Below are 57,050 nucleotides of genomic sequence, written 5' to 3' on the forward strand. Positions count from 1 at the left end.
CGTCGCTGTTCCCGCCTCCGATCTGCCGGAGGGCGTGGCTGATCAGATCGGCCTCGAGGCGAAGGGCAATCTGATCGCGGTCTACGACGTGCACTACACGACCCTCGCCAAGGCCGACGGCTCCGACGTCTTCAACGACGCCCCTGGCCTGCCCTCGGTCGTGCGTGCTTCGGACGGACGCCCCGGCGTCATCATCCCCGACACCGCGGCGCCGAAGAAGGCCGTGACCGAGACGCTGCTTCAGGGCGAGCACGAGAAGGTGGGCGACGGCACTGCACTGATCCGGTCGACCTCGGTCGGATGGAGCGACCGCACGGTCGAGCAGACCACCTGGGACGGAACCCTGACCGGCACCGACGGACTTCCGGCCGAGGTGGCCGAGGCGGTGGCGAAGGCGCGAGTCGGCTCGCAGCTCATGATCGTCGTGCCCTCTGAGGCCGGGGACGCCACGGTTCACGTCGTCGACGTCCTCGGCGTCGTGCCCGAGGAGTTGACGGCGCAGTGACAGCCGCCCGCGTACCGGCCGAGGAGCGCCTGACGAATCTCGTCGTGGCGCTGATGGCCACGGAGATCGGGCTCACGAAGCAGCAGATCATCGAGAACGTCTCCGGCTATCGACAGCGGGTCGAGGCGGGCGCCAAGACGGATGCGCTGGAGAAGATGTTCGAGCGCGACAAAGACGAGCTGCGCTCCCTCGGTGTGCCGATCGAGACCATCGGCGACCCCACCGACCCGCAGGATCTCCGCGAGGCGCGCTACCGCATCCCGCAGGCCGATTACGACCTGCCGGCCGATATCGATTTCACTCCGGCGGAGCTGGCGGTTCTTCGCCTCGCGGGCAGCGTCTGGAGCACCGAATCGGTCTCGCTCGACGCGCGCTCCGGTGTTCGCAAGATCCGTGCACTCGGCATCGATGGCGACGAGCCGATCATCGGGTTCGCGCCGCGTATCGCCGCTCGCGACGCGGCGTTCCCCGCTCTCCAGGAGGGGATCGAACGCAATCGCGTCGTGGTCTTCGAGTATCTGAAGCCGGGGGAGAAGGCGCCGACTCGTCGACGCGTGCGGCCGCTCGCCCAGATCGAGTACGAAGCGCGCTGGCATCTGTTCGGCATCGACATCGACATCGACGCCGAACGCACCTTCCTCCTCAGCCGCATCGTCGGCGATGTGAAGGTGACCGCTCAGACGTTCGACGTCGCACTGCGCGAGGGGGCCGCAGATCGGGCACTCGCCGGGCTCGAGCATGTCGCGGCATCGCAGAGCGCCCTCCTCGAGGTGACGCCGGGTACTGAGGCCGCACTGCGGCTCGGGCGTCGCGCCATCCCGCAGGCGCAGGGGATCGCTGTCGGCTACGTCGACCGGCACATCTTCGCCGATGAGCTCGCGTCCTACGGCCCAGAGGTGCGTGTCGTCTCGCCTGACGACCTGCGGGATGCGGTGATCGAGCGTCTCAGGGCGATCGTCGAGCAGCACTCGGCCGATCGCCGGGCAGGAGGGAGTCGGTGATGAGCACTTCCGGGGCGCCTCTGCTCGCCGCCGACCGCGTGAGGCTCTACCTCACCCTCGTGCCGTACCTGCTCGAGCGGGGCCAGGTCACGCTCGACGAGGCTGCGGCCGACTTCGGGGTCACTCCCGAAGCGCTGCGCAGAATGGTCGAGAAGCTCACGGTGATCGGACTGCCCGGTGACTCGGGCTACTGGCAGCTCCCGCAGGAGATGTTCGACATCGACTGGGACCTGCTCGACGAGCACGACATCATCGAGATCACCAACGACGTCGCCCTGCGGCGCGTGCCGCGACTCACCGCGCGCGAGGCAGCTGCGCTGCTCGCGGGCCTGCAGATGGTCGCCTCGGTGCCGGCGGTGGCCGAGTCGGGCCTCGTCGCCGGCCTCATGGCGAAGCTGTCGCGGGGATCCGCAGGTGCACCTCCGGATCTGATCGTGGCCCCTGCCGCCGTCACCGAGGTGCAGCGTGTCGTCTCGCAGGCCCTGCACGACGGGGTGGCCGTGTCCTTCCGCTATCAGGCACCGGACGCGCAGCCCACGACTCGCACCGTCGACCCTGCCCAGATACGCATCGACAACGGTCAGTGGTATCTGCAGGGCTGGTGCCATCTGCGCACCGCCATGCGCACGTTCCACCTCGACCGGGTGAGCGACCCCCGGCTCACAGACATCCCCATCACGCACGCCGACGCCGCGGTCCCGACCGAGTTCGGCGATGGTGACGGCCCTGCGGGCGAGGTGACCGTGCGGATTCCCGAGCGGCTGGCGCAGATGATCGGCTCGTTCCGCCAGGAGGAGATCGAACGCTCCGATGGGCTCGTCACCCTTCGCATCCGGATGGCCGATCCTCGTGGGATCAAACGGATCGCCGCGCGCTTCGGGGGAGCCCTGGAAGTCCTTGACCCCCCTCTGGCCCGCACGACCACCCATGACTGGGCGGCTGCAGGACTCGAACTGTACGCGACACCTGGCTCGCGTCCCGTCCGGGTAGACTGATCGCACCCTCGATTTAGGAGCTCCACATGTTTGCTGGCCTCAACGGATGGCACCTGGTTATCCTCCTCGTCGTCATCCTTCTTCTCTTCGGTGCGGCAAAGCTGCCGGCGCTGGCCAAGAGCATGGGCCAGTCGGCCCGCGTCTTCAAGGGCGAGATGAAGGCCATGCGCGAGGAAGACGCGGCTGACCCCACGAAGAAGAAGGACACCGCGACCGACGTCGATCCCGAATCGCCCGCCGGTCCTGATCGCACTGTCTGATCAGCGTGGCTGCGGTAGATTCCCACGCCGCGAAGGACAGCCAGCCGCGCGGTGAACGGCGGATGTCGCTGGGCGCTCATCTTCTCGAGTTCCGCAAGCGGCTGATGCTGTCGGCTGCCGGCCTGCTGGTCGGCATGATCGTGGCGTTCATCGTGACCGACCCGATCATCGCGTTCATCTCGGAGCCGATCAATCGGGTGGCCGAAGAGAGCGATCAGCTCGTGGCGCTCACGTTCAACTCGGTGACGGCGCCGTTCGATCTGCGGATGCGCATGGCTTTCTCGCTGGGGCTGTTCCTGTCGGCGCCGATCTGGATGTGGCAGATCTGGGCGTTCATCATGCCCGGGCTGACCCGCAAGGAGATCAAGTACACGCTCGGGTTCCTCGGCGCGGCGCTGCCGCTGTTCTTCGCCGGATGCTACGTCGGCACGCTCATCGTGCCGCACATCATCGAGTTGATGGCGACGTTCACCCCCGATGGCGCTCAGAACCTGTACACGGCCAAGGAATACTACGACTTCGTCTTCAAGATGATGCTCGTGATCGGCGTGGCCTTCGTGCTGCCGGTCTTCCTCGTCGCGCTGAACTTCGCCGGCATCCTGTCGGGTCAGGCGATCCTCAAGGGCTGGCGGGTCGCGGTGCTCATCGCGACGACATTCGCGGCCCTCGCCACGCCCGCTGCCGATGTGGTCAGCATGCTGATGCTGGCGGGCATGCTCATCGTGCTGTACTTCGCCGCTGCCGGCCTCACCCTGCTGCTCGACAAGCGCCGGCGCAAGAAGCGCATCGCCGCCGGTCTCGAACCCGACCTGCCGACGGCATGAGCTCGCCCGCTGAGCGCTACGCCGCAGCGCGCGCGGCAGCGGAGCATCCTCACACGCAGGCGTTCGCCGATCGGCAGCGCTTCGCGCTCGACCCGTTCCAGGTCGACGCGTGCTACGCCCTCGAGCGGGGCCGCAGCGTGCTCGTGGCCGCGCCCACGGGCGCAGGCAAGACCATCGTCGGCGAGTTCGCGATCCACCTCGCGATGCAGACCGCGAACGACAAGGCCTTCTACACGACGCCGATGAAGGCGCTGTCGAATCAGAAGTTCCGTGAGCTCGTCGACGTCTACGGCGCCGACGAGGTCGGCCTGCTCACCGGTGACACGAACATCAACGGCAACGCGCGCATCGTGGTGATGACCACCGAGGTGCTGCGCAACATGCTGTATGCCGACTCCGACGCGCTGCGCGGCCTGCGCTACGTCGTGATGGACGAGGTGCACTATCTCGCCGACCGCTTCCGCGGCCCCGTGTGGGAAGAGGTCATCCTGCACCTGCCCGAGCACGTGCGGCTCGTGTCACTCAGTGCGACGGTGTCGAACGCCGAGGAGTTCGGAGACTGGCTCGACACCGTGCGCGGCGATACCGATGTGATCGTCTCGGAGATCCGGCCCGTGCCGCTCGAGCAGCACGTGCTGGTCCGCGACGACCTGCTGCCGCTGTTCGACGAGCGCGCAGGCATCGCCACCGCTCAGGTGAACCAGGAGCTGCTGCGCATCAGGTCGTTCACCGGGTCGAGGCACGAGAGCAACCGCCGCGCACAGGAGTACCGCAGCAATCGGCACGCGGGTCGCGAGGCGCACCGCCCGCCGCGCGGCGGCAAGCGCCCGGTGCGGGCGTCGAACATGCGTCGCATCGAGCGCATGGATCGCCCTGAGGTGGTGCGTCTGCTCGAGCGGGCCAACCTTCTGCCGGCCATCTTCTTCATCTTCAGTCGCGTCGGCTGCGATGCAGCGGTGCAGCAGGTGCGCCGCGCCGGCGTCCGCCTGACCTCTCAGGAGGAACGCGAGCAGATCCGGGAGATCGTCACCGATCGCACCCGTGCCCTGCAGGACGAAGACCTCGATGTGCTCGGGTTCTGGCAGTGGAGGGATGATCTCGAACGGGGCATCGCTGCCCACCACGCCGGCATGCTGCCCGCATTCAAAGAGGTCGTCGAGGAGCTCTTCCAGCGCAAGCTCGTAAAGGCCGTCTTCGCGACCGAGACGCTCGCACTCGGCATCAACATGCCTGCGCGCACGGTCGTCCTCGAGAAGATGGAGAAGTTCAACGGCGAGGCGCGCGTCGCGATCACCTCGGGGGAGTACACCCAGCTCACCGGCCGCGCCGGCCGCCGCGGCATCGACATCGAAGGTCATGCGGTCGTGCAGTGGACAGAGGGCATGGACCCGCAGGCTGTCGCGGCCCTGGCATCCCGTCGCACCTATCCGCTCAACTCGAGCTTCCGCCCGACCTACAACATGGCGGTCAACCTGATCGACCGGTTCGGGCGCGCGCGAGCACGCCAGATCCTGGAGTCGTCCTTCGCGCAGTTCCAGGCAGACCGCTCCGTCGTCGGACTCGCCCGCAAGGTGCGAGAAGCCGAGGAGTCGCTGACCGGCTACCGCGACGCGATGACCTGCGAACACGGAGACTTCCTCGAGTACGCCGCCATGCGGCGCGAGCTCAGTGATCTCGAGAAGAAGGACCGCCGGGATGCCGGAGGCCGCGCGGCTCGGGACAAGCGGATGAAGAAGATTCAGACGCTGCGCAATCGGATGCGGCGGCATGCGTGTCACAGCTGTCCTGATCGCGAAGCCCACGCCCGCTGGGCCGAGCGCTATTTCTCGCTCAAGCGCGACACCGACCGCATCCGACGCCAGATCGAGACCCGCACCGGAACCGTAGCGCGGATCTTCGACAGGGTGATCGATGTGCTGCAGGTCGTCGGCTACCTGGATGGCGAAGGCGACCGGCTGTCGCTGACGAGCGCGGGGCGCACGATGCGCCGCATCTACGGCGAACGTGACCTGCTGGTCGCCGAATCGCTGCGACAGGGGCTCTGGCGCAATCTGGATGCGCCGTCGCTCGCCGCCATGGCCAGCTGCCTGGTGTACGAGCCGCGGCGCGACGAGCAGAACATGGGGGAGCGCGGGCTGCCTCGCGGTGCGTTCCGCATCGCCTACGATGCCACGACGCGGCTGTGGGCCGAGCTCGATGAGCTCGAGCACGACTATTCGCTTCCGCGTACCGAGCCCCTGGCACCCGGACTCGCCGCCGCTATGCACGCATGGGCGCGCGGTGGGGCGCTCGACCGGGTGCTGATCGATGCAGACATGGCCGCCGGTGATTTCGTGCGCTGGGCGAAGCAGACGATCGATCTGCTGGACCAGCTCTCGATCGTCGCAGAGGATGCCGAGCTGGGCCGCACCGCTCGGCGTGCGCTCGAGGGTGTGCGCCGCGGCATCGTGGTCTACACCGCGGTGTGACCCGATGACCGACATCGAGCCGACGCCTTCGGCGCGCCCGCCGCTGCCGCTGTGGGGCGCCGTGATCGTGGCGGCGGTCGCCGGCGCGCTGATGGCCTTCGCCTTTCCCGCTGCCGCGATCTGGCCGCTCGTGTTCGTCGCGCTGGCGTTGCTGCTGCCTGCTCTGATGGGGCGACGGATCGGCGGCGCTCTGCTGGTCGGGCTCGCGTACGGCCTGGTCTTCTTCGCGGTGCAGGTCTCGTTCACGGCAAGATACCTCGGTCCCGTGCCGTGGGTCGCGCTGACCGTGGTGGAGGGGGCGCTCACCGCAGCCGCGCTGATCCCGATCACGCTGGCCTATCGGTGGCTCCCGAGAGCGTGGCCCGGCAGCAGGGCCGTCGTGCTGCCTTTCGTCGTTGCGGGCCTCTGGACCGTGCACGAGCTGTTTCTCGGCAACTGGCCGTACGGCGGTTTCCCGTGGGCGCGGCTCGGAATGTCGCAGGCCCAGGGCCCGTTCGCGCCTGTCGCGTCGTGGCTCGGAGTGAGCGGCCTCACCTTCCTGATGGTCGCGCTTACCGCCCTGGTCGTCGAGGTTGTCCGGATGCGCGGATGGCGGCGGCCCCGGTTGCTGATCGCGCCGGTGCTCACCCTGCTCGTCCTCTCGTTCGCTCCGCTGTTCCCGACGGCTCCGAGCGGCGAGATGCGGATAGCGGCGGTGCAGGGCAACGGGAGCACCGGCTACTTCGATGAGCGAGAGCCTTACGGAGTCATGGGCGCGCAGACAGACGCGACCCGGCGCATCGGCGACGCCCCTGTCGACCTTCTCGTCTGGCCCGAAGGCGGGATCGATTACGACCCGTTCCAGGATGAGACGACCGCTCGGAGGCTGACCCGACTGGTGAACGAGTTCGGCGCCCCGCTGCTCGCGAACACCGCGACCGAGCGCGGAGATCGGATCTTCAACACGTCCTTCCTGTGGATGGAGGATGGCAGCGCCACTCAGCTGCATGACAAGAGGCACCCTGTGCCTTTCGGCGAGTACGTTCCCGACCGCGACTTCTACTACGCACTCGCGCCGGACCTGATCGGCCTGATCGGGCGAGAGTACACACCGGGTTCGAATCCGCCCGTCGTTCGAGTCGACGGGGTCGGTGTGGGGCTCGCCATCTGCTTCGACGTGATCTACGACGAGGTCATCCGGGAGAGCGTGACGCACGGGGCTCAGGTGCTGGTCTTCCAGACCAACAATGCCGACTTCCGCGGTACTGACGAGAACCTGCAGCAGCTCGCGTTCGCACGGATGCGTGCGGTCGAGACAGGGCGAAGCGTGGTGAACGTGTCGACGGTCGGCACCAGTCAGATCATCCGGCCGGACGGATCGACCGTCGCGTCGCTGGACGCAGATGAGGCCGGAACGCTGCTCGAGGATGTCGAACTGCGTTCCGGCCTCACGGCGGGTGTCGTACTCGGCCCGTGGATCCAGCTGGTGATGCTGGTCGCCGCGCCGGGTGCGCTGCTCGTCGCCGGACTGCGGTCTCGGCGACGCAGCTGAATCAGGCGCCGATGCGCTCGCGCGTGGGGTCGTCGCCGGCGCCGCGGCGGGCGCGGACGTAAGCGAGGCGCTCAGCGAGGAGCTCTTCGAGCTCGTCGCGGGTGCGACGCTCGAGCAGCATGTCCCAGTGGGTGCGCGCTGCCTTCTCGTCGTTGTCCTCGATCTTGACGGGTGCACCGTCGACCTGCAGCACGGCTTCGGCGCCGCAGTGACGGCACTCCCATGTCTGCGGTGCCTCGGCATCGGCGGCGAACATCAGGGTCGTCTCCTGGCCGCACGTGTCGCACTTGTACTCGGTGGCGCGCCGCTCCATGAAGACGACGCCCTCCTCGCTCTGAAGGCTCTGGGCACCCAGCCGGATGCCGCGAAGGCTGCGATCTGCCATTGTGTGGTCCTCTCGTCGCTGTCAGGTATAACGCTCGCGCCTGTGCGCTTCATCCACGGCGGCGAGAACGGACGAGAACTCACAGGGGAATCCCAGGGCATCGCCCGTTCTGGCGGCCGGATCAGAAGAGGGCGCTCAGGGCCGCGTGGGCACGGTCGGTGACGATGCCGTCCGCCCCGGCTGCGACCAGGCGGGTCATGTCAGCGGGGTCGTTGACCGTCCAGACATGCACCTCGACACCATGCCGGTGAGCGGCGCGCAGCAGCGAAGGCGTGAACAGACGCAGTCCCCGGTGCACCTCGGGGATCTGCACGGCGTCGATGTCACGAAGAGCCCGTGCGGGGGAGAGGCGAGCGGCCGACAGAGCCCGCAGTCGTGCGATCACAGAGCGCCCGCCAGAGGTCGCGGGCCGGATCTCGGCGCCGGCTCTCTCGGTGGAGTCGAGCGCGGCCACGCGGTTGCGATCGGAGAAGCTGGTGACCAGCACGCGGTGCGCATGAGCAGCGAGGGCAGGCCCCAATGGGACCGCGGCGGCGGGCGTCTTGACGTCGATGTTGAACCGCACCTCGGGGAAGGCGTCGAGGGCGTCTGCGACAGTGAGCAGCCCGCCGTGCTCCGCGAGCAGGTTCTCGAGCTCTCTCGTGCGCACCGACGCCACGGGTCGGGGATCGCCGACCAGCCGAGCGAGCGTCTCATCGTGGAAGAGCACGACGTCGCCGTCGGCGGTGACCTGGCAGTCGGTCTCGATGTACTCCGCACCTGCCGCGTGGGCGGCGGCGAAGGCAGCCGCCGTGTTCTCCCACACCGACGAGTCCCCGTCGTTCGCGGGTGTCAGCCCGCGGTGGGCGAGGACTCTCGGGTGCCTGGTACCGGTGAAGAACGGGTGCGTCACGCGTCGCGTGGGGAGTCGCCCGCGGCGTCGCCGCGCGGCGTGAACGCCGAGCCGATGCCCTTGAGAGCCTCGGTGAGCTCGCTCGGGATGATCCAGAGCTTGCTCGACTCGCTCTCACTGATCTTCGGAAGCATCTGCAGGTACTGGTAGGCGAGGAGCTTGTCGTCAGGACGGCCCTGGTGAATGGCTCCGAAGACGTTCTGGATCGCCTCGGCCTCACCCTGAGCACGCAGCACGGCTGCCTGCTTCTCTCCCTCGGCCTTGAGGATCGCGGCCTGTCGCTGACCTTCGGCCTCGAGGATCTGCGACTGCTTCGAGCCCTCAGCTGTCAGGATTGCGGCACGACGGTCACGCTCGGCGCGCATCTGCTTCTCCATCGAGTCCTGGATCGAGACAGGCGGATCGATCGCCTTCAGCTCGACGCGCGAGACGCGAATGCCCCACTTGCCGGTCGCCTCGTCGAGGACCACGCGCAGCTGGCCGTTGATGTTGTCTCGGCTGGTCAGAGCTTCTTCGAGGTTCAGACCGCCGACCACGTTGCGGAGAGTGGTCGTGGTCAGCTGCTCGACGGCACCCAGGTAGTTTGCGATCTCGTACGTCGCGGCACGGGCATCCGTCACCTGGAAGTAGACGACGGTATCGATCGAGACGACGAGGTTGTCCTCGGTGATCACCGGCTGCGGCGGGAACGACACCACCTGCTCGCGCATGTCGATGAGAGGCCGCAGCCGGTCGATGAAGGGCACAAGGAGGTTCAGACCCGGCTGCAGGGTCTTGTGGTAGCGACCCAGCCGTTCGACGACGCCCGCCGTGGCCTGTGGGATGATCCGGATCGCGCGGGCGATCGTGACCAGCACGAAGATGATGACCGCGATGGCCAGGATCCACGCGATGGCGGTCGGAATGAACGAGGAGTCGTCCATTTTGCTCCTATTCGGTGACGGGGCGGACGATGGCGGTGGCGCCGCTGATGTCGGCGACCGCGATGCGGGTGCCGGCGAGGATGGGTGCTCCATCGACGCTGCGGGCGGTCCAGATGTCGCCGTTGCTCAGCTTCACCTGTCCCGTGATCTGAGTGATGTCGAGCAGGGCTGTGCCCCGAAGCCCCATCAGGGCGTCGACGTTCGACTTCGCCGGATCCTCTCCGCGACGAAGGCGATGCAGCAGGGGAGGGCGGAGGAAGAAGATGAACAGGGCGGCTGCGACCGCCGCGACGATGAGCTGCCCCCACCAGGGAAGACCGAGCAGACCGCCGAGCAGTCCGACGAGACCGCCGAAGGAGAGCATGAGGAACGTGAAGTCGAGAGTCAGCATCTCGATCACGAGGAAGACGGCGATCAGCACCAACCACGCGATCCACGCCCACTGCCCGATGTCGGCCAAGAATGTCGCGAAACCGTCCATGCGCCCTCCTGTCGTCAACCTACCACGCGCACCCGGCCCAGACGGGGCGGCGTTGTAGGGTTGAATGTCGCCACAGGGGCGATCCCCGCGTATCGAGGAGCACGAATGACACAGGTCCTTCCGGCCGGATCCTTCGACGGCAAGGTGGCCCTCGTCACCGGGTCGTCGCGAGGAATCGGAGCCGACACCGTCCGCTACTTCGCCGAGGCGGGCGCCGACGTCGTCATCAACTTCCGCAACAAGGCGCCGCGCGCCGAGAAGCTCGCGAACGAGCTGCGCGCCCTCGGGCGCCGTGCCCTTGTGGTCGGTGCGGATCTGACCGACCCGGAGTCGGTGGCGGCGATGTTCGATCAGGTGCGTGAGGAGTTCGGACGGCTCGATGTTCTCGTGCTGAACGCTTCCGGCGGCATGGAAGCCAACATGGGCGAGGACTACGCGCTCAAGCTCAACCGCGACGCGCAGGTGAACGTGCTGCAGACCGCTGAGCCGCTGCTCGGCGATGGCGCGCGCGTCGTCTTCGTCACGAGCCACCAGGCGCACTTCATCCGCACCACGCCGACCATGCCCGAGTACGAGCCGGTCGCGAAGTCGAAGCGCGCCGGCGAAGACGCCCTTCGCGAGCTCGTCCCGGAGCTCGCCGAGAAGGGCATCGGCTTCACCGTCGTCTCGGGCGACATGATCGAGGGCACCATCACCGCGACGTTGCTGAATCGCCTGAACCCCGGTGCGATCGCCGAGCGTCGCGAGTCGGCGGGCAAGCTCTACAACGTGTCCGAATTCGCTGCAGAGGTCGCGCAGGCCGCGATCGACCCTGTGCCCTCCGATCACACCCGCCTGGTCGGCGACACGTCGGACTTCGTCGCCGAGTGACCGTCCTGTGAAGAGGGAGGCGGCCCCGTCCGGGGCCGCCTCCCTCTTCATCGCTCGACGCCGGGCCGCTCAGATGTCGGCGACCGGTGCGTGAGACGCCTGCACGCCCTTCATGGTGAACGCCCGCACGAGCTGCACGACGCCCAGCGCCACGAGGGAGATGCCGAGGATGAGCCACAGCACGGTGGCCGCGTACAGCGGCGAGAACAGCACGGCGATGCCGGCGATGATGCCGAGCAGCGCGTACAGCAGGGTCCACACCTTCGAGGCGTCGGAACCCATCAGGCTCAGCGCCACCACTCCGTCGGCGATCCAGCTGACGCCGATGAAGATGGCCACGATGATCGCGAGGGTGACGGTCGCCGCGCTCAGATTCGCGAAGGCGATGACGCCGGTGGCGATGTAGAGCAGTCCGAGCGCGATGTGGCCGGCACGGACCCAGCCGCCGCCCTTGCCGGAGAAGACCGCCAGTCCGAGATAGACCAGTCCTCCGACGATGAGGTAGCTGGCGAAGATGCCGGTGACGATGACGGCCGACTTCGCGGGCCAGATCAACAGCACCAAGCCGGCGATGAGGGTGACGGCTCCGGCGACGCCGAGGAAGATGCGGACGGAGCGCAGGAATCCAGGCTCCGCCGTGCTGAACGATGACATGGTGTTCCTTTCGTGGGCGGACGCTACGCGCACACGCTATCGGATGCCAGGATCGTGGTGTGAGCGAAGAGGGGGATCCGCATCGACTGGTCGAACTGGTACGGCTGCGAAGGGTGCGTGACAGGATCGATCGCGAGTACGCGCGTCCGCTCGACGTCGAGACGCTCGCCAGGGGCGAGCACATGTCGGCGGGCCATCTCAGCAGGAGATTCCGCCAGGTCTTCGGAGAGTCGCCGTACTCGTACCTGATGACGCGCCGGATCGAACGCGCCATGGCGCTCCTGCGTCGCGGCGACGTCAGCGTCACCGAAGCGTGCTTCGAGGTGGGATTCTCCTCTCTGGGCACTTTCAGCACACGGTTCAGCGAGCTGGTGGGGATGACGCCGAGCGCGTATCGGCGCGAACCGGGGCTCGGCCCTGGCATCCCGTCATGGATCGAGAAGCAGGCGACGAGACCGATCAGGAATCGAGAAGCGCCATCCCACAGGCGTGACTAGCGTCGAGAACATGAACATCACCATCAGCGTCAGCTTCCTCCCGCACCTCGATCCCGAGGCCTCCCTCGGCTTCTACCGCGACGTGCTCGGCTTCGAGGTCCGCAAGGACGTCGGGTACGACGACATGCGCTGGATCACGGTGGGTCCGACCGGCCAGCCCGACACGTCGATCGTGCTCACCCCGCCGGCGGTGGACCCCGGCATCAGCGACGATGAGCGTCGAACCATCCTCGAGCTGATGGCCAAGGGCAGCTTCGCCGGCGTGGTGCTCACCGCCGACGATGTGGATGCCGCCTTCGCCGAGATCGAGGCCAAGGGCGCCGACGTCGTGCAGGAGCCCATCGACCAGCCCTACGGCGTGCGAGACTGCGCGTTCCGCGATCCGGCCGGTAACTTCGTCCGTATCAACCAGGCAATCGCCTGACGGGGGCGCCGTGACCGGCATCCATCGCCATCCGAATGAAGGAACCATCGTGCCGCAGGATCACCCCGCTGACAGCCACGACAGCATCCGCGTCGAGGGGGCGCGAGAGAACAATCTCAAGGATGTGTCGGTCAGCCTTCCGAAGCGTCGGCTGACCGTCTTCACCGGCGTCTCGGGGTCGGGGAAGAGCTCGCTGGTGTTCGACACGATCGCTGCCGAGTCTCGACGCATGATCGACGAGACCTACAGCGCCTTCGTGCAGGGCTTCATGCCGTCTGTTCCCCGGCCGGACGTCGACGTACTGGAGGGTCTGACCACGGCCATCATCGTCGATCAGGAGCGCCTCGGCGCCAACCCCCGGTCGACGGTGGGCACGGTGACCGACGCCAACGCGATGCTGCGGATCCTGTTCTCGAAGTTCGGCGAGCCGTACATCGGCGGTCCGACGGCGTTCTCGTTCAACATCCCCACGCAGAAGGCCAGCGGGGTGATGACCGGGCCCAAGGGCGAGAAGAAGATCGTGAAGGACGTCGTCTATCTCGGCGGGATGTGCCCGCGGTGCGAAGGCAGGGGAGCGGTGTCCGACATCGATCTCGCTCAGGTCGTCGACGAGTCCAGATCGCTCGACGAGGGCGCGATCATGGTGCCCGGCTACACAGCGGACGGATGGATGGTGAAGGGGTTCTCGCAGTCGGGCTTCTATCCGGCCGATAAGCCGGTCTCATCGTTCACAGACAAGCAGCGGCAGCTGTTCCTCTACGGCGAGGTGACGAAGGTCAGGATCTCAGGGATCAACATGACCTACGAGGGTCTGATCCCGAAGATCACCAAGTCGATGCTCTCGAAGGACCTCGACGCTCTGCAGCCGCACATTCGCGCGTTCGTCGAGCGCGTGGCGACCTTCAAGACGTGCCCCGAGTGCGACGGCACCCGCCTCACCGCGGGCGCGCGATCGTCGAAGATCGACGGCACGAGCATCGCCGACGCGTGCCGGATGCAGATCACCGACCTCGCGGCGTGGGTGCGCGGTCTCTCGGTGACGGGAGCGGGGCCGCTGCTCGACGCGCTGCGCGCGAACCTCGAGTCGTTCGTCACCCTCGGCCTCGGCTATCTGAGTCTGGAGCGACCGTCGGGCACGCTGAGTGGGGGAGAGGCGCAGCGGATCAAGCTGCTGCGTCATCTCGGATCCTCGCTCACCGATGTGACCTACGTGTTCGACGAGCCGACGATCGGTCTGCATCCGCACGACATCCAGCGCATGAACACCCTGCTGCTGCAGCTGCGCGACAAGGGCAACACCGTGCTGGTGGTCGAGCACAAGCCCGAGACGATCGCGATCGCCGACCGCGTCGTCGACCTCGGGCCGGGCGCGGGCAGCGGCGGGGGAGAGGTGTGCTTCGAGGGCACGGTCGACGAGCTGACCCGCAGCGGCACGCTCACAGGGCGTCACCTGCACGACCGGGCCGCGCTCAAGACCGAGGTGCGGCCGCACGCCGGCACGATCGAGGTCAGGGGAGCGGACGCGAACAACCTCAAGGACGTGGATGTCGATGTGCCCACGGGCGTGCTGACGGTCGTGACAGGCGTCGCAGGGTCGGGCAAGAGCTCTCTCGTGCACGGCTCGATCACCCCGATGGACGGCGTCGTGGCGATCGATCAGACCGCCATCAAGGGATCTCGCCGCAGCAACCCTGCGACCTACACGGGCATGCTCGAGCCGATCCGTAAAGCGTTCGCCAAGGCGAACGGGGTGAAGCCGGCGCTGTTCAGCGCGAACAGCGAGGGCGCATGCCCGTCGTGCAAGGGATCGGGCGTGATCGTCACGGAACTCGGCTTCATGGACACTATCGAGACGCCGTGCGAGGACTGTGGCGGCAAGCGCTTCCAGCTCGGAGTGCTCGAGTACAAGCTGGGCGGACTCGACATCACCGAGGTCCTCGACCTTCCGGTGGCCGAGGCGCACACCTTCTTCTCGGCCGCTGAGACGAAGATCCCCGCGGTGGTCTCGGTGCTCTCGCGGATGGCGGACGTCGGTCTCGGGTACCTGACGCTCGGGCAGCCTCTGTCGACCCTGTCGGGTGGCGAGCGGCAGCGGCTCAAGCTCGCGATCCAGATGGGTGAGAAGGCCGACATCTACGTGCTCGACGAGCCCACGACAGGTCTGCACCTCGCTGACGTCGAGAACATGCTCGGGCTGCTCGATCGACTTGTCGACTCGGGAAAGACCGTCATCGTCATCGAGCATCATCAGGCGGTGATGGCCCACGCCGACTGGATCATCGACATCGGGCCCGGTGCAGGTCACGACGGCGGCCGTGTCGTCTTCGAAGGGACGCCCGCTGAGCTCATCGCGGATGGATCGACGCTGACCGGTCAGCATCTTGCCGAGTACGTCTCGTGACGGATCAGAACGCCCGGTTTTTCCGTATCACGGAAGATGCGGACAACGGGGGATGGCCGTATGGGGTCGGGCCAGAGCCGGCCGATCGTGCACACATCAGGGTCAAGGCCATGCTCGTGGCGGTCCATTCAGACGGCACTCGTCATCTCGTCAGCAGCAACCCTCCGTCCAGCGAGAACCCCCAGGGTCATCACCGGCTGATCGGCGGCAGTGTCGAGCTGGGAGAATTGCTGCAGGATGCGATCGTACGAGAGATACACGAGGAACTCGGCGCTCGTGTGCGCGAACTGAAGCACCTCGGTGTGATCGAGAACATCTACCGTTATAACGGAGAGCCAGGCCATGAGATCGTCGCGCTGTACACGGGTCGGCTGGATCCGGAGCCCGCGGATCAAGACGCAACGCTGATCGAGTCAGACGGATCGGTGGTGCCCGTCGTGTGGCGGGCCTTCGACGACGTCGACGCTCGGATCCCTCTGTACCCTTTGGCGGCTCTTCCGTGGATCGACGCTCTCTCACCTGGCGCGGAATAACCGATAATGCACATTATGTCAGTTTGAGTCCAGGTTCACCGCCTGATCACAGTCCCCTGGACTGGCTGGTCCGCGCGTCCCGATGGACTATCCGTCGTCGTCGGCGAGACCGTAGACGTCGAGTCCGCCGGGGACGATCCGCACGGTGGCCACCGCGGCGCCTCCGTCCAGGGCTGAGACCTCGCCATCGTGGGCGACGTGCACGGGCTCACCCGAGGATGTCCGCGCCTCGATGCGCACCTCCTGCGCGGTGAACGCCTCTATCGTCGCGAGCTCGGCGCGGCCTGGAACTCGGTCGAGCAGTGCGGATGCGCGCACCCCGAAGGCCAAGGCGACGAGACCACGCAGGCGCGGCATGCGTCCGCGGGCATGCAGCACGCGCACGTCGAGAACACCGTCATCAAGACGGCGCCGCTGCAGGGGCACCATCGATGCGGATGAGTTCTGCCCCGCTGCCACGGCGACGGACCATACGCGCGCGGCCTGTCCGTCCACTCGCACGGAGAGCGTGCGGGCTCTGGCCAGGACCCGGATGGCTGCGATGAGCGTGGCGACGGGCTTGCCCAGCGCGCCCTCCATCTCTTCGCGTTCTGCGACGAAACCGGGATACACGCCCACCGAGGCGACATTCATCACGGTCATGGGGCGACCGCCGTCGATCGCGAGCTCCGCGACATCGACGCGTCGTCCGGCGCCCGTCATCAGCGCCCGCACCGCATCGTCGAGCGTGGCCGCGCCTGCTGTGCGGGCGAAGTGGTTGAACGTGCCTCCTGGGAAGATCACCAACGGCAGGTGAGCGCGCCGCGCGGCGTCCGCAGTGTTCGCCACCGTCCCGTCGCCGCCCCAGACTCCGATCACGTGAGGTGGGTTGTCTGAGGCGACGGCGTCACGCACCAGGTGCGCGATGTCGTCCCCGTCCTCGAGCAGATGCACCGCGGCCGACGGAAGCTCCTTCGCCAGGAAGGAGGCGGGCTCCGGACGCAGCGGGTCGATACCAGACGCGGGGTTGGCGAAGATCAGAGCGCCCGCACCGTCGGGCAGCGCAGCCAACTCGATCATGGCCCCTCGATGCGTGGGCTCCGGTCGCGGATGCGCCGGCACGAGCATCCGCCCGACGACCGCGACGGCGGCGCCGAGCGCTCCTCCCCCGATGACATCCGACAGCCAGTGGGCACCGGTGTGCAGGCGAGAATATGCCACGGCCGCACCGAGCGGCGCCAGCACGGCACCGGAGCGCCCTGACTCCAGAGCGACGCCGGTGACGAAAGCCGCCGCCGATGCGGAATGCCCCGACGGGAAGGATCCCGATGTCGGTGTCTTCCGCAGACGACGCGGAACCGGGACGTCTTTGAGAAGTGGCCGATCACCGCCGAAGAGGCGTTTGCCGACGAGGTTCGCGAGTGCGCTTCCCACGATCAGCGATCCGATGCCGCGCACCGCTCCCCGACGCGGCGCTCCTCCCATCAGGTACAGCAGCGTCCCGATCTGGAACCAGAGACGGCTGCGATCCGCACGGTGCGAGAGCCGCGCGAGAGCGCCGTCGAGTTCCGGCAGATGCCGGTGACCGTTGATCCGCTGCGCCGCGAGGGAGTCGAGCCGCCGCACCCAGCGGGGCAGCAGGCGGACCCGGCGCAGCGCGACGGACGGGCGGGCGAGTGCTACCGTCCCCTTTTCGAGACGAGAGGTGCGACGGGATACGACCTGCCGATCGCCTCCGGTGCGGAAGAGTCTCATGACAACCCACTCATCTCTCACCCGGCGGGCGGCGGCGACTGCGGGGCCGTCGACCCGGTATCGCTATCCGGTGCAGGCTCGGTGCCGCTGTCGGGTGACGGCTCGGCTTCCTCTGGCTGCTGATCCCCCGCATCCTCCGCGGCCTTCTCAGCATCTTCGGCCGCTTTCTCGGCGTCCTTCTGAGCTTTCTCGGCGGCCTTCCGCTGCTCTTCGGCTGCTCTCTCGGCTTCCTTCTCAGCTTCTTTCTCGGCTTTGCGGTCCTTCTCCGACTTCTTGTCTTCGGATGTGTTCCCGGCGACGTCGGAGCGTCCTGTCTCAGCCGGCGCGGCGGGCGTCTGGGTCGCAATCTCCGATGGCCCGGTGTCCGCCGGATTCGTCGCAGCGGGTTCGGGTACGGCATTCCCTGCCATCCACGTCCCGGCGAGTATCGCGGCGCCCGCCGCCACGGCCGCGCCCGCCCCGACGAATCCGAGCCGACGGCGCGTCGAGGAGCGATCGGGCTCGCCATCCGGCGCTGAGCCGACGAGAACGCGTGTCGGCGTCGGCTCTGAAGGCACGGATGCCGTGACGGATGTGGCAGCTGACGACGGCGATGGAGCCCCGCCGGTCGACGCACCGGCACCCGCATCCGTCGAGGTCGTCATCGCGGCAGTCACAGCGTCGGCCGAAGCTGCCATCGGATCCGCAGCCGAGTAGCGCGCCGCAGCTGCTGCTGCGGCCGCTGCTGCCGCGGCGGCCGGAATCATCGGACGGGGCGGCAGCGCGGAGGCCGTGTCGAGCTCGGATGCTGCCGCGAACACCTCCGACGCCGTGGGCCGGTCCCCCGGCTCCGTCGCCGTCATGGCAGTCAGCAGGTTCGACCACGCCGACCCGAGCTCAGCCGGCACCACAGGAGCGGTGTTCAGCCTGGCGAGCGCGGCGCCGATCCCCTCCGCGTGCGGGAACGGACGGGTGCCGGTGAGAGCCTCCAGCATCACCAACCCGAGCGAGTAGATGTCGGCCGCCGGTGCGGGCATCGCGCCCTGCAGCTGCTCGGGAGCGATGTACGCGGCGGTTCCGATCACGATCCCCGGCGTGGTCAGCCGCGCGGCGTCGACGAGGGCGGAGATCCCGAAGTCGGCGAGCTTCGCGCCTGACCGACTTGCCGGAAACGGGGCCCGCGACAGGAGCACGTTGGAGGGCTTGATGTCGCGATGCACGATTCCGGCGCTGTGCACGACGTGCAGGGCCTCAGCGAGGTCGGCGGTGAGAGCGGCGACATCCGCGGGCGCGAGCGGGCCTTCGGCGATGCGCTCGGCGAGAGTGGGCCCGTCCACATACTCCATCACCAGGTACTCGGGACTCCCGGGTACGAGATGCGCGTCGTACAGCGTGACGAGCGCCGGGTGGTTCAGGGATGCGAGTGCCGTCATCTCACCGCGCGCCCGCCCCGCCGCGGCCTCGTCCCCCTCTAGTTCGCTTCGGAGCATCTTGATCGCGACGACGCGCCCGAGAACCGTGTCGTCGGCGCGGTACACCTGCGCCATCCCACCGCGGCCGACGCACTCCAGGATCCGATACCGCCCATCGATCAGATCAGCGTTCGTCAGCGAGTCATCGGCCGTCATCGAGTCCTCCTGTCACCTGGTCGGGTGCACAGCGTCGATATGACACTGTAGGTGTCCGAGACCTGACAGCCGATGGGCTTGACAGCGCTCGACTCCCCTTCGAACCGGGATCGCCGCCCACGACTCTCACCGCAGGCGCGTCGACATTCTCGATGTCGTGAGCGGTGCGGTCACATTCTTCCGCGGATGGGCGTCCGTTCAACCGCATCCTCGTCGGGCGGCATCGTCATCTCCGCGCGCACCCCCAGCAGGCGCACCTCCCGCTCCGCCTCCACGGTGGCGGCGAGGTCGAGAGCCGCCGAAACGAACTCGGCGCGATCGAGGGTGGGCGTCGCCAGCTTGCGTCCGAACGTCCGCGTGTCGAACGGCGCGTAGCGCACCTTCAGGTGCACCCGCTGTATCGGGCGGTCTTCCGCTGCGCAGTCGTCGAAAGCGCGCTCCGCCAGATCACGCACGGCCTCGGCCACCTGCTCCGCGCTCGTGAGATTCTGCTGATACGTCGTCTCGCGGCTGTGGCTGCGTGCCACCCACGGCGTGTCATCCACCACCGCCGGGCCGCGGCCGTATCCGAGATCGCCGTACCAGACACCCATCTTCGGGCCGAACTCCGCGACGAGCTCCGCCTGATCGGCGTCGGCGAGCTCACGCACTGTCCGGATGCCGTGAGCCGCCAGCCGCTTCTGCACGCGAGACCCGACGCCCCACAGCTCGCGCGTCGACCGCTCCCCCATCACCTCGAACCAGTTCTGCTCGGTGAGCCGGAAGACTCCCCGCGGCTTGCCGAACCCCGTCGCCATCTTCGCCCGGATCCTGTTGTCTCCGATCCCGATCGAGCAGTGCAGGGCGGTCGACGCCAGCACCGCAGCCTGTGCGCGACGCGCAACCGCTTCGGGATCCTCGGTCGAGACGCCCAGGAAGCACTCGTCCCAGCCGAGCACCTCCAGAGTGACTTCGGGCAGAGCGCGCAGGGTCGCCATGACCTCGGCCGATGCCTGCTCATACGCCGCGTGGTCCACCGGCAGGAAGACAGCATCGACGGGGGCCTTTCGTGACGCGATCTTCAACGGCATCCCGGAGCCGATCCCGAACAGACGGGCCTCGTACGAGGCTGTGGCGACCACCGCTCGTTCGGCCGGATCGCCGTTGCCGCCGACGATGACCGCCTTGCCCGCCAGCTCGGGGTTGCGCAGCACCTCGACCGCAGCGATGAACTGATCCATGTCGACATGCAGTACCCAGGGAGTCATGGTCCGAGTCTGCGCCGCCAGAGGCCTCCTGTCACGGGGTCCGCCCGAACCGCGTGCGGCGTTAGCCTTGACGGGTGAGTGCCACTCCCCTCCCCCGTACGACACCCGGTTGGCGCGGATGGCTGGTGTGGGGTGTGGCGGTCGCCGCCTACGTTCTCGCGATCACCAACCGCAGCTCGCTGAGCGCCGTCGGCGTCGATGCCGCCGAGCGCTTCCAGGCCGACGCGGCGACGCTCTCCCTCTTCGCCGTGGTGCAGCTCGCTGTCTACGGCGGCCTTCAGATCCCGATCGGGGTGCTGCTCGACAGGTACGGGTCGCGCCCGATCATGGTCGTGGGCATGCTCCTGATGGCGCTCGGACAGTTCGTCATGGCGGTCTCCCCCAGCATCGGCATCGCGCTCATCGCCCGCGTGCTGCTCGGCGCCGGCGACGCGGCAATCTTCCCGGCCGTGCTGCGGCTGGTCGCGACGTGGTTCCCCGCTCAGCGCGGACCCGTCATGGGGCAGTTCACCGGCCTCATCGGCCAGACCGGCCAGCTGGTCGCGCTGATGCCTCTCGCCGCTCTGCTGCACTCGACCAGCTGGTCGATCACCTTCGGCAGCATCGCCGGTCTCGGACTGCTCTTCGCCATCCTCGTGTGGATGCTCGTGCGCAACCACCCGCCGGAACGCAGCGCCGACGTGACGGTGAACACGGAGACCGGACTGGTCCAGGTGATCACCTCCGCGATCGACACAGGAGTCGGAATCCGCGCGGCGTGGGCGCACCCCGGGACGCGCCTGGCGTTCTGGTCGCACTTCACGACCCCCTTCGCCAGCACCGCGTTCCTGCTTCTGTGGGGCATGCCGTTCCTCACCGCAGGGCAGGGGCTGTCGCCGGCCGAGGCCGCAGGCATCCTGTCGGTCAACGTGCTGGTGAGTATGGCACTCAGCCCCATTCTCGGCACTCTGTCGCGACGAATCCCGACCCGACGGTCCCTCGCCCTGGTGCTGCCGAGTGTCGCGGTCCAGGTCATCGCGTGGAGCGCAGTGATCCTCTGGCCCGGTCCTGCGCCGATCTGGCTGCTGGTGGTGCTCGTGGTCTGTCTCGCGGCGGGCGGACCGGCGTCGATGATCGCGTTCGACCATGCGCGCACGCACAACCCTGCCCACCGGCTCAGCACCGCCACAGGGGTGACGAACTCGGGCGGCTTCCTGGCTGCACTGGTCGCCATCTTCTTCATCGGATTCACCCTCGACCTTCAGGGTGCCGGCACGCCGGACACCTACGCGCTCGACGCCTTCCGCTGGGCCTTCACCACGCAGATCCCCCTGTGGCTGATCGGCGCATCGTTCATCATCCGCGAACGCAAGAACACGCGGATCCGCATGGGACTCGACCCCGAGCGCACGCGGCGCCGCTGACCTTCCGGCCAGCGCCCGGGCTCAGAGACGCAGCGCCTGGAACGTCTCCAGGATCAGCTCGACGCTGAGGTGAGACGGGATCTCGTCGTCTCCGGCTTCGAACTCAGCCAGCTCGACGCCCTTCACCTGGCCCGGTGCGAGCGCGGCGAAGATCGCCGCCACCTGATGAGGCAGCAGACCCTCGCCGACGCGGTAGGCGGCGGGGATGTAGCCGGGCTCGAGCACGTCCCAGTCGACGTGGATCCACACGTCGCGCCCGTCGACGAGCTCGGCGACTCGCTCGGGCGTGCTCTCCCCCGGGCCGAGAACGGTCACCCGATGCTCATCCAGCAGCTCTCGCTCGGCAGGATCGATGTCCCGCCCTCCGACGATCACCACCTGAGCCGGATTCAGTCCTGCGCCGTGACCGCTGTCCCAGAGTCCGCATGCCGCCGCGACGACCATGCCACCGAGATACCCGGACTCGGTCGTCTGCGGGGTGTTGAAGTCGCCGTGCGCGTCGATCCAGAGGACGACGGCATCGGGGAATCGCTCCGCGACCGCAGGCAGGGTGCCGATGCTCGCGCCGCACGTGTTCGTGGCCAGCACGGGGACCGCTCCGCTGTCGAAAGCAGCCTGCACGGCATCGCGCAGTCCGCGCAGGGTCTCCGTCGCGTCCGGAAGGCACTCCGACCAGTCGTCCGTGCGCGCCGGAGAAGGAGTCCCGATGATGCGGGGCTGGAGCCCGAGCATCCGGCCGATCGCCTGGCCCGCAGCGAGGGCGCCCGGAAGCGCGCCCGAGGTGCGGTCGCCCACGCGCCCCTGCGAGATGATGAGGTCGATCGGCATGTTCATAGGCATTTCTCCTGAGTGGTCGAGGTGTTGTCCGAGGGACAGGTGCAGGCAGGGTCAGCGACGGGGTGTCCAGCCCATCCGCCGGGCTCCCCCGCGACCACCGCGCTCGATGTCGGCCTGAGCCGACCAGCCCTGGGCGGCACTCTCAGCGTCGAAGGCACCTCGGGCGAGTCTCATGCCGACGTCGTCATGGTGCATCCGCGGTCCGCCGCCGCGACGCACAGACGCCCGCACGCTCCAGGTGTCGTCGGCGAAACCGCCCCCGCGGAAGACACGGTAGTCGTCGTAGCGCTCCGGATCGAGGAAGTCCCAGCACCACTCCCAGACGTTGCCGAGCGTGTCGAAGAGGCCGTTGAGATTCGGCAGCTTCATGCCGACATCCCGCGGCGATCCGACTCCATCGAGCGAGGTCCATGCGATCTCGCCGAGGGCACCGTACTGCGGACCGATCGACCCGGCGCGGCAGGCGTACTCCCACTCCGCCTCCGTCGGCAGACGGTAGCCGTCGCTGTCGACGTGCCAGGTGACCTCTTCACCGTCGAAGGAGTAGGCGGGGTCGAGTCCTTCCCACTCCGACGCGGCATTGCAGAACCGGATGGCGCGGTACCAGCTCAGGTCGCGCGCCGGGCGGCGGGGATGCTGAGCGGCGATCCCCAGCACTTCGGCGAACTGGCCCTCGGTCACCGCGAAGACGCCGATCTCGAACGGCTCGAGCTCGACCGTGCGGTGCTCGCCCCGGCGTGCGTCGTGCAGAGTGACGGTTCCGGCCGGCAGCTTTCGCATCTCCCAGAGATCCACGATCAGCCTTCCACGGGGAGGTGTCGGGTGCGCGGAGCGGGTTCGCGCCCGACCGGTACCGAGAAGATGCGCAGGAAGAACTGGCAGAGAGGACCCACGAGCAGAGCGAACAGCACGGTGCCTGCACCCACGATGCCGCCGAGCGCCCAGCCGACGAGCACGACCGTCACCTCGAGGCATGTGCGCACCAGCCGGATGGGCCTGCCCAGCCGCGCGTGCAGCCCGGTCATCAGTCCGTCGCGCGGCCCAGGCCCGAAGTGGGCGCCGATGTACAGGCCGGTAGCCGCCGAGAGCACGACCAGACCGATCGTGAAGAGCAGCGCCTGCTGAGCAAGGTCCTCCCCGACCGGGATGAACAAGAACCCGATGTCGGCGGAGGGTCCGACGAGAACGGCGTTCACGATCGTGCCCGCTCCCGGCTTCTGCCGGATGGGAATCCACAGCAGCAGCACGATGGCGCTGACGATCGTGGTGACGACGCCGAACGACAGCGGCACATGCCTGGTGATCCCCTGGGTCAGCACGTCCCACGGCGCCGCGCCCAGGGCACTGCGCACGAGGAAGGCGATCCCGAGGCCGTAGAGGAACACGCCGACGAGCAGTTGGGCGATGCGCCGCGTCATCCTTCTGCCGCGGGGCCCGCTCACTGAGGCGACCGCTCGACCCAGGTCGCGTACTTTGCCTCGCGCCCGTCGCCCGACGAGGTGCGTGTCACCCTGCGCTTGACCCAGGGGCCGACGAACTGACGGTAGTACGCGAGACCGACCGGTCCTTCCGGGTGATCGGTGGTCGGCGACCACCACTCCTCCGGTGATTCGACGCCGACGGCCTGCAGTACGCGCGCAGCCACGCGGTGATGCCCGTTGGAGTTCATGTGCAGCCGGTCGTGCGACCAGTAGCGCGGACGCGACAGCTCGGCATCGGGCCAGTTCAGCGCTCGGATGACATCCGGGCGGTCCTCGATCCGGCGCAGCACCGCCGCCGACAGCAGATCGCCCCGGCGCTGGAACACGGGCCCCATCGGGAGCTGACCGCTGGGGTTGGCACCCGACAGCACGATCAGGGTGACACCCTCCTCGTCGCAGCGGCGCAGCACACGTGAGAAGGCGTCGGCGATGTGCTCGATGTCGGCGTTGGGGCGCAGGATGTCGTTGCCACCGCCGTTGAACGACAGATGGGTCGGACGCAGCGCAAGGGCCGGTTCCAGCTGCTCTTCCACGATCGGCCAGATCAGACGCCCGCGAATCGCCAGGTTGGCGTACTGCACGGAGGTGCCGATGGCATCCGCCCAGCCCTGCGCCGCGAGATCGGCCCAGCCGCGCACACTGCCGTCGAGCAGCTCATCGCCGACTCCCTCGGTGAAGGAGTCACCGATCGCCACGAACCGCACAGTCGCCATGCTCTCAGCCTATTGCGGCGCCGAGCGCGCCGAGGCCGGAGTGACGCCGCTCAGCGCTCGTCCAGTGCTCTGCCGCGCAGATCCACTAGACCCCACGCGGCGACGGTGGCGACGATGAAGAATCCGGCGAAGACGGAGAATGCCAGCGGGGCACCACCAGACGCGAGCATGACGGGTACCAGCAGCGGTGCGAGGATCGAGGCGATACGGCCAACGCCCGCAGCCCAGCCGGAGCCCGTCGCGCGCAGCGATGTCGGATAGAGCTCTGGGGTGACCGCGTACAGAGCGCCCCATGCCCCGAGGTTGAAGAACGACAGCGCCATGCCTGTCGCGATGATCGCCTGCTCGCTGCCCGCGGTGCCGAACAGCACCGCCGAGATGGCGGAGCCTGCGAGGAACACCGACAGAGTCGCCCGTCTGCCCCACACCTCGATCAGCCAGGCCGCCACCGCGTATCCGGGCAGCTGCGCGAGCGTGATCAGGAGCGTGAACCCGAACGATCGAACCAGGTCGTAGCCTGCCTGCATGAGGATGCTCGGGATCCAGATGAAGGCTCCGTAGTACGCGAAATTGACGCAGAACCAGACCAGCCAGATGCACATCGTGCGCACGCGGAACTCGGAAGACCACAGCGCGCTCATCCGCTGCGCGGCGTTCTCCGCCACGGTACGAGGAGCGGGCATCTGACGCGCCGGCGGGGTGCGCCGCAGGTCTGCTGCGGTCTCGAAGGTCGAGACGATGCGCTCCGCTTCGGCGACACGGCCACGGGATGCCAGCCAGCGCGGCGATTCCGGCAGCCCCCATCGCACGACCAGCGCGTAGGCGGCGGGGATGGCGCCGAGAGCGAAAGCCCAGCGCCAGCCGTCTTCGGATGCGGGGATCACGAAGTACCCGATGAGAGCCGAGGCCGTCCACCCGACCGCCCAGAAGGCTTCGAGGATCACGATGAGACGGCCCCGGATCGCCGCGGGCGCGAACTCGCTGACGTAGGTGGAGGCGACAGGCAGCTCGGCTCCGAGGCCGAGACCGACGAAGAAGCGCAGCACGAGCAGCATCACCACCCCGCCCACCAGGGCGCTGGCACCGGTCGCGAGGCCGTAGATCAGCAGGGTGAGGGCGAAGACCTGCCGACGCCCGAGACGATCGGCGAGCAGGCCGCCCACGCTCGCGCCGATGGCCATTCCCACGAAGCCGATCGACGCGATCCAGCCCGTCTCTGCCGGCGACAGCTGCCACTGTTCAGCGAGCACGGCGATGATGAACGAGATGAGCCCGACGTCCATGGCGTCGAGCGCCCAGCCGAGGCCCGATCCCGTGAGCACTCGCAGATGCGGGCGGCCGAACGGCAGGGCGTCGAGTCGCGAGGCGATGGATGCACGGCTCGGAAGCTCGGTGTGCGGCATCCTCTCATCGTAGAGGCGCCGCACACCGAGGCTCAGCCGATGACGGCGGTGCGCAGGGTGTCGAGGCCGACCCCGCCGATGTCGAGCGCGCGCTTGTGGAAGTCCTTGAACGAGAACGCGTCGCCCTGCTTCTGCTGCACGGCGTCGCGCACCTGCTCCCAGATGCGCTGACCGACCTTGTACGACGGCGCCTGACCGGGCCAGCCGAGATAGCGGTTGACCTCGAACTGACGGAACTCGTCGGGCATGTTCACGTTGCGGCGCATCTGCTCGAGCGCGTAGTCGTGGTCCCAGACCCCATCGCCCTCCAACGTCGGCTTACCCAGGTGAACCCCGATGTCGAGCACGACGCGAAGAGCGCGCATGCGCTGGCCGTCGAGCATGCCGAGCCGGTCAGCCGGGTCGTCGAGGTAGCCCAGCTGCTGCATCAGGCGCTCGGCGTACAGCGCCCATCCCTCGGCGTGGCCCGAGGTTCCGGCGAGAACCCGACGCCAGGTGTTCAGCTCTGCGCGGTTGTAGGTCGCCTGGGCGATCTGCAGGTGATGACCGGGCACGCCCTCGTGGTACACCGTGGTCAGTTCGCGCCAGGTGTCGAACTCGGTGACGCCTTCGGGTACCGACCACCACATGCGCCCCGGACGCGAGAAGTCGTCGGTGGGGCCGGTGTAGTAGATGCCGCCCTCCTGCGTGGGCGCGATCATGCACTCGAGCTCACGGATCTGCTCGGGGATGTCGAAGTGGCTGGCGCCGAGGTCGGCGATCGCCCGATCGCTGGTCTCCTGCATCCACTTCTGCAGCGCATCGGTTCCGTGCAGCTTGCGCGATGGATCGGCCTCGAGGTGCGCGACCGCCTCCTCCACGCTTGCCCCGGGCAGGATCTCGTTCGCGATCGCCTCCTGCTCGGCGATCATCCGCTGCAGTTCCTCGCGGCCCCACTCGTACGTCTCATCGAGATCGATGGTGGCGCCGAGGAAGCGGCGCGAGTTCAGCGCGTACAGGTCGCGCCCGACGGCGTCCTGGTCGCCTGCGACCGGAGCCAGCTCGCTGATGAGGAACTCGCGAAGCGAGTCGTAGGCCACGCGCGCGGCGCCGGCGTGGTCGGCGATATCGCGGGCGAGCGATGCGGGCAGCTGGCCGTCTGCGGGGGCGGCAGTGGCCGCGATCTCGGCGAAGAAGCCCTGATCGGCGCTGTAGCGCGCGATCTGGGTCGCGACCTCGGTGACCTGACGTCGGGCGGGCACGACGCCGTGCCGGATCCCTTCGCGCAGCGTCTCGACGTAGCCCCTGAGCGCAGCGGGAACAGCCGCGAGGCGCTCGGACACCACGGACCAGTCGTCGACCGTCTCGGTGGGCATCAGGTCGAAGGCCTGACGGAAGTCCTGCGGTGCTGAGGCGATCACGTTGAGGTCGCGAAGGTGCCACTGGGCGTCGTGGAGTTCGAGCTGGAGTCGCAGCTCTGCCGACAGGTCGGTCTTCGTGACCTCGTCGATGCTGTCGACGGGAGCGGTGGCATCCAGTCTCGCGAGAGTCTCGCGCGCGGCCGTGACAGCGCGCTCATGACCTTCGGGGCTGACGTCGTCGAGGCGTGCGTTCGCCTCGTTGCGTCCGATGTATGTGGCGAGGATGGGTGAGAGGTCGACCAGGGTGTCGACCCAGTTCTCGGCGATCTGATCGATGGCAGAGGGGGTGCGAGGCTCTGAACTCATGATCTCGAGCCTAGCCCGCACCCCTCTCTGCAGCCGGGATCAGTGCGCCGCTTCGTTCCAATCACGGCCGCGGCCGACCTGCACCTCGAGCGGAACGGACAGGGACGCAGCGCCGGCCATGCGCTCGCGCACGATGCTCTCGACCTCGTCCCACTCCCCCGCCGCGACCTCCACGACGAGTTCGTCGTGGATCTGCAGCAGGGCGCGCGAGGAGAGCCCGCGGGCGCGCAGATCGGCGTGGATGCGGTTGAGCGCGATCTTCATGATGTCGGCCGCGCTGCCCTGGATGGGAGCGTTGAGGGCGGCACGCTCCGCGTTCTCGCGCAGCACCCGGTTCGGGCTGGCGAGATCGGGGAACGGACGCCGGCGACCGAAGATCGTCTCGGTGTATCCGTCTTCCTTGGCCTGCATGACCGAGGCCCGCAGGTAGTCGCGCACGGCGCCGAATCGGGCGAAGTACTCGAGCATCAGCTTCTTCGCCTCGGACTGCTCGATGCGGAGCTGCTTCGACAGTCCGAACGCGCTGAGCCCGTAGACGAGGCCGTATGACATCGCCTTCACCTTCGTGCGCATCGCCGAGGTGACCTCTTCGGGCTCGACGCCGAAGACGCGTGCGCCGACGAACCGGTGCAGGTCCTCGCCGGAGTTGAATGCCTCGATGAGGCCGGGATCGCCCGAGAGATGCGCCATGATGCGCATCTCGATCTGCGAGTAGTCGGCGGTGAGAAGGGTCTCGTACCCCTCGCCCACTTCGAACGCGCTGCGGATGCGACGCGATTCCTCGGTGCGCACCGGGATGTTCTGGAGGTTCGGGTCGGTGCTCGACAGGCGGCCCGTCTGGCTGCCGGTCTGCACATAGGTCGTGTGGATGCGGTGATCCGGACCGATCGCCGTGTCGAGCGTCTCGATGATCTGACGCAGCTTCGTCGCCTCACGGTGCTGCAGCAGCAGCGCGAGGAACGGGTGCGGATTCGTCTCCTGCAGGTCGGCCAGCACAGCGGCATCCGTCGAATAGCCGGTCTTGGTCTTGCGGGTCTTCGGCAGCTGCAGGTCCTCGAAGAGAACCTCCTGCAGCTGCTTCGGCGAGCCGAGGTTGAACTCGCGTCCGACGAGGGCGAACGCGTCAGCGGCGAGAGCATCGGTGCGCGCGAGAAGCTCGGCGGAGAAGGTCGACAGCACATCGTGCGAGACCGAGACCCCCGCCGACTCGAGGTCGGCGAGAGCGATCACGGCAGGCAGCTCGATGTCGGTCAGCACGGCTGCCACCGAATCCGGCATCGCTTCGCGCACGGCGTGCGCGGTGCGCAGCGTGAACCACGCCTCCTGCGCGGGTGTCGCGCCATCCGTCTCCGGGACGAGCTGGGTCGGGTCGGACTCCGGCAGCTTCTCGTCGAGATAACGGCCGACGAGGTGCGCGAGCGTCTTGTCGGGGAAGCTCGGACGCATGAGCCAGCCGGCGAGCAGCGTGTCATGGGCGAGACCGCCCAGCCGGATGCCCTCGCGCAGAAGCGCCTTCACCTGCGGCTTCGCGTCGTTGAGCACCTTCGGCGAGTCCGATTCGAGCCACGGAGTGAGCGCCGCGATTGCATCGGCGTTCCAGTCGCATTCGTGCAGGGTGTCTGCGGTCGCCACCCCGACGCGTGTGATGCTGTTTCCGACGACCGTGAGCAGCAGGCCGACCTCGCTCTGCTGCGTGCCGAGCCATGCCGCGACGTCGGCGGCCGACGACTCTTCGGCAGCCGGGACCTCGACGGCGGGCTCGTCGTGCGCCGGCTCATCGGGGGCGCCGACCGCCTCGAAGACACGAGGCAGCAGCGTGCGGAACTCGAGGCGCGCGAAGATGTCGCGCACAGCCTGCGCATCGATGGGCACGACGGCCAGATCGGTGGGGGCCACGGGAAGCTCGACGTCGTTCAGCAGACGGTTCAGCTTGCGGTTGCGGCGCACATCGTCGATGTGCTCGCGCAGGTTGCCGCCCACGACGCCCTTGATCTCGCCTGCCCGGTCGAGCAGCTCATCGAGCGAGCCGAACTGCGTCAGCCACTTCACGGCAGTCTTCTCGCCCACCTTGGGCACACCCGGCAGATTGTCGCTCGTCTCACCGACGAGAGCGGCGATGTCGGGGTACTGCTCAGGCCGCACACCGTATCGCTCCTGCACCGTGATCGGGTCGTAGCGCTTGAGCTGCGACACCCCCTGGACCGACGGGTACAGCAGCGTGACGTCGTCGTTCACGAGCTGGATGGTGTCGCGATCACCTGAGACGACCAGCACGTCATAGCCCTGTTCGGAGCCCTGTTTGGCGAGCGTCGCGAGGATGTCGTCCGCCTCGATGCCCTCCTGGGTGAGCACGGGGATCGACATGGCGGCCAGACAGTCCTGCAGCAGCGGGATCTGCCCCTTGAACTCGCCCGGCGTCTCAGAGCGGGTCGCCTTGTACTCCGGGTACTCGTCGGTGCGGAACGAGTGTCGCGACGTGTCGAAGGCGATCGCCATGTGCGTCGGCTTCTCTGCCTTGATGAGGTTCACCAGCATCGACAGGAAGCCGTAGATGGCGTTCGTGTGCTGGTTGTCCTTGGTGGTGAAGTTCTCGACAGGAAGGGCGAAGAACGCCCGGTATGCGAGTGAATGGCCGTCGACGACCATGAGGGTAGGCTTTGCGGAGTCCGTCACCCTGCAAGCCTAACGAGGGCGACGGACACGCGCTGAGGAGGACATGTGACCGAGCAGACCGAGATGACCGGCCTCGAGTGGGCGACGCACCGCGGCATGGGCGCACTCGCCGAGAAGATGGGCATCGAGTTCACCGAGTTCTCGGTCGAGAGAGCCGTCGCGACGATGCCCGTCGAGGGCAACACCCAGCCGGTCGGTCTCCTGCACGGAGGCGCCTACGTCGTGCTCGGCGAGTCGCTCGGATCGATGGCTGCGAACCTGCATGCCGGTCCCGGCCGACTGGCTGTCGGCGTCGACATCAACGCCACCCACACGCGCTCGGCGACCTCGGGCTTCGTGACGGGCGTGTGCACTCCCGTGCACCTGGGACGCAGCATGACCGTGCATGAGATCGCCGTCTCGGATGAGCAGGGCCGGCGCTGCTCGACCATACGCATCACGAACATGATCAGATCCGTCGACGCCTGACGGATGACGCGAAAGAGGCCCCGCCGATCGGCCGGGCCTCTTCTCGTCTGGATCAGACGCCGACTCGCGTCACGCCCGATTCGCGGGCGTGACCCGCAGCCGACTCACTTCTTGGGTGCGAGCTGCTCGATGATCGCCTTGGCGACGTCCTGCATGGTGAGGCGGCGGTCCATCGACGCCTTCTGGATCCAGCGGAAGGCCTCGGGCTCCGACAGGCCCATCTTCTCGTTCAGCAGACCCTTGGCACGGTCGACCAGCTTGCGGGTCTCGAAGCGCTCGACCATGTCGGCGACCTCGGCCTCGAGGGTGATGATCTGCTCGTGACGAGCAAGAGCGATCTCGATAGCGGGCAGCAGGTCGTTCGGCGTGAACGGCTTGACGACGTACGCCAGGGCGCCGGCCTCGCTTGCGCGCTCGACGAGCTCCTTCTGGCTGAAGGCGGTCAGCAGCACGACGGGTGCGATGTTGGCCTTGTGCAGCTTCTCAGCCGCGCTGATGCCGTCGAGCTGAGGCATCTTGACGTCCATGACGACGAGGTCGGGACGCAGCTCGGTGGCGAGCTGGACTGCGGTCTCTCCGTCGCCGGCCTCGCCGACGACGTCGTATCCGTTGTCACGCAGGATCTCGACGATGTCGAGGCGGATCAGCGACTCATCCTCAGCGACGACGACGCGACGCGGGGCGGATGCCGTGGGCTGCTCGGGCTGCTCTTGCTCAGTCACCCGTCCATCCTAGTCGAACGCCGGGCCCGCGGGCGGAAGCGCGAGCAGCGCCACCCCTCGCCTGCGCTACAGTCGTATGCGCAGTGTGCCGGCCGGCGTGGCGGAATGGCAGACGCGGAGCACTCAAAATGCTCTGTCCGAGAGGGCGTGTGGGTTCGAGTCCCACCGCCGGCACCTGTTCAGGAGGGCTGTCCCGGCGTGGACGGCCCTCGTTCGCGGACCGGCGGAACGCGGTGTCAGGCGGCCAGCACCGCGAGCTCGGCCATCACCCGCGGGTGAGCCAGCACGCGGAAGTGCCCGCCGGTGTCGAGCGCGACGTTCTTGGCCCCGGGAAGCTCGCTGCCCTCGGGGATGTGCGGGTCGAACCGCGCGTAGACCGACACGATCCGCCCGTTCGCCTGCTGCTGTGCCGACAGTGCGGCGATCGACGGATGCCTGGGGGCGAGGGCGCGGAGGCTGCGTGTGAGCATGATCCGCGCATAGCGCGATCCGCCGAAAGGTGTCGCGACGGCCAGCATCCCGCGCACGCGCGAAGCGGCCGGCCCGAGCATCACCTGCTTCCCCGCCAGCCCGCCCTTGCTGTGCGCGAGCAGCACGACATCGTGCAGGTCATGCTGCGCCAGGTATCCGCTCACGCTCTGGGCCATCTCCGCCACCGGACGCAGGTTGCGCTCGAGGGGCTCGATCACGTGCACCGGGTGCCCGTCGCGATGCGCGCGCTCGATGAGGGGCTGCATGAATCGCCAGGTCTCGTAGATCCCGGGCAGCACGACGATAGGCACTCCCGCGCCGCGAGTATAGGCCTCGGCTCGACTGCGGCTCCCGAAGGCTCTCGCCTGCCAGACGGCGGCGTAGGCGTAGTCCTCTGCCCACCACAGGGCTCGGCGAAGGACCCCGGTCACGCGGCGCCGCCCTCTGATCGGCCGAGCTCGAGCCCAACGCGGAAGTGGCCGATGGCGGATGCCACAGCCCCGGGCGCGGTGTGCTGCACGTTGTGCACGCGACCAGGCACCTCGACCAGCATCGTCCCCTCGGCTGCCGACGAGCGCAGGAGCCGGCACCAGGTGCGCGAGGCGATCGGATCCCGTCCCCCTCTGAGGATCAGCACGGGGGCGTCGACCGACGCGATGCGCTCCTCGATCGGATACCCCAGCATGTGGCGCAGCTGCGTCAGATACCAGAGCGGTCCGCACCGCAGATAGTCGCCCAGCACGAGCGCGTTCGCTCCCGGGGGCTCGCCCACGGTGTCGAGAGCGAGCAGACCCGCCTGCTGGAGAACCGTGCGGCGACGCTCATCGGCGACCGGGCCGATGAGCACGACGGCCCTGGCCAGCTCAGGACGGCGCGCTGCGAGCTCGACCACCCATTGGGTGCCCATCGACTGCCCGATCAGAACGACTCCGCTGACGTCCAGGCGGTCGAGCACTCTCCCCAGGGCATCCGCCATCTCACCGATTCCGGCATCGCCGTCGGGCTTCGGCAGCCCGCCGAAGCCGGGGAGGTCCACCGAGATCACGGTGCCCTGCTCAGACAGAGCCTCATGCAGCCGCGCCAGATACCGATGCGACATGCCGATGCCGTGCACCAGCACGAAGACGACGTCGGAAGGACCGGTCGAGGTGAGGGAGCGGAAGCACAGATCGCCGATCCGATGCATGCGCTGCGTATCCGACCTCATCTCAGCACCGTACCGCGTCACGCGCACACGAGCGCCGAGGGAGGCGCTGCAGCCCTGTCCCTCGGCGCTCGGATGCTCAGTCTCAGACTCCGGTCTTGTAGACCGGTGCTGCACCGCGGATCGTGTCGCCGACCTTGTGGACGCGCAGATCGTTGGTGGAGCCGATGATCCCGGGAGGGGATCCGGAGATGACGACAACCTTGTCACCGGTCTCGGCGAGGCCCGAGCCCAGCAGGTACTCGTCGACCTGGTGGAACATCATGTCGGTGTGGGGCACGAAATCGACCAGCGACGACCGGATGCCCCAGGTGAGCGCCATGCGGCGACGGATGCCCGGTTCGGGCGTGAACGCGAGCATCGGGATCCGCGAGCGCAGACGCGACAGGCGACGTGCGGAGTCACCTGACTGCGTGAACACGCAGAGGAACTTCGCCTCGACGAACTCCGCGACCTCGAGCGCTGCCAGCGTGATGGCACCGCCCTGCGTGCGGGGCTTCGTGGTGAGCGGAGCGACCCGCTCGAGCCCGTGCTCCTCGGTCGACTCGATGATGCGCGCCATGGTCTCCACGACCACGATCGGGTACTCCCCCACGCTCGTCTCGCCCGACAGCATGACCGCATCGGCGCCGTCGAGGACGGCGTTGGCGACGTCGGAGGTCTCGGCGCGGGTCGGCACGGGGCTCGAGATCATGGATTCGAGCATCTGCGTCGCCACGATGACGGGCTTCGCGTTGCGACGGGCGAGTTCGACAGCCCGCTTCTGCACGATCGGCACGGCCTCGAGCGGCAGCTCGACGCCCAGGTCGCCGCGGGCGACCATGATCCCGTCGAACGCGTCGACGATCTCCTCCAGCGCGTCGACGGCCTGCGGCTTCTCGATCTTGGCGATGACGGGAACGCGAACGCCCTCCTCGGCCATGATCTCGTGCACGCGGTTGACGTCTGCGGCATTGCGCACGAACGACAGCGCGATGACGTCGGCACCGGTGCGCAGGCCCCAGCGCAGGTCGTCCTCGTCCTTCTCGCTCAGAGCGGGAACGTTGACGGCGACACCGGGAAGGTTGATGCCCTTGTTGTTCGACACGGCGCCGGCGACGATGACCTTGGTGGTCACCACCGTGCCGTCCGTCTCGACGACCTCGACGCGCACCTTTCCGTCGTCGATCAGCAGGAAGTCGCCCGCCTTGACGTCCTGCGGCAGGCCCTTGAACGTCGTCCCGCAGATCTCGCGGTTGCCGATGATGTCCTCGGTCGTGATCTTGAAGATGTCACCGACGGCCAGCTCGTAGGGGCCGTCCTCGAAGCGTCCGAGACGGATCTTCGGGCCCTGCAGGTCGACCAGCACGGCCACCGCGCGGTCTGCATCCTCGGCGGCGCGACGCACGTTGGCGTAGTTGGCCTCGTGCACCGAGTAGTCGCCGTGGCTGAGGTTCAGCCGAGCGACGTCGACGCCCGCGTCGATCAGGGCACGGACCTTCTCATAGGTCGAGGTTGCAGGGCCGAGTGTGGCGACGATCTTCGCGCGTCTCAACATCATCTCCAGGGTAAGAGGGCATAAACGAACATGGCGACGTTGCCGCGCTCAGCCTACGCGGGCTGAACGCGGAACGCGACATCTGTGACGGCCACCGGCGCGGGCAGCACGGTGGCGCCCATCAGGTGACGGTCGATCGCGGCAGCGGCCGACCGGCCCTCTGCGATCGCCCACACGATGAGCGACTGCCCTCGTCCGGCATCACCCGCGACGAAGACGCCGGGGATGGCCGTCGCGTACTCGCCGTCGCGCTGGAGGCTGCCTCGGTCGGTCACGACGGGAGTCGTGTCGCCCTCGTACGAGTGGGTCTCGGGACCGGTGAAGCCCATCGCGATGAGCACCAGCTCGGCGGGGATCTCACGCTCCGTGCCGCTCTTGGGCACGCGCCTTCCGTCGATGTACTCCGTCTCGGCCACGCGGACCGCGCGCACTCGGCCTTCGTCGTCGCCGAGGAACTCGACGGTCGACGCCAGATAGGTGCGCTCACCGCCCTCCTCGTGCGCGGACTGCACCTCGAAGAGCGTCGGCATCGTCGGCCACGGCTGGTCATCGCCACGCTCCGTACCCGGCTGGCGCCCGATGGCCAGGTTGGTGACGCTGCGCGCTCCGTGCCTGTGGGCGGTGCCGATGCAGTCGGCGCCGGTGTCACCGCCGCCGATGACGACGACGTGCTTTCCGGATGCCGTGATCTGATTCGCGATCTCGTCGCCGGCGCCGACGCGGTTGGACGGCACGAGATAGTCCATCGCGAAGTGCACGCCGTCGAGGTCGCGACCGGGGATGGGGAGGTCGCGCGGAACGGTGGCTCCGGTGGCGATCAGCACGGCGTCGTATCGGCCGCGCAGCTCGTCCCACGACAGGTCGCGCCCGATCTCGACGCCCGGCCGGAAGCGCGTGCCCTCCTCCTCCATCTGCTGCAGGCGGATGTCGAGGTGCCGCTTCTCCATCTTGAAGTCCGGGATGCCGTAACGCAGCAGCCCGCCGATCCGGTCGTCGCGTTCGAAGACGACCACCGTATGCCCGGCGCGCGTCAGCTGCTGGGCCGCCGCGAGGCCGGCCGGTCCGGAGCCGACGACGGCGACAGTGTGCCCGGTGAGGCGCTGGGGCGGCTGCGGCTGCACCCAGCCCTTCTCGAACGCCTCGTCGATGATCGACACCTCGATCTGCTTGATCGTGACCGCGGGCTGGTTGATCCCGAGCACGCACGCGCTCTCGCACGGCGCGGGGCACAGGCGGCCCGTGAACTCCGGGAAGTTGTTCGTCGCGTGCAGACGCTCGATCGCGCTGCGATCGGCGCCGCGCCAGGTCAGGTCGTTCCACTCGGGAATGAGGTTGCCGAGGGGGCATGCGGAATGGCAGAACGGCACACCGCAGTCCATGCAGCGACTCGCCTGGCGCTTCAGCACGGCACGGTCGCCCGGTTCATAGACCTCTTTCCAGTCCATGATCCGCACCGGCACCGGCCGGCGGGCCGGCAGTTCGCGTTCGGTCGTCTTCAGAAAGCCCTTGGGGTCAGCCACCGGTCACCTCCAGGATCCGGTCCCAGACGACGTCGCCGTCGGGATCGATGCCCGCGGCCTCCGCCTCCTGGCGCATGGTGCGCACGGCGGCGTAGTCGCGCGGAAGCACCTTCGTGAATTCGTTGAGGACGCTCTCGAAGTCGTCCAGGAGAGCGGATGCCAGCGGCGACGCCGTCCGCTCGACGTGCTCGACGAGCAGCTCGCGCAGCACCTCGGCGTCGTCGCGACCGAGCGGCGTGAGCAGCAGCTCGCCGGTGTGCAGCGCCTGACTGTTCACGTTCGCCTCGCTGAGGGCGTGCACGTACGCGACGCCGCCCGACATCCCGGCGCCGAGGTTGCGCCCAGTCGCACCCAGGATCACGGCGACGCCGCCCGTCATGTACTCGAGGGCATGGTCTCCTACGCCCTCCACGACCGCTGTCGCACCGGAGTTGCGGACGAGGAACCTCTCCCCCACGACACCGGAGATGAACATGCTGCCGCTGGTCGCGCCGTAGCCGATCACGTTCCCGGCGATCACGTTGCGGTGCGGCTCGAAGGCGGAGTCGCGCGCCGGGCGGAGGGTGATGTCACCGCCCGAGAGCCCCTTGCCCACGTAGTCGTTCGCGTCGCCCTCCAACCTCAGCACGATGCCAGGCGGGAGGAACGCGCCCAGAGACTGCCCGGCCGTACCGTGCAGGGTGATGTCGATCGTCTCGCGCGGAAGGCCTGCGGCACCGTAGCGTGCGGTCACGTGATGTCCGAGCATGGTGCCGACCGCACGCTCGGTGTTGCGGATGGGAAGCTCCACGACGACGGGCAGCGCGCTCTCGAGCGCCTCGGTCGCGTGCGCGAGCAGCGCGGCGTCGAAGTGCTTCTCGAGCTCGTGGTCCTGCGACCTCGCGCTGCGCCGCGGCTCGCTCGCCGGGAAGGCCGGTCCCTCGAGGATCGGGTTGAGATCGAGGCCGTCGGCCTTCCAGTGCCGCACGGCGGGATCCGTGCGCAGCAGATCGTGCCGGCCGATGATCTCGTCGATCGAGCGGAAGCCGAGAGCGGCGAGCAGCTCGCGCACCTCTTCGGCGATGAACTCCATGAAGTTCACCACGAACTCCGGCTTGCCCGTGAAGCGCTCGCGCAGCAGAGGGTTCTGCGTCGCGACGCCGACCGGGCAGGTGTCGAGGTGGCAGACGCGCATGAGGATGCAGCCGCTGACCACCAGGGGTGCCGTCGCGAAGCCGAACTCCTCGGCACCGAGCAGCGCGCCGATGATCACATCGCGGCCCGTCTTGAGCTGACCGTCGACCTGCACGACCACACGATCGCGCATGCCGTTGAGCATCAGCGTCTGCTGCACCTCGGCGAGGCCCAGCTCCCAGGGCGTGCCCGCGTGCTTCAGGGAGTTCAGCGGGCTCGCTCCCGTGCCGCCGTCATGACCTGACACCAGCACGACGTCACTGAGCGCCTTCGCGACCCCGGCCGCGACCGCGCCGATGCCCGACTGGCTGACGAGCTTGGTGTGGATCCGCGCCTTCGGGTTCGCGCGCTTCAGGTCGAAGATGAGCTGCTTGAGGTCTTCGATCGAGTAGATGTCGTGGTGCGGAGGCGGCGAGATCAGCCCGACGCCCGGCGTCGCGTGCCGCGTCCTGGCCACCCACGGGTACACCTTCTGCGGCGGCAGCTGTCCGCCCTCACCGGGCTTGGCGCCCTGCGCGAGCTTGATCTGCAGGTCGTCCGCCTCGGTGAGGTACTGGCTGGTGACGCCGAATCTGCCCGACGCGACCTGCTTGATCGCACTGCGCCGCTCGGGATCGACGAGACGGTCGGGATCCTCGCCGCCCTCGCCGGTGTTGGACTTGGCCCCGAGCCGGTTCATCGCGATCGCGAGCGTCTCGTGCGCCTCCTTCGAGATCGATCCGTAGCTCATCGCCCCGGTCGAGAACCGCTTGACGATCGAGCTCACGGGCTCGACCTCGTCGAGCGGCACCGGCGGGCGCTCGCCCGTGCGCAGCTCGAACAGCCCGCGCAGTGTCTTCAGTTCGCGCGCCTGGTCGTCGACGAGGCGCGTGTACTCGCGGAAGATGTCGTAACGCCGGGTTCGCGTCGCGTGCTGCAGACGGAACACCGTCTCGGGGCTGAACAGGTGCGGCGAGCCGTCGCGACGCCACTGGTACTCGCCGCCGGTCCACAGACGCTCGTGGGCGCGGGGCGCGCCGTCCTGCGGATAGGCGTAGTCGTGCCGCTTCTGGTTCTCGGCGAAGATCTCGTCGATGCCGATGCCGCCCAGCTTCGTCTCGGTGCCGGTGAAGTACCGGTCGATGAACTCCTGGCTGAGGCCGATGGCTTCGAAGACCTGGGCGCCGGCGTATGACGAGACGGTCGAGATGCCCATCTTCGACATGATCTTCAGCACGCCCTTGCCGAGCGCGTGGATCAGATTGTGCACAGCCTCGTCGGGGGTGATGCCGGTGATGAAGCCGGTGCGCACCAGGTGCTCGACGGTCTCCATCGCCAGATAGGGGTTGACGGCCGCCGCGCCGTAGCCGATCAGGGTCGCGACGTGGTGGACCTCGCGCACGTCTCCGGCCTCGACGATCAGGCCCACGCGCATGCGCGTCTCACGACGGATGAGGTGGTGGTGCACGGCCGAGAGCATCAGCAGCGAGGGAATCGGCACCCGGTCCTTGTCGGAGTCCCGATCCGACAGGATGATGAACTCCGCGCCGCGCTCGATGGCGGCATCCGCCTCTGCGCACATCTCGGCGAGCCGCTCCGGCAGCGACTGGGGGCCGGCGTCGAAGTGGTACAGGCCCGAGATGATCGCGCTGCGGCGTCCGGGCAGGGCTCGATCGACGTGCTTGATCTTGGCGAGCTCGTCGTTGTCGATGACCGGGAAGTCCAGGCTCACGGTTCTGGCGTGCTCCGGACCCCAGTCGAGCAGGTTGAGCTGCGGTCCGAGGCCGAGGCGCAGACTTGTGACGACTTCTTCGCGGATCGCGTCGAGCGGCGGATTGGTCACCTGCGCGAACTGCTGCACGAAGTAGTCGAAGAGCAGGCGGGGTCGCTCGCTCAGTACCGCGATGGGAGTGTCGCTCCCCATGGCGCCGAGCGGCTCAGCGCCGGTCTGACCCATCGGGGTCAGCAGCACCTTGATCTCTTCCTCGGTGTAGCCGAAGGTGCGCTGTCGACGGGTGATGGAGGCGGCGGGATGCACGATGTGCTCGCGCTCGGGAAGATCCGCGAGGCGCACCGCGCCGGCATCCAGCCATTCCTGCCACGGATGCAGGGTGGCGAGGTCGTGCTTGACCTCCTCGTCCTCGATGATGCGGCCCTCGGCCGTGTCGACGAGGAACAGGTGCCCGGGGCGCAGACGCCCCCTTCGCTTGATGCGCTCGGGCTCGAACTCGAGCACGCCGGTCTCGCTGCCGATGACGACCAGGCCGTCGACGGTCTCGGTCCAGCGGCCGGGACGCAGGCCGTTGCGGTCGAGCGTGGCACCGACCTGCGTGCCGTCGGTGAAGATCAGGGCTGCGGGGCCGTCCCACGGCTCCATCTGGATGTCGTGGAACTCGTAGAACGCGCGCAGGTCGGGGTCGATGTCAGACTGCTTCTCCCACGCCTCGGGAACCATCATCATGATCGCGTGGGGCAGGCTGCGTCCGGTGAGGGTGAGCAGCTCGAGCACCTCGTCGAACGAGGCGGAGTCGCTGGCGCCGTCGCTGCAGATGGGCAGCAGCGGACGCATGTCGCCGAGCAGGTCGGACTGCAGCTGCGACTGGCGCGCGCGCATCCAGTTGCGGTTTCCGCCCACGGTGTTGATCTCGCCGTTGTGCGCGAGCATGCGCAGCGGCTGAGCCAGCGGCCACGAGGGGAAGGTGTTGGTCGAGTAGCGCGAGTGCACGACGGCCAGCTCGGAGGCGAAGCGCTCGTCCTGCAGGTCGGGGTAGAACGGCTCGAGCTGCAGGGTGGTCAGCATGCCCTTGTAGCCGAGCGTGCGGCACGAGAGCGAGACGAAGTAGGCGCCGAGTTCGTGCTCGGCGCGCTTGCGCAGCCGGTAGGCGAATCGGTCGAGGGTCAGCGGGGAGCCCGCTCCGGGGATGCTGACGAAGAGCTGTTCGAAGGCAGGGCGGGCCTCGTCGGCGAGCTTGCCGAGGTGCTCGTTGACCGTGGGCACGACGCGCCATCCGAGCACGTCGAGCCCCTCTGCGGCGGCGATGCGCTCGATGCCGGCCTTCTGCTCACGGCGGGCGCTCGACTCCCGAGGGAGGAACGCGAGACCTGCTGCGTACTCGCCGGCCGGGGGAAGGTCGAAGGAGACCACATCCCGGAGGAACGCGTCCGGCATCTGGGTGAGGATGCCGGCGCCATCGCCGGTGCCGGCATCAGAGCCGATGGCACCGCGGTGTTCCAGGTTGCGCAGGGCCTCGAGCGCCAGCGCGATGATGTCGTGGCCGGGTTCCCCGCGGAGCGTTGCGACCATGGCCAGGCCGCAGGCATCCTTCTCGTGGGCGGGGTTGTACAGGCCCTGCTTCGGGGGGTAGGCGCCGGAGGCGCCGTATGGAGGCTGGAAGTACACCAGTCACCGTCCTCAGATTTCAAGTGAACCCGGGGACATCATCGGCCCGTTCGTTCAGTGCGATCTCTCGCGCGGAAGGAGAGCCCGGGCGGGCTCTCACGTGACGGGAGCGGTGCTTGTGGCGATGGCTCCTAGTTCGCTTCGGCCGAGACGGGAGGCTCACTCACGTCGACGAAGTCGGAGGAATTGTCCTGCGATTCTACATCGTCGCTCTTGGGCTCCCGACCGCGCACGTACGGAGACGGCTCGACACCAGGGTGACGGCGGCTCTGCACGATCAGGATGACGATGCCGACGATGACGCCGATGATCGCGGCCCACACGTTGCTGCGCAGCCCGAGCAGGACCTCGCTCGGATCGATGCGGATGCTCTCCCAGACGATGCGACCGGCCGAGTACCAGATCAGGTAGACCGCGAACAGGCGGCCCCACTGCATCGAGAGGCGGCGACCGAGCCAGAGAAGCACGATCACGCCGAGACCGTTCCACAGCACCTCGTACAGGAACGTGGGGTGGAAGAGAGTGCCCTCGGCGAGGCCCGCAGGGAAGGCGGAGTTCGTGGACTCGATCTCCAGACCCCACGGGAGGTCGGTGGGAAGGCCGAAGAGCTCGTGGTTGAACCAGTTGCCGAAGCGGCCCATCGCCTGGGCCAGCAGGATGCCGGGCGCCAGCGCGTCGGCGAAGGTCCAGAACCGGATCCCCGTCCACTTGCACCCGAGCCACGCGCCCAAAGCACCGCCGAGCAGCGCGCCGAAGATGGCGATGCCGCCCTCCCAGATCGCCCAGACCGAGCCTGGCTCGAACGGGTTCCAGGTGTTCCTTCCCTCACCGAAATAGAAGTTCGGGTGGGTGAGCACATGGAAGATCCGGGCGCCGATGATGCCGAGGGGCACCGCGACGATGGCGATGTCGATCACGACCCAGTTCTCGGCCCCTCGCCGGGTGAGGCGGTAGTTGGTCAGCAGCACGGCCGCGATGATGCCCGCGATGATGCACAGGGCGTAGAAGTGGATCGTCAGCGGGCCGATCTCGAACGAGCTGACCGGAGGGCTCGGGATGCTGGCGGGCACGGTCGACAGGCTGCTGAGAGGCGCGAAGGGCATGAGAAAGATCCTAGTATCGCGTCGTCGGCGTACCGCCGGCGAGGGTTCTGGTGGTTTCGGCGAGGGCTTCCAGTCCCCCATCGCGCAGCGCCTTGACGAGCGCGGTTCCGACGATGGCGCCGTCGGCGTACTCGACGACGCCCGCCACCTGCTCTGCGTTGGAGATGCCGATGCCGACACAGGCGCGTACGTCGCCGCGGGCGCGCATGCGCTCGACGAGGGTGCGGGCGGCCAGGTCGAGGGCCGCGCGCTCACCCGTGATGCCCATGGTCGACACGGTGTAGACGAATCCGGTCGAAGCGGAGATGACGAGGTCGAGTCTCTCGTCGCTCGAGGTGGGCGCAGCGAGGAAGATGCGGTCGAGCCCGGTGCGGGTGCTGGCTTCGATCCACTCCCCCGCCGACTCGGGGGTGATGTCGGGGGTGATGAGACCCGCCCCGCCTGCGGCGAGCAGATCGTCCGCATAGCGGTCGACGCCGTACTGCATGACGGGGTTCCAGTACGTCATGACGACCACGGGCACATCGGTCTCGGCGGTGATCGCCTTGACCGCGGTGAAGAGGTCGCGCATGCGGAACCCCTTCGCGAGCGCGTGCTGCGTCGCCTCCTGGATGACCGCGCCGTCCATCACGGGGTCGGAGTAGGGCGGGCCGAGCTCGATGATGTCGACGCCGTTGCGGGCCAGCGTCAGCGCAGCGCGGATGCTCGTGTCGAGATCCGGATACCCGACCGGCAGGTAGCCGATGAAAGCGCCGCGTCCGGCCTCGTGCGCCTTGACGATGGCGTCTTCGACGCGGCTCACTCCGCGCCCTCCTCTGCGTCGTACAGATCGAAGTACCGCGCCGCCGTGTCCATGTCCTTGTCGCCCCGGCCCGAGAGGCAGATCGCGATGATCCCGTCGGGGCCGAGCTCGCGCCCGATGCGCAGCGCACCGGCGAGGGCGTGCGCGGACTCGATGGCAGGGATGATGCCCTCCGTCCTGCTCAGCAGCCGCAGCGCCTGCATGGCCTCGTCGTCGGTCGCGGGGATGTACTCGGCACGACCGATGTCGCTGAGCCACGAGTGCTCGGGACCGACACCGGGGTAATCGAGGCCGGCCGAGATCGAGTGGGACTCGATCGTCTGGCCGTCCTCGTCCTGCAGCACGTAGGTCTTGGCCCCGTGCAGCACACCCGGCCGGCCGCGCCCGATCGACGCGGCGTGCTTGGGCGTGTCGACGCCGTCTCCTGCGGCCTCGACTCCGTACAGCTTGACGCCCTCGTCGTCCAGGAAGGCGTCGAACATGCCGATCGCGTTCGATCCTCCGCCCACGCATGCGACAACGGCGTCGGGCAGCCTTCCGGCCTCGTCGAGCAGCTGCTCGCGCGCCTCTTCTCCGATGATCTTCTGGAAGTCGCGCACCATCGCAGGGAACGGGTGAGGACCGGCCGCGGTGCCGAAGATGTAGTTGGTGGTCTCGACGCTGGCGACCCAGTCGCGGTACGCGTCGTTGATGGCGTCCTTCAGGGTGCGCGAACCCGTGGTCACGGCGACGACCTCGGCGCCGAGGAGACGCATGCGCGCGACGTTCAGCGCCTGCCGCTCCGTGTCGACCTCACCCATGTAGATCGTGCAGTCCAGTCCGAACAGGGCAGCCGCCGTCGCCGTGGCAACGCCGTGCTGCCCGGCGCCGGTCTCGGCGATGACGCGGGTCTTGCCGAGGCGCTTGGTCAGAAGCGCCTGTCCGAGCACATTGTTGATCTTGTGCGAGCCGGTGTGGTTGAGATCCTCGCGCTTGAGGAAGACACGCGCGCCCCCGGCGTGCTCCGCGAAGCGCGGCACCTCGGTGATCGGCGACGGTCGTCCTGCATAGGAGTGCAGCAGGGTCGCGAGCTCCGACCGGAACTCCGGATCGGCGATCGCATCCTCGTAGGCGGCGGTGAGCTCGTCGATCGCGGCGATGAGGGACTCCGGCATGTAGCGGCCGCCGAAATCACCGAAGAAGGGTCCGTGCTGGTCGCGAAGACTGACGTTCACGTGGGTCACTCCGTCCTCCCGCGCACCGGCGTGTCACCGGCCGCGAGGAATGCGTCGAGGGTGGCGACGGGGTCGCCGGTGACCAGTGCCTCGCCGATGAGAACGACGTCGGCACCGGCATCCCGGTACCGCGTGACGTCATCGGGCTGCAGCACGGCCGACTCCGCGATGCGGACGGCCGAGTCGGGGATGCGATCCGAGAGCCTGGCGAACAGATCGCGGTCGAGTTCGAGGGTGTGCAGGTTGCGGGCGTTCACGCCGATGAGATCTGCACCGAGGTCGATGGCGACATCGAGCTCTTCCGCGGAGTGCGTCTCGACGAGCGGCGTCATCCCGAGCTCCGTGATGAGCGCGTGCAGCTCGGCGAGAACACCGCGAGAGAGACCGGCCACGATGAGCAGCACGAGGTCGGCACCGGCCGCGCGGGCCTCGAACACCTGGTACGGGGTCGCGATGAAGTCCTTGCGCAGCACGGGAACGCTCACACGGTCGGTGACCGCTTCGAGGTCGGCGAGGCTGCCGCCGAAGCGGCGCTGCTCGGTGAGCACGCTGATCGCCGAAGCCCCGCCCTGCTCGTACAGTGAGGCCTGCAGCGCCGGGTCCGGGATATCGGCCAGTGCGCCGCGGGAGGGGCTGGCGCGCTTGACCTCCGCGATGATCTTCACGCGATCCGCCGGAGCGAGCGCAGCGAGCACGTCGCGGGCAGCGGGACGCTCGAGAGCGTCGCGCTCCACGGCAGCGAGCGGCCGCGATTGAGCGCGCGTCTCTGCGTCCTGCACCGCGCCGGCCGTCAGGTCGGCGAGGACCATCAGTGAGCCTTCGGCGTGTACTTCGGGCCCTTCACACCCCAGCCGGCCTTCGCCATCGCCCAGCCGACGATCGCGCCGATCACGACGACAGCGACGCTGACCCAGACGGCGACGGGCTGGTTGAGGCAGAAGAAGACCGTGCCGGCGGTGAACCCGACGAGCATGATCACGACGGCGGTCCAGGCAGCAGGCGAGTGTCCGTGGCCGGGATCGGCGATCGGGTTGGTCATGTTCTCCTCCGGGTGGCTAGGCGATGGTGACAGTCTATCGGGCTGAGTCCGTCGGATCGGTGCCGTGCGACAGCTCGTCCCAGGAATCGACGGCGTCGAGCGGGCCCGTGCTGTGGTGCGCGGCCTCCGAGGCGGCCCGATAGCGACGGCCTCCCGCCGGCCAGCGGCGGGCGGTCGCGAGAACGTAGACGGATGCCAGGGCGAGCAGGATCCAGGCGATCAGAGCGAGCACCGGCCAGGGCGTCGGGTCGATGGCGGCCACGACCTCGCCCAGCGAGGACTCTCCGCCGAGGCCGGTGGCCTTCGTGACGGCGGGTGCGACGGCTGACAGCGGCGGCGATCCGATGAGCGGCGCCGTGCCGACGAGCAGCGTGACACCGGCGCCGAGGCCGAGAACCCCGATGACGTGACGCAGCACGGGGCCGGCGATCGAGAGTGCGGCGCCCAGAGCGAGCACCGCGAGCGACAGGGGTGCGAGAAGCGGGTAGATCACCGAGCCGGTGACGCTGAGCGGCTCGCCCGCATCAGCCCGCTGCACGGTCGCCCACACCTGCGTCGACGAGATGATCCCGATCCCGCCGGCGAGCAGGAATGTGAGGACCCCGAGCATCCTGGCCCGACGCAGCACGTCAGTCCACCCCGCCCACGGGCAGTTCGCGCCCGTCGAAACAGGTGCGGGTGCCCGTATGACACGCGGGACCGTGCTGGTCGACCTGCAGCAGGATGGCGTCGGCGTCGCAGTCGACCGCGACGCTCACCACGCGCTGAGTGTTGCCCGAGGTGTCGCCCTTGCGCCAGTACTCCTGGCGTGAGCGCGACCAGTACACCGCACGGCCGCCGCTGAGCGTTCGCCGCAGCGCCTCGGCATCCATCCAGGCGAGCATCAGCACTTCGCGCGTATCGTGCTGCTGCACGATCACGGGCGCGAGTCCATCGTCATTCCAGGCGATCGACGCCGTGTCCTGCTCGGTCACCTGACCACCACCCCGTCCGCTCGCAGCGCATCCTTGACGTCGCCGATCGAGAGCTGCCCGCTGTGGAACACGCTCGCGGCGAGCACGGCATCCGCTCCGGCGGCGATGGCGGGCGCGAAGTCGCCCACCTGACCGGCACCGCCTGAGGCGATCACCGGCACAGTCGAGACCTCGCGCATCAGGGCGACGAGCTCGAGGTCGAACCCGTCCTTGGTGCCGTCCGCGTCGATCGAGTTGACGAGCAGCTCCCCCGCACCGCGCTCGATGGCCTCGCGCGCCCAGTCGAGGGCATCGAGAGTCGTCTGGGTGCGGCCACCATGCGTCGTCACGACGAAGCCGGAGTGCGTGGTCGTCGCGCGCGTGACATCGAGCGACAGCACGAGCACCTGTGCGCCGAACCTGTCGGCGATCTCGTCGATCAGGGCCGGACGGGCGATCGCCGCGGAGTTGACGCCGACCTTGTCGGCCCCGACCGAGAGCAGTCGCGCCACGTCGTCGACGCTCCGCACGCCTCCGCCGACCGTGAGCGGGACGAACACCTTCTCGGCGGTGCGCTGAACCACGTCATAGGTGGTCGCCCGAGCATCCACCGTCGCGGTGACATCGAGGAAGGTGATCTCGTCGGCCCCCTGAGCGGCGTAGTGCGCCGCCAGCTCGACGGGATCGCCCATGTCGCGCAGGTTCTGGAAGTTGACTCCCTTGACGACGCGCCCGGCAGCCACGTCGAGGCACGGGATGACGCGCGCGGCGAGAGTCATCAGAGCCTCGCCGCGTGGATCGCGGTGACGAGGATCGCGCGCGCGCCGAGAGCGTACAGGTCGTCCATCACCTGGTTCACTCCCTTGCGCGGCACCATCACGCGCACAGCCACCCACTCGGGGTCGCGCAGCGGTGAGATCGTCGGCGACTCGCGGCCCCCGGCGATCGCGACCGCGGCATCGACCAGTCCGACCGGCAGGTCGTAGTCGAGCAGCACGTACTGACGGGCCACCATCACGCCACGCAGGCGGCGCAGCAGTCGGTCGGTGCCCGGCACGTCGCCCGGTCGGCTGATCAGCACCGCCTCGGATTCGATGATCACGGGTCCGAAGATCTCGAGCCCGGCCTGACGCAGTGTGGTGCCGGTCTCGACGACGTCGGCGATCACGTCGGCGACGCCGAGCCGCACAGCGGATTCGACCGCACCGTCCAGTGGCACGAGCACGGCCGTGACCCCGTTCTCCCGAAGGAAGTCGTCGACGAGACCCGGATAGGCCGATGCGACTCGCACGCCCTCGAGATCGTGGATCGACGAGTACCGTCCGGGAGGAGCGGCGAATCGGAAGGTCGAGCGCGCGAAGCCCAGCTGCTCGATCTCCCTCGCATCGTCCTGGCGGACGTCGCGCAGCAGATCACGGCCGGTGATCCCCACGTCGAGGGCACCGGACGCCACGTAGGTGGCGATGTCGCGCGGACGGAGGTAGAAGAACTCGACGTCGCTGTCGGCGTCGATGACGTGCAGGGTCTTCGGGTCGCGACGGCCGGTGTAGCCGGCCTCCGCGAGCATCTCGGCGGCTGTCTCGGACAGGGAGCCCTTGTTGGGAACGGCGATGCGCAGCATGGATGTCTTTCGTCTCTCGTGAACGGTCGTCTGAGCGTCGTTCACAGATGTCGGTAGACGTCCTCCAGGCTGAGTCCCTTGGCGAGCATCATGACCTGGAGGTGGTACAGCAGCTGCGAGATCTCCTCGGCGGCTTCGTCGTTCGACTCGTACTCGGCGGCCATCCAGACCTCGGCCGCCTCCTCGACGATCTTCTTGCCGATCGCATGCACTCCGCGATCCAGCTGTGCGACGGTGCCCGATCCCTCGGGACGCTCGAGCGCCGTGGCGCTGAGCTCGGCGAACAGTTCGTCGAATGTCTTCACGATTCCAGGCTAGCCGCTCGCGCACGCTCGCGAAGACCGATGACCGCGGCCTCGATGTCGGCCGCCCCGTACACGGCCGAGCCGGCGACGAAGGTGTCGGCCCCCGCAGCTGCCGCCTGCGCGATCGTGGCGTCCGAGATGCCCCCGTCGACCTGCAGCCAGACGTCCGATCCACGCCGGCGTGCCTCATCGTGCAGCGCACGCAGCTTGGGCATCGTCTCGGGCATGAAGCCCTGGCCGCCGAAGCCGGGCTCCACGGTCATCACCAGGACCTGATCGAACTCGTCGAGGATGTCGTAGAGCGGCTCCCCCGCCGTACCAGGCTTGATGGCCACGCCGGCGCGGGCGCCGATCGAGCGCAGACGCCGTGCGAGAGCGACGGGATCGGCCGCAGCCTCGAGGTGGAAGGTCACGCTCGCCGCTCCCAACTCGGCATATCCGGGCGCCCAGCGGTCGGGGTCGCTGATCATCAGGTGCACGTCGAGCGGGATCGGGCTGGTGGCCTGGACGCGCTCGACCATCTGCGGCCCGAACGTCAGATTCGGCACGAAGTGGTTGTCCATCACGTCGACGTGCACGAAGTCGGCCGTCGCGATCCGGGCGAGCTCGGCCTGCATGTTGGCGAAGTCGGCGGCGAGGATGCTCGGGTTGATGCGCGGTGCGGGGGGAAGGGTCATGACTGCGTCCTCTCCTGGTCGGTGCGCTGCAGCAGCGCGAGGAACATGGCGTCGGTGCCATGGCGGTGGGGCCAGAGCTGCACGCTGCGGCCGCCAGGCCCGTCTGCGACCCGTGGGGCGAGGTCGATCGGAGACTGCGAGACATCGGCCATCACGGCACGGGCGTCGAGCTCGACGACGTCGTCGCGTCGACGCAGCACCTCGGCGACCACGCCCGAGGTCTCGGCGAGATGGGGCGAGCAGGTCGCGTACCCGACGATGCCCCCTGGTGCGAGCGCGTCGAGTGCCGCGTCGAGCAGCTGCATCTGCAGTTCGACGAGCTCGGCGACGTCGGCAGGCGATTTGCGCCAGCGCGCTTCAGGGCGTCGCCGCAGCGCCCCCAGGCCGGTGCACGGCGCATCGACCAGGATGCGGTCGAAGGATGCCGGATGCCGTGCCGCCAGCGTCCTGCCGTCCTCCTCGTGCACGGGCACATCGATCGGCAGCGGCCGCACGGCGTGACGCACGAGCCCGGCGCGAGCCGGCACCACCTCGTTCGCCTCGAGGCTCGCTCCGCTCTCGTGTGCGAGCGCCGCGAGCATGGCGGTCTTGCCGCCGGGTCCCGCGCACAGGTCGAGCCATCGCTCCCCCGCGCGCACAGGCTCCGCGGCAGCGAGCGCCAGAGCGATGAGCTGCGAGCCCTCGTCCTGCACCCGGATGGTGCCGTTCGCGTCGGTGATGATCTGCCGGGGGTCGCCCCCGGGCGATCCGAAGGCGGTCGCGGCATAGGGTCGACGCGGTGTGCCCGGCTCGGCGAGACCGGGGAGTGCTGCGAGTGTGACCTCGGGAGCATCGTTGTCGGCACCCAGGAGCTGTTCGAGCTCGTCGGCACGGTCTTCCGCCGCGAGAGCCCGTCGCAGCGCGCGTATCACCCACACCGGGTGGGCGGTGCGCAGCGCGAGTCGCTCGTCGTCGGACCGCGCTCCCGCCTCGATGCGCTGCTGCCAGGTGTCGGCGTCGTCGCGGCCGATCCGGCGGAGCACGGCGTTCGCGAATCCGGACGCACCGCGGCCCGCTTCAGCTGCGACGAGCGAGACGGACTCGTTCACCGCCGCGTGCGCGGCGACCCGTGTGGACAGCAGCTGATGAGCGCCGAGGCGCAGGGCGTCGAGCACCGCGGGGTCGATCTCGGCGACGGGCCGGCCGGCGGCCTCGGCGATGATGGCGTCGTACGTGCCGCGGCGCCGCAGCGTGCCATAGGCGAGTTCGGTCGCGAGTGCGGCGTCCTGAGCGCTGACCCCCGCCTCGACGATGAGCTTCGGCAGCAGCAGGTTCGCGTACGCGTCGTCGTCCGACACAGCGCGCAGCACGTCGTACGCCACCCAGCGGGCGGCCTGGATCTTCGGCGCGCTCATGCGCCGGCCCTCCGGGACTCGCCGTCGCGCAGCCCGCGCCACCAGTCAGCGGCATTCATCGGCCCCTTTCCTGCCGGCTGGACGCGGGTCACGGCGAGAGGCGTCGTGCCGGTGCCGACGAGCACAGCGGACTTCGTGCCGGCGAGCTCCCCGGGCTCGAGCGCGACGGCGTCGGCGGGTGCGGGCTCGGCCGCGAGGATCTTCAGCCGGGCCCCGTCGAGCGTGGTGTGCGCGCCGGGCTCGGGGGTCACACCCCGGTAGCGCGCGTGCACCGACGCGAGCGGCTGGGTCCAGTCGAGCACGCCGTCGTCGAGAGTGAGCTTGGGAGCCAGTGTGGGTGCGCCCTGCTGCGGCTGCGCACGGGCGGTGCCGTCGGCGATGCCGGCGACCACGTCGACGGTGAGCGCGGCACCGTCGTCAGCGAGCACCTCGAGAGCGACATCGGCCGTGGCGTTCTCGGGCAGCGCGACGGCGCGCATGGCGAAGACATCGCCGGCGTCGAGGGCGGGGACGAGCTGGAACACGCTCACGCCGAGCTCCGCGTCGCCGTTGATCAGCGCCCGCTGCACGGGTGCCGCCCCTCGCCACTGCGGAAGCAGGGAGAAGTGCAGATTGATCCAGCCCTTCTCGGGCGTGGAGAGCAGCGGCTCGCGAACGATCCCGCCGTACGCCACGATCACGCCGAGGGCGGCGTCGAACGCGGCGACCTGCGCTGTCACCTCATCGTCGAGGCGTGCCGCCTTGATCACCGGCAGCCCGAGCTGCTCGGCGACCGTGGCGACCGGCGACGGCGTGAGCACGCGCTTGCGACCGAGGGGCGCATCGGGGCGGGTGATCACCGCCGCTATCTCGTGCTGGGCGGCGAGGGCCTGCAGAGTGGGAACGGCCACCGCGGGGGTGCCTGCGAACACGAGGCGCATGAAAGGTTCTCCGGTCGGTCGAGCGAGGGTCGGTGATCAGATGTCCGGTTCGAGGATATCGAGATGCACGGCGAGCGGGATCCGCTGTCGTCCTCGACCTCGACGGCTCTGGGCTGCATCGGCGACGACGCTCGCACGCAGTGTGTCGGCGACGCTCTGGCCTGCGGCGTAGGGGAAGCGCACGAGGGCGCGGACGCGCCCGTCGTCGTCGGTCGGCACAGGACCGAGTACGGCGTCCGCGGGGATGCCGATGGCCGAGAGCGCGTCCAGCGCTCCGCGCACGGATGCGGGGATGCCCTCGATCTGGGCGAATCGGGCCGTGGGCGGCATGTGCAGCGGCATCCGGGCATCCAGTTCGGAGCGTGCGTAAGCGGCGCCCGACCAGGTTGCGAGGGCGCGCGCGACGGGACCGTCGACGCCGACGAGATGCACGGGAGCCCCCGGTGCGGCGAGAGCCGCGGCGTTCGACCACCACCGCAGGCACGACTCCCCGATCCGCAGGTCGGGGGCCTGCAGCATGCGCGCACCGTCGAGGAGGATGACCGCTCGGTACCCGCCGGCTGCGACCGGCTCGGCTCCGCGCGTCGCCACGACAAGGGCGGGGCGGTCGTCGACGTGCTGCACGGGGTGCGCCCCGTCTGACACGATGACCCGGACCCCCGGGAAGGCGCGTCCGAGCTCGTCCGCGGTGCGCTCGGTGCCCGACGACGCCAGGCGCACCTGATCGGAAGAGCACTCCACGCAGCGCCAGGAGTGCGCCGAGCGGCCGCACCATCCGCACACAGGCACGGCTCCACGGCGACGGGCACCGAGCGGACCCCCGCACTGTCGGCATCGGGCGGGGTGCCTGCACTGGGCGCAGACGAGCGTCGGCGAGAATCCGGGGCGGGCGACCTGCACGAGCACCGGCCCTTCCGCGGCAGCGGCGCGCGCCGTGGCGAAGGCGCTCGACGGCACCCGCTGCCCCATGGTGCGCTCGAGTTCCTGAGGAGTGCTCAGACGTACATTCGGGATGACCCGTCTCGCCGCCGTGATGTCGCGCAGCCATCCGTTCTGCACCAGTCGCTCGATGTCGGTCGAACGGGTGTGCGAGACCAGCAGCAGTGCGCTGCCCTCCTGCTCCTGACGGATCAGGGCGGCGTCACGCGCGTGCACATAGGGCGCGAGGGGCTCAGCCAGCAGAGCATCGGCGTCGTCCCACAGCGCGACGAGGCCCGCACGGACCGGCGAGTACACGGCGGACCGGTTGCCGACGACGATGCAGGGCGCGTCGTCGAGCGTGCGAAGGAACGCGCGATAGCGGTCGGGGTTCGGCTGTCGCGCGTCGTGCCGCACGACGGCCTCAGCCGGAGCGAGCGCTTCCAGCGCGGCGAGCAGCAGCTCCTGGTCGCGGTAGTCGGGCACGACGAGAACGCTCGAGCGGCCTTTCCCCAGCTGAGCGGCGGCGACCGCAGCCAGCAGAGCGGCCCATCCGGGACGAGAGCCCTCCTGCACGGGGATGGCCTCGACGGCCGCGCGCCCGGCCTCGGCCATCGCCTCGCGCAGCCCCTGGTACTGGCCGATGATCTCGTCGGCTCTGGCCAGGGCATCCGGATCGACGACAGCAGGCTCACCGATCGGTGTCCAGGCCTTCTCGACTCGCACCTGTCGCTTGGGGATCGCGAGACGGAGGATGTCCGACGCCGAGCCGGCGGCCCGGTCCGCGGCGCGGCGCGCCAGGCGGTAGAGCCGCTCGGGCATCACGACCGCAGGCGAGACGACGCTCTCGACCGTCGAGAGCGAGCGAGTGGCATCCGCCTCCACATCGATCTCGACGACGAAGCCGTCGACGACGCGACCAGCCGTGCGCAGCGGCGCCTTGATGCGCACACCCGGTGTGACGTCGCCCAGCTCGCGAGGCAGCTCGTAGTCGAACAGCCGATCGAGCTGTGGCAGCGGCGAGTCGATCAGGACGCGCGCAATGCGGCGCCCCTCTTCGCGGGCCGTCGGCACTCGCTCTGCACGAGCGTCGGACACGCCGGCCTCAGAGCCCGGCGGCGCGGCGCAGATCGTCGGCGCGGTCGGTGCGCTCCCAGGTGAAGTCCGGCAGCTCGCGCCCGAAGTGGCCGTAGGCGGCGGTCTGCGCGTAGATCGGGCGCAGCAGATCGAGCTCCTCGATGATGGCCTGCGGACGCAGGTCGAACACGGCCGAGATCGCCTGGGTGATGGTCTCTTCGGATACCCGGCCGGTGCCGAAGGTCTCGACGTACAGGCCGACGGGGCGGGCGACGCCGATCGCGTATGCGACCTGCACCTCAGCACGCTCTGCGAGCCCGGCGGCGACGACGTTCTTGGCCACCCAGCGCATCGCGTAGGCGCCGGAGCGGTCGACCTTCGACGGGTCCTTGCCGCTGAAGGCACCGCCACCGTGACGGGCGGCCCCACCGTAGGTGTCGATGATGATCTTGCGACCCGTGAGTCCCGCATCGCCCTTCGGCCCGCCCGTGACGAACGGCCCGGCCGGGTTGATGTAGTACTTCAGGTCGTCGGCGAGGTCGAGACCGGTCTGCTCGAGCACGGGATCGATGACCGTCGACCGCACCAGGTGCTTCAGTTCGTCCTGCGAGATGTCGGGGTGGTGCTGCGTCGACAGCACGACCGCGTCGACGGTCTTCGGCGTGAAGCCGTCGTAGCCGAGCGTGACCTGGGTCTTCCCGTCGGGGCGCAGGAACGCCAGCTCACCCGAGCGGCGCACCTCCGTGAGGCGCTCCGCGATACGGTGCGCCGTCCAGGCGGCCATCGGCATGAGCTGCGGCGTCTCGTTGGTCGCGAAGCCGAACATGATGCCCTGGTCGCCGGCGCCCAGTTCGTCGCGGGGGTCGGTCGAGCCGCCGTCGCGCTGCTCCTGCGCCTGGTCGACGCCGTTCGCGATGTCGGACGACTGCTCGCCCACAGAGATGCTGACTCCGCACGACGATCCGTCGAAGCCCGTGTCGCTCGAGGTGTAGCCGATGCCGTTCACGACATCGCGCACGATGGTCGGGATGTCGACGTAGCCCTCGGTGCGGATCTCACCGGCGACGTGGACGAGACCGGTCGTGACCAGCGTCTCGACCGCGACGCGGGAGTCGCGATCGACGGCGAGCAGACCGTCGAGGATGCTGTCGGAGATCTGGTCGCAGATCTTGTCGGGGTGTCCTTCGGTGACGGACTCGGACGTGAACAGGCGCAGGGCGCTCATCGGTGCTCCAAAACGGGTTCGTGGGGCGGAGCCGGGGCGGGCTCGACGCCAGTGTGCATGGAGCCGCCGACATCCGGGTGGGGACGTCGGCGGCTCACAGTGCGAAGAGGCTCACTCAGCGTGGCGGATGCGCAGCTTGTCCTCGTTGATCTCGTGCAGAGCGATCGTGAGGGGCTTGTCCTCGACCGACGAGTCGACCAGCGGTCCGACGTTGTCGAAGAGGTTTCCCTCGTGCAGGTCGGAGTAGTAGTCGTTGATCTGACGTGCGCGCTTCGACGCGTAGATCACGAGCTCGTACTTCGACTCGACGCGCTCCAGCAGGTTGTCGATGGGCGGGTCGATGATGCCGTTGTTGTGTCCGGCCATGGTGGACCTCCTGGTCAGCCGACGGAGTCGTCGGGAAGCGGTGGATGAGAGCGCGCGCGGATCAGCGCGCAGAGTCTGTCGCCAATTCTACGACCTCTTCGGCCGCGGTGGCGACGTCGGCGTTCACGACCAGGTAGTCGAACTCGTTCTGCGCGGCCAGTTCGACCCTCGCGGTGCGGAGCCGTCGGACGCGTTCCTCGGCATCCTCGGTGCCTCGACCGACGAGCCGCTGCACCAGTTCGTCCCAGCTGGGCGGCAGCAGGAAGACGAGGGATGCCGTCGGCTCGGCCGCGCGCACCTGCCTGGCGCCTTGAAGATCGATCTCGAGCAGAACCGTCCTGCCGTCGGCGAGGGCGGCGTCGACGGGACCCCGCGGCGTGCCGTACCGGTGCTTGTTGTGCACCACGGCGTATTCGAGCAGCTGCTTGTCGGCGATGAGCCGGTCGAACTCGACGTCGTCGACGAAGTAGTAGTGCACTCCGTCGACCTCGCCGGGCCGCGGCGCGCGGGTGGTCGCCGAGACCGACAGGTGGATCTCGGGGTGCGTCTCGCGGATGTGCGCAGCCACCGTCCCCTTGCCGACCGCGGTCGGCCCGGCGAGCACGAGCAGCCGGCTGCGGGCCGGGCGGGGGCGGTGCGGGGGGAACCGCTCGTCGAGCCAGGCGCTCAGCGCGACGCGCTGACGGACGCCCAGACCGCCGAGTCGCTTGACGGGGGCGATGTGCAGCTCTTCGAGAACGCGATCGCGCTTGCCTGCGCCGATGGCGGGAAGCGCCATGAGGAAGTCCGTGACGCGCATGGTGGCGGCGTCGGACTCGGCATCCTCGATGGCACGGTGAAGCACGGCCTGGGGCGCGATCACCCGCGTGCTCAGATCCCGTTTGAGAGCGGCGCGCGCTCGCCGCCGCTCGAGAGCGCGGCGCGAGGCGGCGACGCGATCGACGTCGGGGACGGCAGGACGTTCAGGCACGGAGGACCTCCTGATAGCGCAGGTTTCGGGTTCTGATCTGCTCGGCTATGCCGGCGGGTCCCGCACCGAGGATGCTCCGGCTCTCGCTCGCGAGCACATTGCCCGCCACCGCGCCGAACCGCTGGACCAGGTCGTCTTCCGTCGCGCCTTGAGCTCCGAAGCCCGGCGCGAGGATCGGCGTGTCGACGAGGAGCGCGTCGTCGAGGCCCACCTCTGCAGGGTCGACGGTCGCTCCGACCACGAGGCCGACCGGTCCGAGTCCGCCGGCGAAAGCGGCCGAATGGTTGACCCAGGTGACATCGCGGGCCACCCGCGCCGCCACCGTCTGCTCGTCGGACGCCTCCACATCGACGGTGCGTGCTGTCTGCAGCGCCGCCGCCTCTGGGTTGCTCGTCGCCGCGAGCACGAAGACGCCCTTGTCGGCGCGGACCGCGGCCGTGAGCGTGTCGCGCAGCGACTCGGGGCCGAGATACGGGCTGATCGTGACCGCGTCGGACTCGAGCGGCGAGCCCGGTTCCAGCCACGCCGACGCGTAGCCTGCCATGGTCGAGCCGATATCGCCCCGCTTCGCGTCGGCGAGGACGATGAGATCGGCGTCCCTGGCCGCGGCGATCACGTCTTCCAGGGCGGCGAACCCGCGCGAGCCGAAGCGCTCGAAGAAGGCCACCTGCGGCTTCACCACACCGGCGCGTCCCGCAGCGGCGTCCACCACCGCGAGGCCGAACTCTCGCAGCCCGTCGGCGTCCTGTCCGAGGCCCCACTGATCGAGCAGCGCCGCATGCGGGTCGATGCCGACGCACAGCGGACCGAACCGGTCCATCGCCGTGCGCAGCCTCACCCCGAACGAGTCGCTCATCGCGCGTCCGCACGGTCGAGGGCGTACTCCTGCAGGCTGCGCACGTCGAAGCCGGACTGCGTGGCGTCCATTCCCGTCACGGCGGCGCCGAGCACGGCCATGGTGGTGAACAGCGCCTTGTCGGCGGCGACCGCGGCGGCGCGGATCTCGTATCCGTCCGCACGGGCCGACCCGCCCCCGGGCGTGTTCACGACGATGTCGATCTCGCCGTCGTTGATCAGGTCGACGATGTTGCGGTCACCGCTCTCCTGCGTCTCGCTGAACTTCGACACGACGCGGGCCGTGATGCCGTTGCGGCTGAGGATCTCGGCGGTGCCCTCCGTCGCGACGATATCGAAGCCCAGCTGCTGCAGGCGATGCGCAGGCAGGATGACGTCGCGCTTGTCGGAGTCGGCGACCGAGATGAACACGGTGCCCGATGTCGGCATGCCGCCGTACGCGGCCGACTGGCTCTTGGCGAACGCCGTCGGGAAGTCCCGATCGATGCCCATGACCTCGCCTGTCGAGCGCATCTCAGGACCGAGCACCGAGTCGACGACCTTGCCGTCGTGCGTGCGGAACCGCTTGAACGGCAGCACGGCCTCCTTCACGGCGACCGGTGAGCCCAGCGGCACGCGGGAGCCGTCCTGGGCGGGAAGCATGCCCTCGTCGATCAGCTCGGCGATCGTGGCGCCCGCCATCAGCCGGC

54 protein-coding genes and 1 tRNA gene (2 of these 55 running past the window's edge) are annotated in these 57,050 nt (G+C 68.7%); 15 read left to right on the forward strand and 40 right to left on the reverse strand.

The window, feature by feature from the left end; translation table 11 throughout:
- The 7 genes from AB0N59_RS11285 to lnt form a co-directional block, all read left to right on the forward strand.
- Positions 1–505, forward strand: partial view of a hypothetical protein gene (locus tag AB0N59_RS11285; RefSeq protein WP_363482995.1) — the 3' portion only. Its footprint begins 404 nt before the window's first position; only the last 505 of its 909 coding nucleotides appear in the window; its start codon lies off the left edge, out of view; the stop codon is at positions 503–505.
- A gap of 53 nt (positions 506–558) precedes the next feature.
- Positions 559–1,506: a WYL domain-containing protein gene (locus AB0N59_RS11290; protein ID WP_363484205.1), complete on the forward strand. Its 948-nt coding sequence runs from the start codon at positions 559–561 to the stop codon at positions 1,504–1,506.
- Complete coding sequence (locus AB0N59_RS11295; protein ID WP_363482998.1) at positions 1,506–2,501, forward strand: WYL domain-containing protein; 996 nt, start codon at positions 1,506–1,508, stop codon at positions 2,499–2,501. The genes AB0N59_RS11290 and AB0N59_RS11295 overlap by 1 nt, the downstream gene beginning before the upstream one ends.
- 26 nt (positions 2,502–2,527) lie before the next feature.
- Complete coding sequence (gene tatA / locus AB0N59_RS11300) at positions 2,528–2,761, forward strand: Sec-independent protein translocase subunit TatA (RefSeq protein ID WP_204973610.1); 234 nt, start codon at positions 2,528–2,530, stop codon at positions 2,759–2,761.
- A gap of 62 nt (positions 2,762–2,823) precedes the next feature.
- Positions 2,824–3,585: a twin-arginine translocase subunit TatC gene (tatC, locus tag AB0N59_RS11305; protein WP_363484208.1), complete on the forward strand. Its 762-nt coding sequence runs from the start codon at positions 2,824–2,826 to the stop codon at positions 3,583–3,585.
- On the forward strand, positions 3,582–6,053 hold the full coding sequence (locus tag AB0N59_RS11310; protein WP_363483002.1) for a DEAD/DEAH box helicase: 2,472 nt from the start codon (positions 3,582–3,584) through the stop codon (positions 6,051–6,053). Before tatC ends, AB0N59_RS11310 begins: the two co-directional genes overlap by 4 nt.
- A gap of 4 nt (positions 6,054–6,057) precedes the next feature.
- Positions 6,058–7,584: an apolipoprotein N-acyltransferase gene (gene lnt, locus AB0N59_RS11315; protein WP_363483005.1), complete on the forward strand. Its 1,527-nt coding sequence runs from the start codon at positions 6,058–6,060 to the stop codon at positions 7,582–7,584.
- A gap of 1 nt (position 7,585) precedes the next feature.
- Here lnt and AB0N59_RS11320 read toward each other — a convergent pair whose 3' ends face one another.
- The 4 genes from AB0N59_RS11320 to AB0N59_RS11335 all read right to left on the reverse strand — a co-directional run bounded on the left by AB0N59_RS11320 (position 7,586) and on the right by AB0N59_RS11335 (position 10,265).
- The gene (locus AB0N59_RS11320) at positions 7,586–7,969 is read right to left on the reverse strand and encodes an RNA polymerase-binding protein RbpA (RefSeq protein ID WP_182253146.1); all 384 of its coding nucleotides are present in this window, start codon (positions 7,967–7,969) and stop codon (positions 7,586–7,588) included.
- A gap of 121 nt (positions 7,970–8,090) precedes the next feature.
- On the reverse strand, positions 8,091–8,861 hold the full coding sequence (locus AB0N59_RS11325; RefSeq protein ID WP_363483009.1) for a glycerophosphodiester phosphodiesterase family protein: 771 nt from the start codon (positions 8,859–8,861) through the stop codon (positions 8,091–8,093).
- Positions 8,858–9,784: an SPFH domain-containing protein gene (locus tag AB0N59_RS11330; protein ID WP_363483012.1), complete on the reverse strand. Its 927-nt coding sequence runs from the start codon at positions 9,782–9,784 to the stop codon at positions 8,858–8,860. The genes AB0N59_RS11325 and AB0N59_RS11330 overlap by 4 nt, the downstream gene beginning before the upstream one ends.
- Before the next feature lie 7 nt (positions 9,785–9,791).
- The gene (locus AB0N59_RS11335; protein WP_363483015.1) at positions 9,792–10,265 is read right to left on the reverse strand and encodes an NfeD family protein; all 474 of its coding nucleotides are present in this window, start codon (positions 10,263–10,265) and stop codon (positions 9,792–9,794) included.
- A gap of 105 nt (positions 10,266–10,370) precedes the next feature.
- On the opposite strand from AB0N59_RS11335, the gene AB0N59_RS11340 reads away from it, so the two are divergent.
- A complete protein-coding gene (locus AB0N59_RS11340) occupies positions 10,371–11,135 on the forward strand; it encodes an SDR family oxidoreductase (RefSeq protein WP_363483018.1) in 765 nt (254 codons plus the stop codon).
- 69 nt (positions 11,136–11,204) lie between these two features.
- On the opposite strand, the gene AB0N59_RS11345 is transcribed toward AB0N59_RS11340, so the two are convergent.
- Positions 11,205–11,789 carry a DUF308 domain-containing protein gene (locus AB0N59_RS11345; RefSeq protein ID WP_363483021.1) on the reverse strand — a complete coding sequence of 195 codons (585 nt, stop codon included), beginning with the start codon at positions 11,787–11,789 and terminating at the stop codon, positions 11,205–11,207.
- Between the two features lie 59 nt (positions 11,790–11,848).
- Here AB0N59_RS11345 and AB0N59_RS11350 point away from each other — a divergent pair, with 59 nt between their 5' ends.
- Genes AB0N59_RS11350 through AB0N59_RS11365 form a run of 4 tightly spaced genes read left to right on the forward strand, consistent with a single transcriptional unit; the run spans position 11,849 to position 15,644 of the window.
- On the forward strand, positions 11,849–12,286 hold the full coding sequence (locus AB0N59_RS11350) for a helix-turn-helix transcriptional regulator (RefSeq protein ID WP_363483024.1): 438 nt from the start codon (positions 11,849–11,851) through the stop codon (positions 12,284–12,286).
- Positions 12,287–12,296: 10 nt separating this feature from the next.
- On the forward strand, positions 12,297–12,710 hold the full coding sequence (locus tag AB0N59_RS11355; RefSeq protein WP_363483027.1) for a VOC family protein: 414 nt from the start codon (positions 12,297–12,299) through the stop codon (positions 12,708–12,710).
- Between the two features lie 46 nt (positions 12,711–12,756).
- Entirely contained in the window at positions 12,757–15,111 is a 2,355-nt protein-coding gene (locus tag AB0N59_RS11360; protein WP_363484211.1) for an excinuclease ABC subunit UvrA, read from the forward strand.
- Positions 15,108–15,644 (forward strand): NUDIX domain-containing protein, encoded by a 537-nt coding sequence (locus AB0N59_RS11365; RefSeq protein WP_363483030.1) that lies wholly within the window; start codon positions 15,108–15,110, stop codon positions 15,642–15,644. The genes AB0N59_RS11360 and AB0N59_RS11365 overlap by 4 nt, the downstream gene beginning before the upstream one ends.
- A gap of 87 nt (positions 15,645–15,731) precedes the next feature.
- Here the strand turns inward: AB0N59_RS11365 and AB0N59_RS11370 are convergent, their stop codons facing one another.
- The 3 genes from AB0N59_RS11370 to AB0N59_RS11380 form a co-directional block, all read right to left on the reverse strand.
- Complete coding sequence (locus AB0N59_RS11370; RefSeq protein WP_363483033.1) at positions 15,732–17,378, reverse strand: phosphatase PAP2 family protein; 1,647 nt, start codon at positions 17,376–17,378, stop codon at positions 15,732–15,734.
- 17 nt (positions 17,379–17,395) lie between these two features.
- Positions 17,396–18,985, reverse strand: coding sequence for a serine/threonine-protein kinase (locus tag AB0N59_RS11375; RefSeq protein ID WP_363483036.1), 1,590 nt, complete (start codon positions 18,983–18,985; stop codon positions 17,396–17,398).
- 170 nt (positions 18,986–19,155) lie between these two features.
- Positions 19,156–20,232: a DNA polymerase IV gene (locus tag AB0N59_RS11380; protein ID WP_363483039.1), complete on the reverse strand. Its 1,077-nt coding sequence runs from the start codon at positions 20,230–20,232 to the stop codon at positions 19,156–19,158.
- A gap of 74 nt (positions 20,233–20,306) precedes the next feature.
- On the opposite strand from AB0N59_RS11380, the gene AB0N59_RS11385 reads away from it, so the two are divergent.
- A complete protein-coding gene (locus AB0N59_RS11385; protein WP_363483042.1) occupies positions 20,307–21,635 on the forward strand; it encodes an MFS transporter in 1,329 nt (442 codons plus the stop codon).
- A gap of 21 nt (positions 21,636–21,656) precedes the next feature.
- Here AB0N59_RS11385 and AB0N59_RS11390 read toward each other — a convergent pair whose 3' ends face one another.
- From AB0N59_RS11390 to polA, 7 genes are read right to left on the reverse strand one after another with little or no spacing between them, the layout of a single operon-like run.
- Positions 21,657–22,469 (reverse strand): arginase family protein, encoded by an 813-nt coding sequence (locus AB0N59_RS11390; RefSeq protein WP_363483045.1) that lies wholly within the window; start codon positions 22,467–22,469, stop codon positions 21,657–21,659.
- 54 nt (positions 22,470–22,523) lie between these two features.
- Positions 22,524–23,270 carry an SUMF1/EgtB/PvdO family nonheme iron enzyme gene (locus AB0N59_RS11395; protein WP_363484214.1) on the reverse strand — a complete coding sequence of 249 codons (747 nt, stop codon included), beginning with the start codon at positions 23,268–23,270 and terminating at the stop codon, positions 22,524–22,526.
- Entirely contained in the window at positions 23,270–23,890 is a 621-nt protein-coding gene (locus AB0N59_RS11400) for a hypothetical protein (protein ID WP_363483048.1), read from the reverse strand. Before AB0N59_RS11400 ends, AB0N59_RS11395 begins: the two co-directional genes overlap by 1 nt.
- A gap of 20 nt (positions 23,891–23,910) precedes the next feature.
- Positions 23,911–24,666: an SGNH/GDSL hydrolase family protein gene (locus AB0N59_RS11405; RefSeq protein ID WP_363483051.1), complete on the reverse strand. Its 756-nt coding sequence runs from the start codon at positions 24,664–24,666 to the stop codon at positions 23,911–23,913.
- 50 nt (positions 24,667–24,716) lie between these two features.
- Entirely contained in the window at positions 24,717–26,069 is a 1,353-nt protein-coding gene (locus AB0N59_RS11410; protein WP_363483054.1) for an MFS transporter, read from the reverse strand.
- Between the two features lie 32 nt (positions 26,070–26,101).
- On the reverse strand, positions 26,102–27,775 hold the full coding sequence (locus AB0N59_RS11415) for a DUF885 domain-containing protein (protein ID WP_363483057.1): 1,674 nt from the start codon (positions 27,773–27,775) through the stop codon (positions 26,102–26,104).
- A gap of 39 nt (positions 27,776–27,814) precedes the next feature.
- On the reverse strand, positions 27,815–30,448 hold the full coding sequence (gene polA / locus AB0N59_RS11420) for a DNA polymerase I (RefSeq protein WP_363483060.1): 2,634 nt from the start codon (positions 30,446–30,448) through the stop codon (positions 27,815–27,817).
- A 63-nt stretch (positions 30,449–30,511) separates the two neighbouring features.
- Between polA and AB0N59_RS11425 the strand changes: the two genes are divergently transcribed.
- A complete protein-coding gene (locus tag AB0N59_RS11425) occupies positions 30,512–30,916 on the forward strand; it encodes a hotdog fold thioesterase (RefSeq protein ID WP_204976546.1) in 405 nt (134 codons plus the stop codon).
- A 104-nt stretch (positions 30,917–31,020) separates the two neighbouring features.
- Here AB0N59_RS11425 and AB0N59_RS11430 read toward each other — a convergent pair whose 3' ends face one another.
- Positions 31,021–31,638 (reverse strand): response regulator, encoded by a 618-nt coding sequence (locus AB0N59_RS11430; RefSeq protein ID WP_204973632.1) that lies wholly within the window; start codon positions 31,636–31,638, stop codon positions 31,021–31,023.
- 91 nt (positions 31,639–31,729) lie between these two features.
- Between AB0N59_RS11430 and AB0N59_RS11435 the strand changes: the two genes are divergently transcribed.
- Positions 31,730–31,812: transfer RNA gene (locus tag AB0N59_RS11435), tRNA-Leu, on the forward strand.
- 62 nt (positions 31,813–31,874) lie between these two features.
- Here AB0N59_RS11435 and AB0N59_RS11440 read toward each other — a convergent pair.
- The 24 genes from AB0N59_RS11440 to carB form a co-directional block, all read right to left on the reverse strand.
- Positions 31,875–32,540 (reverse strand): alpha/beta hydrolase, encoded by a 666-nt coding sequence (locus AB0N59_RS11440; protein ID WP_363483063.1) that lies wholly within the window; start codon positions 32,538–32,540, stop codon positions 31,875–31,877.
- A complete protein-coding gene (locus AB0N59_RS11445) occupies positions 32,537–33,316 on the reverse strand; it encodes an alpha/beta hydrolase (RefSeq protein ID WP_363483066.1) in 780 nt (259 codons plus the stop codon). Before AB0N59_RS11445 ends, AB0N59_RS11440 begins: the two co-directional genes overlap by 4 nt.
- Positions 33,317–33,398: 82 nt before the next feature.
- The gene (gene pyk / locus AB0N59_RS11450) at positions 33,399–34,847 is read right to left on the reverse strand and encodes a pyruvate kinase (protein ID WP_204976549.1); all 1,449 of its coding nucleotides are present in this window, start codon (positions 34,845–34,847) and stop codon (positions 33,399–33,401) included.
- 56 nt (positions 34,848–34,903) lie between these two features.
- A complete protein-coding gene (locus tag AB0N59_RS11455; RefSeq protein ID WP_363483069.1) occupies positions 34,904–36,370 on the reverse strand; it encodes a glutamate synthase subunit beta in 1,467 nt (488 codons plus the stop codon).
- The gene (gene gltB, locus AB0N59_RS11460; protein WP_363483072.1) at positions 36,363–40,922 is read right to left on the reverse strand and encodes a glutamate synthase large subunit; all 4,560 of its coding nucleotides are present in this window, start codon (positions 40,920–40,922) and stop codon (positions 36,363–36,365) included. The genes AB0N59_RS11455 and gltB overlap by 8 nt, the downstream gene beginning before the upstream one ends.
- 131 nt (positions 40,923–41,053) lie before the next feature.
- Positions 41,054–42,025, reverse strand: a complete 972-nt coding sequence (gene lgt, locus AB0N59_RS11465) for a prolipoprotein diacylglyceryl transferase (protein ID WP_363483075.1) — start codon at positions 42,023–42,025, stop codon at positions 41,054–41,056.
- A 10-nt stretch (positions 42,026–42,035) separates the two neighbouring features.
- On the reverse strand, positions 42,036–42,827 hold the full coding sequence (gene trpA, locus AB0N59_RS11470) for a tryptophan synthase subunit alpha (protein ID WP_363483078.1): 792 nt from the start codon (positions 42,825–42,827) through the stop codon (positions 42,036–42,038).
- On the reverse strand, positions 42,824–44,050 hold the full coding sequence (gene trpB / locus AB0N59_RS11475) for a tryptophan synthase subunit beta (RefSeq protein ID WP_363483081.1): 1,227 nt from the start codon (positions 44,048–44,050) through the stop codon (positions 42,824–42,826). Before trpB ends, trpA begins: the two co-directional genes overlap by 4 nt.
- Positions 44,047–44,850, reverse strand: coding sequence for an indole-3-glycerol phosphate synthase TrpC (gene trpC / locus AB0N59_RS11480; protein WP_363483084.1), 804 nt, complete (start codon positions 44,848–44,850; stop codon positions 44,047–44,049). The genes trpB and trpC overlap by 4 nt, the downstream gene beginning before the upstream one ends.
- A complete protein-coding gene (locus tag AB0N59_RS11485) occupies positions 44,850–45,080 on the reverse strand; it encodes an HGxxPAAW family protein (RefSeq protein ID WP_363483087.1) in 231 nt (76 codons plus the stop codon). Before AB0N59_RS11485 ends, trpC begins: the two co-directional genes overlap by 1 nt.
- Positions 45,081–45,114: 34 nt before the next feature.
- Positions 45,115–45,690 (reverse strand): Trp biosynthesis-associated membrane protein, encoded by a 576-nt coding sequence (locus AB0N59_RS11490; protein ID WP_363483090.1) that lies wholly within the window; start codon positions 45,688–45,690, stop codon positions 45,115–45,117.
- 19 nt (positions 45,691–45,709) lie between these two features.
- Positions 45,710–46,054 (reverse strand): phosphoribosyl-AMP cyclohydrolase, encoded by a 345-nt coding sequence (gene hisI, locus AB0N59_RS11495; protein ID WP_363483093.1) that lies wholly within the window; start codon positions 46,052–46,054, stop codon positions 45,710–45,712.
- On the reverse strand, positions 46,051–46,812 hold the full coding sequence (gene hisF / locus AB0N59_RS11500; RefSeq protein WP_363483096.1) for an imidazole glycerol phosphate synthase subunit HisF: 762 nt from the start codon (positions 46,810–46,812) through the stop codon (positions 46,051–46,053). Before hisF ends, hisI begins: the two co-directional genes overlap by 4 nt.
- Complete coding sequence (hisG, locus tag AB0N59_RS11505) at positions 46,812–47,654, reverse strand: ATP phosphoribosyltransferase (RefSeq protein ID WP_204973643.1); 843 nt, start codon at positions 47,652–47,654, stop codon at positions 46,812–46,814. Before hisG ends, hisF begins: the two co-directional genes overlap by 1 nt.
- 41 nt (positions 47,655–47,695) lie before the next feature.
- Positions 47,696–47,959, reverse strand: a complete 264-nt coding sequence (locus AB0N59_RS11510; RefSeq protein ID WP_071644477.1) for a phosphoribosyl-ATP diphosphatase — start codon at positions 47,957–47,959, stop codon at positions 47,696–47,698.
- Complete coding sequence (gene rpe, locus AB0N59_RS11515) at positions 47,956–48,636, reverse strand: ribulose-phosphate 3-epimerase (RefSeq protein ID WP_204973645.1); 681 nt, start codon at positions 48,634–48,636, stop codon at positions 47,956–47,958. Before rpe ends, AB0N59_RS11510 begins: the two co-directional genes overlap by 4 nt.
- Complete coding sequence (locus tag AB0N59_RS11520) at positions 48,633–50,030, reverse strand: transcription antitermination factor NusB (protein WP_363483101.1); 1,398 nt, start codon at positions 50,028–50,030, stop codon at positions 48,633–48,635. The genes rpe and AB0N59_RS11520 overlap by 4 nt, the downstream gene beginning before the upstream one ends.
- Complete coding sequence (fmt, locus tag AB0N59_RS11525; RefSeq protein ID WP_363483104.1) at positions 50,027–50,950, reverse strand: methionyl-tRNA formyltransferase; 924 nt, start codon at positions 50,948–50,950, stop codon at positions 50,027–50,029. Before fmt ends, AB0N59_RS11520 begins: the two co-directional genes overlap by 4 nt.
- Positions 50,951–50,986: 36 nt before the next feature.
- Positions 50,987–52,966: a primosomal protein N' gene (locus tag AB0N59_RS11530; RefSeq protein ID WP_363483107.1), complete on the reverse strand. Its 1,980-nt coding sequence runs from the start codon at positions 52,964–52,966 to the stop codon at positions 50,987–50,989.
- Between the two features lie 7 nt (positions 52,967–52,973).
- Positions 52,974–54,170, reverse strand: coding sequence for a methionine adenosyltransferase (gene metK, locus AB0N59_RS11535; RefSeq protein WP_363483110.1), 1,197 nt, complete (start codon positions 54,168–54,170; stop codon positions 52,974–52,976).
- Positions 54,171–54,281: 111 nt separating this feature from the next.
- A complete protein-coding gene (gene rpoZ, locus AB0N59_RS11540; RefSeq protein ID WP_099195959.1) occupies positions 54,282–54,536 on the reverse strand; it encodes a DNA-directed RNA polymerase subunit omega in 255 nt (84 codons plus the stop codon).
- A gap of 61 nt (positions 54,537–54,597) precedes the next feature.
- Complete coding sequence (gene gmk / locus AB0N59_RS11545; RefSeq protein ID WP_363483114.1) at positions 54,598–55,506, reverse strand: guanylate kinase; 909 nt, start codon at positions 55,504–55,506, stop codon at positions 54,598–54,600.
- A complete protein-coding gene (gene pyrF, locus AB0N59_RS11550; RefSeq protein WP_363483117.1) occupies positions 55,499–56,362 on the reverse strand; it encodes an orotidine-5'-phosphate decarboxylase in 864 nt (287 codons plus the stop codon). Before pyrF ends, gmk begins: the two co-directional genes overlap by 8 nt.
- Positions 56,359–57,050, reverse strand: the 3' end of a protein-coding gene (carB, locus tag AB0N59_RS11555) for a carbamoyl-phosphate synthase large subunit (protein ID WP_363483120.1). 2,596 nt of this gene lie beyond the right edge of the window; only the last 692 of its 3,288 coding nucleotides appear in the window; its start codon lies off the right edge, out of view; it ends in the stop codon at positions 56,359–56,361. Before carB ends, pyrF begins: the two co-directional genes overlap by 4 nt.

Source organism: Microbacterium sp. NPDC089321 (assembly GCF_040684935.1).
Lineage (GTDB): Bacteria > Actinomycetota > Actinomycetes > Actinomycetales > Microbacteriaceae > Microbacterium.

What these genes read in the sequence shown, in the direction of transcription:
- AB0N59_RS11490 (WP_363483090.1), bottom strand. Translation starts at nt 45,690, where the DNA reads ATGCTCGGGGTCCTCACATTCCTGCTCGCCGGCGGGATCGGGATCATC.
- metK (WP_363483110.1), bottom strand. Translation starts at nt 54,170, where the DNA reads ATGAGCGCCCTGCGCCTGTTCACGTCCGAGTCCGTCACCGAAGGACAC.
- hisF (WP_363483096.1), bottom strand. Translation starts at nt 46,812, where the DNA reads ATGACTCTCGCCGCGCGCGTCATCCCGTGCCTCGACGTGGCTGCCGGG.
- trpC (WP_363483084.1), bottom strand. Translation starts at nt 44,850, where the DNA reads ATGGTCCTCGCCGACCTGACGGCCGGCGCGGTGCAGGACGCAGAGACG.
- AB0N59_RS11340 (WP_363483018.1), top strand. Translation starts at nt 10,371, where the DNA reads ATGACACAGGTCCTTCCGGCCGGATCCTTCGACGGCAAGGTGGCCCTC.
- tatA (WP_204973610.1), top strand. Translation starts at nt 2,528, where the DNA reads ATGTTTGCTGGCCTCAACGGATGGCACCTGGTTATCCTCCTCGTCGTC.
- AB0N59_RS11330 (WP_363483012.1), bottom strand. Translation starts at nt 9,784, where the DNA reads ATGGACGACTCCTCGTTCATTCCGACCGCCATCGCGTGGATCCTGGCC.
- AB0N59_RS11380 (WP_363483039.1), bottom strand. Translation starts at nt 20,232, where the DNA reads ATGACTCCCTGGGTACTGCATGTCGACATGGATCAGTTCATCGCTGCG.
- lgt (WP_363483075.1), bottom strand. Translation starts at nt 42,025, where the DNA reads ATGCCCTTCGCGCCTCTCAGCAGCCTGTCGACCGTGCCCGCCAGCATC.
- pyrF (WP_363483117.1), bottom strand. Translation starts at nt 56,362, where the DNA reads ATGAGCGACTCGTTCGGGGTGAGGCTGCGCACGGCGATGGACCGGTTC.
- AB0N59_RS11445 (WP_363483066.1), bottom strand. Translation starts at nt 33,316, where the DNA reads ATGAGGTCGGATACGCAGCGCATGCATCGGATCGGCGATCTGTGCTTC.
- rpoZ (WP_099195959.1), bottom strand. Translation starts at nt 54,536, where the DNA reads ATGGCCGGACACAACAACGGCATCATCGACCCGCCCATCGACAACCTG.
- AB0N59_RS11310 (WP_363483002.1), top strand. Translation starts at nt 3,582, where the DNA reads ATGAGCTCGCCCGCTGAGCGCTACGCCGCAGCGCGCGCGGCAGCGGAG.
- AB0N59_RS11345 (WP_363483021.1), bottom strand. Translation starts at nt 11,789, where the DNA reads ATGTCATCGTTCAGCACGGCGGAGCCTGGATTCCTGCGCTCCGTCCGC.
- AB0N59_RS11290 (WP_363484205.1), top strand. Translation starts at nt 559, where the DNA reads ATGGCCACGGAGATCGGGCTCACGAAGCAGCAGATCATCGAGAACGTC.
- AB0N59_RS11390 (WP_363483045.1), bottom strand. Translation starts at nt 22,469, where the DNA reads ATGAACATGCCGATCGACCTCATCATCTCGCAGGGGCGCGTGGGCGAC.
- AB0N59_RS11405 (WP_363483051.1), bottom strand. Translation starts at nt 24,666, where the DNA reads ATGGCGACTGTGCGGTTCGTGGCGATCGGTGACTCCTTCACCGAGGGA.
- hisG (WP_204973643.1), bottom strand. Translation starts at nt 47,654, where the DNA reads ATGCTGCGCATCGCCGTTCCCAACAAGGGCTCCCTGTCCGAGACAGCC.
- AB0N59_RS11485 (WP_363483087.1), bottom strand. Translation starts at nt 45,080, where the DNA reads ATGACCAACCCGATCGCCGATCCCGGCCACGGACACTCGCCTGCTGCC.
- AB0N59_RS11375 (WP_363483036.1), bottom strand. Translation starts at nt 18,985, where the DNA reads ATGACGGCCGATGACTCGCTGACGAACGCTGATCTGATCGATGGGCGG.
- AB0N59_RS11355 (WP_363483027.1), top strand. Translation starts at nt 12,297, where the DNA reads ATGAACATCACCATCAGCGTCAGCTTCCTCCCGCACCTCGATCCCGAG.
- AB0N59_RS11520 (WP_363483101.1), bottom strand. Translation starts at nt 50,030, where the DNA reads ATGAGCGCGCCGAAGATCCAGGCCGCCCGCTGGGTGGCGTACGACGTG.
- AB0N59_RS11370 (WP_363483033.1), bottom strand. Translation starts at nt 17,378, where the DNA reads ATGAGACTCTTCCGCACCGGAGGCGATCGGCAGGTCGTATCCCGTCGC.
- AB0N59_RS11400 (WP_363483048.1), bottom strand. Translation starts at nt 23,890, where the DNA reads ATGACGCGGCGCATCGCCCAACTGCTCGTCGGCGTGTTCCTCTACGGC.
- AB0N59_RS11335 (WP_363483015.1), bottom strand. Translation starts at nt 10,265, where the DNA reads ATGGACGGTTTCGCGACATTCTTGGCCGACATCGGGCAGTGGGCGTGG.
- lnt (WP_363483005.1), top strand. Translation starts at nt 6,058, where the DNA reads ATGACCGACATCGAGCCGACGCCTTCGGCGCGCCCGCCGCTGCCGCTG.
- AB0N59_RS11425 (WP_204976546.1), top strand. Translation starts at nt 30,512, where the DNA reads ATGACCGGCCTCGAGTGGGCGACGCACCGCGGCATGGGCGCACTCGCC.
- AB0N59_RS11320 (WP_182253146.1), bottom strand. Translation starts at nt 7,969, where the DNA reads ATGGCAGATCGCAGCCTTCGCGGCATCCGGCTGGGTGCCCAGAGCCTT.
- tatC (WP_363484208.1), top strand. Translation starts at nt 2,824, where the DNA reads ATGTCGCTGGGCGCTCATCTTCTCGAGTTCCGCAAGCGGCTGATGCTG.
- AB0N59_RS11415 (WP_363483057.1), bottom strand. Translation starts at nt 27,775, where the DNA reads ATGAGTTCAGAGCCTCGCACCCCCTCTGCCATCGATCAGATCGCCGAG.
- fmt (WP_363483104.1), bottom strand. Translation starts at nt 50,950, where the DNA reads ATGCGCCTCGTGTTCGCAGGCACCCCCGCGGTGGCCGTTCCCACTCTG.
- AB0N59_RS11410 (WP_363483054.1), bottom strand. Translation starts at nt 26,069, where the DNA reads ATGCCGCACACCGAGCTTCCGAGCCGTGCATCCATCGCCTCGCGACTC.
- AB0N59_RS11295 (WP_363482998.1), top strand. Translation starts at nt 1,506, where the DNA reads ATGAGCACTTCCGGGGCGCCTCTGCTCGCCGCCGACCGCGTGAGGCTC.
- rpe (WP_204973645.1), bottom strand. Translation starts at nt 48,636, where the DNA reads ATGACCCTTCCCCCCGCACCGCGCATCAACCCGAGCATCCTCGCCGCC.